The following is a 57,671-nucleotide window of genomic DNA, read 5'->3' as shown; positions in this document are numbered from 1 at the left end:
CGCCAGTTCTATTCGCAAGGGCAACATCATCGAGCAGGACGGCCGGCTTTACGTCGTCCTGACCGCCGAAAACATCCATCCCGGCAAGGGAACTCCGGTCAGCCAGATCGAAATGCGCCGGATTGGCGATGGCGTGAAGATTTCGGAACGCTACAAGACCACCGACCAGGTCGAGAAGGCGACCGTCGAGGATCACAATTACAATTACCTGTATGAAGATGCCGACGGCTTCCATTTCATGAATGCCGAGACCTACGACCAGGTCCAGGTCTCCAAGGAAATCGTCGGTTCGGCCGCGCCCTATCTGCAGGAGAACATGACGGTGAAGCTGTCGCTTCACGACATGAATCCGGTCGCGATCCAGCTGCCGCAGCGCGCGACCCTGGAAGTTGTGGAGACCGAGCCGGTCACCAAGGGTCAGACCGCGTCTTCCTCCTACAAGCCTGCTATCCTCTCCAATGGCGTGCGCACCGCAGTGCCGCCGCATATCGGAACGGGAACGCGGATCGTGGTCATGACCGAGGATGGCTCTTACGTCGAGCGCGCGAAGGATTAAGACCGCGCATTAGATTGCGGGGCACGCCGGGGGGCGATGCATTGAATACCAGGGCTGTCCGCTTGCTCATGCGTTGGCTGGCAGCCCTTTGTTTGCTCGCAGCCGGGCTCACTGCAGCCGCCGCCGAAGAGTTCAGGACGCCGTCGATCACGGCCGTCCGCGTCGAATGGCGGGCGGTTGTCGATCAGCTCCGCACCGAGATCGGCACCCGGCCCGCGATCGCTTCCCGATTTACATTTGCCGGCCAGCGGCGGGTGCCGGCATGGGATCCGCGCTCGACGCCCGCGCTGGTGCAACTGAACGCCATCAACGCAAGCACGTTCGCCGGGATCGGACGCAGCCCGGTGCCGGTGCTGTTGCCGTTCGATACGGCAGGCTACCTCGAAGACCAGGCCGACGGCACACCGCTTCCGCTGTCGCGCTACCAGGCCGATTTCCGCCCCGCAGACCTGTTTCACGCCGGTCCGGCCGGCTACGACGCGGTGTTTTCGCTGCACCCCGGCGCAGGCGGCTCGCGGACCTTCGCCAAGCCGGTCGAAGTGCAGATCACCGGCTCGATCCTCGTCTACGACCTCGCCGATCCGCTTGGCGGCAAGGGTGAGCCGGTCAAGGCGCTGGCGGCGCAATTCCCGGACATGCGCCGCTTCATCCGTGAAGGCTATGTGCGCTACGCCTTCACGCGCTTCGGCGTGCCCTATGTGGTGTCGATCCAGTGCCTCGACTCGACGCCGCGGCCTCGGCGGCTGGCCTGCCGCGAGGCCTATCCCATTGCCGAGCGCTTCCTGAAAGCCTTGCGCATCGCGGGCGGACAACCGTCGCAGCCGCGCCACGACATTCCGCCCGAGATCGCTGAACGTCCGACGGCGGTTTCGCCCGACTTCACCTATTACCCGGGCGGCGACATCATCGCCCGCAGCAGCGTGCGCCGGCGCGGCGGACGCGCCGATTTTGCCGCCTATTCGCAAATCCGTTTTCCGCTCGAGAAAGCCCCGGCCGCCATTCGCTCGCAATCCTTCGGCAGGAAAAATTCCGAGGCGGGCCGCAGCGTCTATCCGTGGCGGGACAATTTTTGCGAAGCGCGCAGCTTCCAGGTCGGGCAATGCGCCGCCGGCTTCGGGCATCAGGGCCAGGACATCCGCCCCGCCCCCTGCCCGCCGAACAGCAACAGCGAAAGCAGTTGCCATCCGAGGAAGCAGGCCGTCGTGGCCGTCCGCGACGGCATCCTGATCCGTGCACCAAAGCAGGAGGCGGCAACGCTGCAGATCAACACAAGCAACGAGCACATCCGCTTTCGCTACATGCACATGAACCCGTCAGCCATGGATGCGGACGGCATTCTCAACGGGCGCCGGGTCGCTGAGGGCGAAAAGATCGGCATGGTCTCCAACTATCTCGATTTCCCGAACGGCACCTCGTACCACCTTCACTTCGACGTGCAGGTGTTCACGCGCGACGGCTGGATCTGGGTCAACCCCTACACCACCCTGATCGCGTCCTATGAACGGCTGATCCGCGGCCGCGGCCGCGAGATCGGCACCGATCCTCCGGCTGTCGCCGCCGTGGTGCAAGCGTTGCCGGAGGATGTGCTTCGGCACAATGCCCGGGAAGGCCGCGAGAACTAATCGCTAGGAAGCCGCCGCCCCGACGGCCGTCTTCCGCGCCGGCGGCGTCCAGCGAAACGCCGCGCCGAACCGGTTCCAAACATTGATCGAGGCCACCGCCGACGTGAGATAGGCGAGCTCCTTCTCCGAAAACTCCGCACTCGCCTCTGCATAGACCTCGTCACTGACGCCCTCACTGAGCAAGGTCAGCGCTTCCGTCCAGGCCAGTGCCGCGCGCTCGCGCGGCGAGAACTGCGGCGCCTCGCGCCAGACCACCACCAGATTGAGTTTATCGGTGGGCACGCCGAGCTTCTCGCCCTCCAGGATGTGATACTGCACGCAGAAGGCGCAGCCATTGATCTGCGAGGCGCGCAGCTTGATCAGTTCGAGCAGTTGCTTGTCCATGCCCGCCTTGCCCGCGACCTGGCCGAGCGCCAGCACGGCCGCGTAGGCGTCAGGTGTCAGCGCCATGAAATCCCTGTATTCGCTGCGGGCGTGTGACATGCTTTCTACCTTCTGTTGTCGGTACTTTCTTGATTATAAGAGACACCCGCACCCCGTCCATGGCCAAGCGTTCCGGCAAAATTGCCACGCATTCTGCCGGAATCGCCGGTTCCCGCGGCGTCATGGCTTTTGGCGCGGGCCCGCCGCGCCGCTAGAATGCCGGCATGAAACAGCCTGATTCCCCTGTTGCTCCCACCCGCCGCGCCCTGCTGCGAGGCGGCCTCGGCGCCGGCGCCCTGCTCGCGACGGGGCTTCCCGCGTTCGCGGCAGCGCCACCCGGCTTCGACGCGTGGCGCGACAATTTTCGTTCGCGCGCACTTGCAAAAGGCATTTCGGACGCGACCTGGACGCGGGTGATGGGCCGCATCGAGCCCGACATGAGCGTGTTCCGGCAGATGCAGAAGCAGCCGGAATTCCACGAGCAGATCTGGCAATACATCAACCGCCGCGTCTCGGACTGGCGCATCATCAACGGCCGCGAAGCGTTGAAGAAGCACGAGGCGCTGTTCGCGCGGATCGAGCAGGATTTCGGCGTCGAGCGCGGCACGCTGCTGGCGCTGTGGGGCGTTGAATCAGCCTATGGCGATCCGCTGGTGCAGCAGAACCATATGCGGCCGATTTTCCCGGCGCTCGCCGCACTGGCCTGGAACGAGCCGCGCCGCCGCAGCTATTGGGAAACCGAGCTGATCAACGCGCTGAAAATCGTCGACCGCGGCTGGGGCACGCCGGAGGAAATGCGGGGATCCTGGGCCGGCGCGATGGGTCACACACAATGGATGCCGGAAGTCTGGCTCAATGTCGGCATGGACTACGACAAGGACGGCCGGGTCTCGCCGTTCGGCAAGCCCGACGATGCGCTCGGCTCCAGCGCGCGCTATCTGCTCAACCGCGGCAAGTATCACCGCGGCGAACACTGGGGCTATGAAGTGCGCGCGTCCGGCGGATCTTCGAGCGGCAGCCGGACCTACGCGGCATGGGCCAGCGCCGGCGTGACGCGCGCTGACGGAAAACCGTTCCCGCAGCCGAACGCCTCGGCGCAGATGTGGGTGCCGGTCTCGGGCGGCCCGGCGTTCCTGTTGGGCCCGAATTTCTATTCGGTGAAAAGCTACAACCCGTCAATGAACTACGCACTGGCGATCTGCCATCTCGGCGACCGCATTCTGGGCGCACCGCCCTTCATCCAGCCCTTCCCCGGCTCCGAACGCACGCTGACACTTGCGGAAGTGCAGGAGTTGCAGACGCGGCTGACAAAGGCGGGCTTCGACACCGGCGGCACCGACGGCCGTGTCGGCAACGACACCATGAAAGCGGTGAAGGACTATCAGGCCAAGATGGGACTCTTGCCGGCCGACGGCTACGGCGGGCTGAAGGTGCTGGCGCGGTTGAGGCAGGGAGGCTAACCCGCCGTCATAGCGGGCGTCAGCAATCGCAGAACAGAAATCATCGTTCAATTAGACCATACGCTCTCCGCATGCTCCAAAAGATATTGGTTAGCGGGACCGATCTCGTCCCAAGACATACGCCGGATATGTGAGAGAAACGCAGACAGTGCCGCCCGCTGATCCAGCGAAGCAATTCCAGAGAACTCGGACCACCATTGCCCACGCGGCACGTGATATTTATTGTCAGGAATTATCCCTTCGAGAGCAAGCTCGACAAATCCAATATCCTGAGACACACCCACAATGATTGAAGGGACGTAGTACATGAAGGTCCCGGGCTCCAAATAACGTCTGGCCAAAACGGGCGACGTTCCGGTCATCCTCCAATCCATGAGAGTAACTTCTGTCCACGGGCGCCCCAATAGTCTGCTTCTGAGTTCCTGGGGTATATCGAGATCAAGCGAGTCTTTCCCCTGCCTCCAAAAGAATTGAGCGGGCACCGGTTCTGCTGGAAAGGCGGTTCTGATGAGGTCCAAAAACTCCACGCTCTGCGTCATGGTGTGTCCTCCAATGAGATGGCTCACACCCTGCGTGCGACCCCACCCGCATTCATCCCGCCATCGATGACAAGCTCGGTCCCCGTCACGTAACGCGACGCATCCGACGCCAGATACAGCACACCCTGCGCGATCTCTTCAGCATGGCCGGCACGTCCCAACGGCGTTGCCATTTTCGCCCGCTCCTCCGGATCGATCGGTGCGTTCTGCCCGGCGCCTGCCGCCTCGGTCGGTATCTTGCCCCAGATCGGCGTGTCGATGATGCCAGGATGCACCGAGTTGACGCGGATGCCGTCGCCGAAGGTGGCGCATTCCATCGCGATCGCTTTCGCGAACAGCCGCACGCCGCCCTTGGTCGCGCAATAGCCGGAAAGACCGGCCGCGCCGCGCAGGCCCGCGAGCGACGACATCATGATGACGGAGCCGCCGCCGGTCTTGCGCATCGCCGGCAGGCAGTGCTTCACGGATAAAAACACGCCGTCGAGATTGATCGCGGTTTGCCGCCGCCAGTCTTCCAGCGACATTTCGGTAATCGACGGCACCGAGATGCCGATGCCGGCATTCGAGACCAGCACGTCCAGCCGCCCGTAGCGTTTCATGACCTCGGCCACGACCTCGATCCAGCGCTCTTCGCTGGTGACGTCGTGATGCCAAAAGCTCGCCTCCCCACCGGCCTTCTTGATCCGCGCGACGACTTCGGGGCCCTTCAAATCGTCGACATCGGTCACCGCAATTGAGGCGCCCTCGCGCGCCAGCAATTCGCAAACCGCTTCGCCAATGCCCGATGCGCCGCCCGTCACCAATGCGACCTTGCCCTGAACCTGTCCCGTCATTTCTTCTCCCATTGTTGTTCTTAATTGTTGAACTACCTGATCAGGGCTGGCCCCGGATCCGGCACCGCGACGTCGAGCACGCGCAACTGCACGCGTTCCGAACCCTGATAGCGATCGACCGCGAGCGAGCCCGCCACATGCAAAGGCTGGCCGCGGTTTTGCGTCAGCGCGTGACCGAGCTTCTGGCCGACCGAACGGAACGCGATGCCGTTGACGATGGCGCCGTCGCCGGACTTGAAACGCAGGCGCAGATGCGCTTGTCCCACTTCGTCGGCATAGACGAGCTGATGCGCCGGCAACGCGATCACCGGCTCCGGATTGGCAGCGCCAAACGGCCCGGCGCGGTTCAGCATGTTGGCGAATTCCACCGTCACGCTGCGCGCGCTCACCGCGCCGTCGATGAACAGCTCGTTCTCGTGACGGGAATTGGCGACGTCCTCGGCGAGTGCGCTTTCCATGAAGGCGCGAAATTCCGCGAGCTTCTCCTTGCGCAGCGTCACGCCCGCGGCCATGGCGTGGCCGCCGCCCTTCATCAGCAATTTCTCTTTCACCGCCTGCCGCACCGCCTTGCCGAGATCGACGCCCGATATCGAGCGGCCCGAGCCGGTGCCGATGCCGCCCGGCTCCAGCGCAATCGCAAAGGCGGGGCGCGCAAACTTCTCCTTCAGCCGCGAGGCGACCAGGCCGACGATGCCGGGGTGCCAGCCCTCGGCGGCGGTCACGATGACCGCGCCCTTGTCCTCGAGACCGAGCGACGCCAGCGCCTCGGCTTCGGCTTGCGCCTCCGCCGCCTGCTCGATGACGCGGCGCTCGCTGTTCAGTCGGTCGAGTTCGGCGGCGATCCGCGCGGCCTCCGAGACGTCGCCCTCCAGCAAAAGCCGCACCCCGAGATCGGCGCGCCCGATCCTTCCCCCCGCATTGATGCGCGGCCCCAGCATGAAGCCGAGATGCCAGGCTTCAGGCGGGCCGTTCAGCCGCGCCACATCCATCAGCGCGGTATGGCCGACATGGTCGCGGCGGCGCATCGCGATCAGGCCCTTGGCGACGAAGGCGCGATTGAGCCCGGTGAGCGGCGCGACGTCGGCGACGGTGCCCAGCGCCACATGGTGCAGCATGCCGAGCAGGTCCGGCTCAGGCCGTTCGGCATTCCAGAAGCCGCGGCCGCGCAATTCCCGGTTCACCGCGACCAGCGTGATCAGCACCAGGCCGACGGCGGCGAGATGGCCGAGGCCGGAGAGATCGTCCGGCCGGTTCGGGTTCACCAGCGCGTCGACCTCAGGCAATTCGTCGCCGGTCTGGTGATGGTCGATGACGACGACCGACATGCCGAGCTTCCGCGCTTCCGCCAGCGGCTCGAGGCTGGTGGTGCCGCAATCGACGGTGACGAGCAGCGTCGCGCCTTTGCCGGCGAGCGCCCGCACCGCCTCGACGTTGGGGCCATAGCCCTCGAAGATACGGTCGGGGATGTGGATCAAGGGATCGAGCCCGCAATGGCGCAAATGCCAGGCCAGCAGCGCGGCCGAGGTCGCGCCATCGACGTCGTAATCGCCGAAGATTGCGACCTTCTCGCCGCGCGCGGCAGCGTCGGCAATACGACTCGCCGCCGTCTCCATCTGCGTCACGGTGTGGGGATCGGGCATCAGTTTACGGATGGTCGGATCGAGAAAATCCTCGACCTCGTCGATCCCGACATCGCGGCCCGCCAGCACGCGCGCCAGCATCTCCGGCAATTGGTAGCGCTGCGTGATCGCCAGCGCCCGCGCCGCCCCCCTGGCATCGAGCCGGTCGCGCCACAATTTGCCGGTCGCCGAACGCGTCACGCCGAGAAACGCCGGCGGCAGTTCAACAGGAAGTGCGGATGCGGGAAGCGTCATGATGCCTTCGAGACATAGGGGCAATGCCGCCGCTGGGCAAACGCCAACCGGGGCGTTGGCGTCGTGCGGCGGCGCGCCGCGAATCGTTGTGGCCGGGCTGACACAACCTCGGCCACGTCGGCTTTGAGCCTATGCCGACAAAAACGACTTGCACAAAGAAGATGCAACTTGTCCCCGTAATACTACCCGCGGGACGCCAGAACATAAACCAATCGTTAGCCATGATCCCCGACAAAGGAGTCAAACGCGCTCCCGTCGAGTCCCGCCGATCCGCAGAAGATCGGCAAACGCACAAAGACTGAGGAATTCCCGCCAATGTCCGTCGCGCTTCGCTCCCAAACCGCAACGATCGCAAAGCAGCCAGCCAATGCAGCAGGCGCCGAGGATGAAGCCGACGTTTCCGCACTGATTGCCAGATTGACCGCCGAGGTCAACCAGGTCGCCTGCGAGAAGACCAAGTCGATCCAGAAGATCACCAACCAGATGAAGATGCTGGCGCTGAACGCGCTGATCGAGAGTTCGCGCGCCGGCGCCCAAGGCGCGGGCTTTGCCGTGGTGGCGCAGGAAGTCCGCAATGTCGGCCAGCAGGTCGAGACCATCGCCCGTGAGCTTGAAAGCCAGCTCACCAACCGGACCGGCAATCTGATGAACTCGATTGCGCAGATGGCTGACCGCTCGCGCGGCGAGCGCATGGTCGATCTGTCGCTGAACGCCATCGAGCTGATCGACCGCAACCTCTATGAGCGCACCTGCGACGTGCGCTGGTGGGCGACCGACTCCGCCGTCGTCGATTGCGCGGCGGCGCCGGAAGCGGCTGCTGTCGCGCATGCGTCGGAACGGATGGCCGTGATCCTTGGCGCCTATACCGTCTATCTCGATCTCTGGCTATGCGATCTCGACGGCCATGTGCGCGCCAATGGCCGCGCCGATCGCTTTGGCGTCGTGGGCCAGAACGTGGCGCACACAAAATGGTTTCGCGCGGCACGGGACCTGCGTTCCGGTGACGATTACGCCGTCGGCGACGTCGAATGCCAGCCGTTGCTCGGCAACGCCCAGGTCGTGACCTATTGCGCCAGCGTTCGCGCCGGCGGCAAGGCCAACGCCAAGCCGATCGGCGTGCTGGCGATCCATTTCGACTGGGAGCCGCAAGCCCGCGCCATCGTCCAGGGCGTCCGCGTCGGCGCCGCCGACAAGGCGCGCGTGCTGCTGGTCGATTCGAATTTCCGGGTGATCGCGGCGTCCGACGGCCAGGGCCTGCTCACCGAGCGCGTCTCGCTTCCACTGGAGGGGCGGCGCTCCGGCTTCCATCAGGACCGCTCCGGCGCGCTGGTCGCATTCCACGCCACGCCCGGCTACGAGACGTACAAGGGTCTCGGCTGGTTCGGCGTGATCCAGGGCGGGGCGGGATAGGCCCCTCGGGAGTTGTCAGCACCCCAGCCGATCGGCGATGCCGCCAAAATCCTTGGCGACGATGTCCCAGTCGCCCTTGGCCTCGAAATCATATTTCTGGTGCGGGCCGTATTCGGTGGGCCGCGCGACGAATGCGGTCTTCAGGCCGAGCTTCTGCGCCGCCTTCAGATCGTTGTTGTGGGCGGCGACCATCATTACCTGCTCCGGCGGCAGGCAAAGCAGTTTGGCGGCGCCGAGATAGGTTTCGGGATCGGGCTTGTAGTGTTCGAATAGTTCCGCCGACATGACGAGGTCCCACGGCAGGCCGGCGAACTTTGCCATGTTGGTCAACAGCGCGACGTTGCCGTTGGAGAGCGGCGAGATGATGTATTTCTTCTTCAGCCGCGTCAGCCCGGGCACGCTGTCGGGCCATGGATGCAGACGGTGCCAGCCCGTGGTGAGGTAATGCAGATCGGCGTCGCTCAGTCCCTCGATTGAGAACTCGGCGACCAGCTTTTCCAGCGACCGCCGGTGCAGCGTGTCCAGTATCTGATAGCCACGCTCGGGATGTTTTCGGACCTCGTCCATCGAGGCCATGTAGACGCCACGCCAGCCATCGACCAGAGCGGTCCAATCAGCCTTGATGCCTGATGTCTCCGACCATTTGGTGAAGTCGTTGATAAGGCTGGTGCGCCAGTCGACGACGGTGCCGAACACGTCAAACACCAGCGCCTTCACCGCGGACACGTCGGACATGCGAGCCCTCCCCGTTTCTTGTTTTCCGACACCGTCATTCCGGGGCGATGCGCAGCATCGAACCCGGAATCTCGAGATTCCGGGTTCGCACTTCGTGCGCCCCGGAATGACCGCCATCCTCAATCCAAATGGAACTTATCCAGTTGCCGGTGCTCGGCCTTGATGTAGCGCACCGTGCCGGTGACCGAGCGCATCACCACCGTTTCGGTCTCGATCACACTATCCTTGCGGAACTTGACGCCCGTGAGCAGCGAACCTGTCGTAACGCCGGTTGCCGCGAACAGGCAGTCGCCGCGCACCATGTCCTCGATGCCGTAGATCATCTTCGGATCGGTCACGCCCATCTTGTGCGCACGCTCCCGCTTCTCGTCGCTGTCGAGGATCAGCCGGCATTGCATCTGGCCGCCGATGCAGCGCAGCGCCGCCGCGGCCAGCACGCCCTCGGGCGCGCCGCCGGTGCCGATATACATGTCGACGCCGGTATTGTCAGGGTCGGCGCAATGGATCACGCCCGCCACGTCGCCGTCGGTGATCAGCCGCACCGCTGCACCCGTGCTGCGCACGCCGGCAATGATGTCGGCGTGGCGCGGGCGATCGAGCACCAGCACCGTGATTGCGGCGGCCTCGACGCCCTTGGCTTTGGCCAGGCGACGGACATTGTCGGCCGGCGACGCGTCGAGTTCGACCACGCCCTTGGCGTAGCCCGGACCGACCGCGAGCTTCTGCATGTAGACGTCGGGCGCATGCAGCAGCGTGCCGCCATCGGCCATCGCCATGGTGGCGATCGCGCCCGGCATGTTCTTGGCGCAGAGCGTGGTGCCTTCCAGCGGGTCGACGGCGATATCAACTTGCGGACCGGCGTTGAGCCCGACCTTCTCGCCGATGAACAGCATCGGCGCCTCGTCGCGCTCACCCTCGCCGATCACGACGGTGCCTTCGATCGGCAGCTTGTTGAGCTCGCGGCGCATCGCGTCGACCGCGGCCTGGTCCGCCGCCTTCTCCTGGCCGTGGCCGCGCAGCCGCGCGGCCGAAACCGCGGCACGTTCCGTCACCCGCACGATTTCAAGCGTCAGGATGCGCTCGAGCAGCAATTGCGGCGGGACGGAAATATGGGTCGACATCGGCTTACTCCTTTAAACCTGCACGGGCCTCTCGGACCGCAATCAATGCTTCGGCGCGCGATCCGTTCGGATCCCGCGTCAGTTCTTTTCAATCCGTATCACCTGCGGCCGGCCGCTGATCACCTTGTCGCGCTGAACGGCTTCGAGCGCGCGATAGACCGCGTCCTCGGAAGTGGCGTAGGTGATCAGGATGACCGGAACCGGTGACGTCTTTTTCGTGGCGCCGTTCGCGTCAACACCCTCGGGGTGGCGCTGCACGATCGATTCCAGCGAAATCTTCTGTTCGGCAAGACGGGTGGCGATGGTGGCGGCGGTGCCGGCGAGGTCACGCGCCATCAGGCGGATGTAGTAGCCGCCCTCGTGGCGCTCCATCGGCGCCTTGCTGGTTTCGCGCAGCCGCTCCACCGGGCGCCCGAACGGCTTGGCGCGAATACCGCGCGCCACGTCGGCGATATCGGCCACGACGGCGGACGCCGTCGCGGCACCGCCGGCGCCCGGTCCCACCAGCGTGATCGGCGGAATGCCTTCGCCGTCGATGGTGACGGCGTTGGTGACGCCCATCACCTGCGCGATCGAGGATGATTTCGGCACCATGGTCGGATGCACGCGCTGCTCGATGCCCTTGGCGGTCCGCACCGCCACGCCCAGCAGTTTGACGCGGTAGCCGAGTTCCTCGGCGGCACGCAGATCTTCCGGCGCGATCGAGGAGATGCCTTCCACATATACCGCGCTCTGCGCCACCTTGGTGCCGAAGGCCAGACTCGCCAGGATCGCAAGCTTTTGCGCGGTGTCGTGGCCATCGACGTCGAACGACGGATTGGCTTCGGCATAGCCGAGCCGCTGCGCATCCTTCAGGCATTCGGCAAACGACAGACCCTCCTGCTCCATCCGGGTCAGGATGTAATTGCAGGTGCCGTTGAGGATGCCGTAGACGCGATTGACGCTGGTGCCGGCCAGCCCTTCGCGCAGCGTCTTGATGACCGGAATGGCGGCGCCGACCGCCGCCTCGAAATTCAGGGCGCCGCCGTGCTTCTCGGCGGCCTTCGCCAGCCGAATGCCGTGCTTGGCGATCAGCGCCTTGTTGGCGGTGACCACCGACTTGCCGGACTTCAGCGCGGCCTCGATCGCCGACAGCGCCGGCTCACCGGAGCCGCCCATCAGTTCGACGAAGCAATCGATGTTGGGATCGGTGGCCAGCGCCAGCGGGCTTTTGGCCCAGTCGATGCCGCGCAGGTCCAGCGAGCGCTTTTTCGCTTTCGAGCGCGCGGTGACCGCAACGACGCGCACGCCGCGCCCGCTGCGCTCCGACAGCGTCCGCGACTGCGCTTCGATGAGGCGGACGACTTCGGCGCCAACGGTGCCGAGCCCCGCGATACCCACTCTCAGGGGTCCGACCATGAATGAGATAACCTGCAATAAAAGGAATTAGCGCCGGTTGGCGAGAGGAACCACGTTGTGCAACGTTTCAATGCCGCTTTCAAGGAAGCGGCGCACCCCGCGGGCGGCCTGGCGGATCCGCTGCTCGTTTTCCACCAGGGCGATGCGGACATAGCCCTCGCCATGCTCGCCGAAGGCGACGCCGGGCGAAACCACCACGCCTGACTTCTCCACCATCAGGGTCGCGAACTGCATGCTGCCGACGCCCTCGAAGGCCTTGGGCAGCGGCGCCCAGGCGAACATCGAGGCCTGCGGCGGCGGAATCTCCCAGCCCGCCCGGCCAAACGATTCGACCAGCGCGTCGCGGCGCTTGCGGTAGGTATCGCGCATTTCCCTGATGCAATCGTCCGGCCCGTTCAGCGCGGCGGTGGCAGCCACCTGAATCGGCGTGAACGCACCGTAGTCGAGGTAGGATTTCACCCGCGCCAGCGCGGCGATGATCCGCTCGTTGCCGACCGCAAAGCCCATGCGCCAGCCCGCCATCGAGAACGTCTTCGACATCGAGGTGAACTCGACGGTGACGTCCATCGCGCCGGGAACCTGCAGCACCGAGGGCGGCGGATTGTTGTCGTCGAAATAGACTTCGGCGTAGGCCAGATCCGACAGGATGAAGATCTCGTGCTTCTTCGCGAACGCCACCAGATCCTTGTAGAAATCAAGCTCGGCGACATAGGCGGTCGGATTCGAGGGATAGCAGACCACGAGCGCCAATGGCTTCGGGATCGAATGGATGATCGCGCGTTCCACCGCCTCGAAAAACTGCGGCGTCGGTTCCGAGGGCACCGAGCGGATCACGCCGCCCGCCATCAGGAAGCCGAAGGCATGAATCGGATAGCTTGGATTGGGGCACAGCACGACGTCGCCGGGCGCGGTGATCGCCTGCGCCACATTGGCAAAACCTTCCTTCGAGCCCAGCGTCGCCACGATCTGGGTGTCCGGATTGAGTTTTACGCCGAACCGCCGCCCATAATAGGCAGCTTGCGCCTTGCGCAGGCCGTTGATGCCGCGTGAGGCCGAGTAGCGATCGGTCCGCGGCTTGCCGAGTGTCTCCTTCAGCTTCTCCAGCACATGGGGCGGCGTCGACAGGTCCGGATTGCCCATGCCCATGTCGATGATGTCGGCCCCGGCATTGCGCGCGGCCGCCTTGGCCTGGTTGACCTTCTCGAACACGTAAGGCGGCAGACGGCGGATGCGATAAAAATCTTCCATGGGACCCTTGCTCCGACAACCGGCGGGACAGAATCGGGGGAACCTTCGCGGCTATCGAAACCGGATTGGGTTTCGGTCAGAAGTCGCGCTCAATCAAGGATTTAGAGCGAATTCAGGCGCGAGGTCCCTTGGGCTCTGGACCCGCAATGCGGTTGAATTGGGTTCTTTTACCACGGGAGCCCGGCGGCGCCACTTTTTATGGTGTTTTCAAGCACCCCAGCTCCGGACCCGATCCGGGGGCGGTTCGCGCCAGGACGGCGCGTCAAACCGGCGACCTTCTTACTTCTTGGCTGGTTTTGGCGGTGTAGCTGCCGTCGCCTGACGGTCGCGGGCGGCCGTCAATTCTGACTGGATTTTAGCCAGCTCGGCCGGCTTGATCGCCTCCTCGTTGCGGTCCGGCGGCAGGTCATGCACCGGTAGATAGCCACCGGCTTCCTTCGGACGCTCGGGCGCGTTAGCCGGCAGGCCAACGCCCGGCATATCCGCGATCTGGGTCGAGCAGCCGCCGAGCGCAAATGCCAACGCGCACAGCGCGGCAATCGACCACAGCCTTATCGTTCGATCTGCCGGCATCCGTCCGGAAATCCCCAACTACCTGCGCACCCGCTTCGCAATCGCATCTATGCGCTGGTACGAGCCTTGCAACGCAAAATCATCCCGCTGCGTTGAATTCGCTAAAACCGTTCAAACCATTGTCGCCCGAAACGATTAAAGCCCAAAGAGCAAATGTGATCGGTGCGGCTGCAATGTGTGCAACTTGTGTGAACACGCAAACTTTATCGCAGTGCAACAGGGTTAACCGCCACCCTCTTGCCATCAATCCACGCGGTGACGAACGCGAAATGAAGCTATAGTGTCCTTGATATGAGTGACGTCAACACCGAACCCCCGACTTCGAAGACCTTCAACGCCGAAGCCTTCGCCATGAACATCGCCAAGGCGGTGGAGACGAGCGGCCAGGCGCTCGCGGCCTATCTCAAGCCGCGCGAGGGCGGGGAACCGAAGGACAAGCCGCCCAGCGAAGTCGGTGAGGTCATCAAGACCTTCTCCAAGGTCGCCGAGTACTGGCTTTCGGACAACGAGCGCGCCGCGAACCTGCAGACGAAGCTCGGCAAGGCCTATCTCGATCTCTGGGGCCAGGCCGCGCGCCGCATGGCCGGCGAAGCGGCCAAGCCGGCGATCGAGCCGTCGCCGCGCGACAAGCGCTTCAAGGATCCGGAGTGGAAATCGAACCAGTTCTTCGATTTCGTGCTGCAGCTCTATCTGCTCACCACGCAGTGGGCGCAAGAACTGGTGAAGAACGCCGAAGGCGTCGATCCGCACACGCGCAAGAAGGCCGAGTTCTACGTTCAGCAGATCATCAACGCGATCGCGCCCTCGAATTTCGTTCTCACCAATCCGGAAGTGCTGCGCGAGACGCTGGCCTCGAACGGCGACAACCTCGTGCGCGGTATGAAGATGCTTACCGAAGACATCGAAGCCGGCCGCGGCACGCTGCGCATCCGTCAGTCCGACCCGTCGAATCTCGTCGTCGGCGTCAACATGGCGACGACGCCGGGCAAGGTAATCTTCCAGAACGAGCTGATGCAGCTCATCCAGTACACGCCGACCACGGAGACGGTGCTGCGCACGCCGCTGCTGATCGTGCCGCCCTGGATCAACAAGTTCTACATTCTCGATCTCAAGCCGGAAAAATCCTACATCAAATGGTGCGTCGACCAGGGCATCACCGTGTTCGTGATCTCCTGGGTCAATCCGGACAAGGAACTCGGCAGGAAGACCTTCGACGACTACATGAAGGAAGGCCCGCTCACCGCGATGGACGTCATCGAAAAGGTGACCGGCGAGATGAAGGTCCACACCGCCGGTTACTGCGTCGGCGGCACCCTGCTCGCCTCGACGCTGGCCTGGCTCGCCGAGAAGCGGCGCCAGCGCGTGACGTCTGCGACGTTCTTTGCGGCGCAGGTCGACTTCACCCATGCCGGCGATTTGCTGGTGTTCGTCGACGAAGACCAGATCTCGACGCTGGAGCGCGAGATGGAAGCAACCGGCGTTCTCGAAGGCAGCAAGATGGCGATGGCCTTCAACATGCTGCGCTCCAACGACCTGATCTGGTCGTATGTCGTCAGCAACTATCTGAAGGGACAGGCGCCCTCCTCGTTCGACCTGCTGCACTGGAATTCCGACGCCACGCGGATGCCGGCGGCCAACCATTCCTTTTACCTGCGCAACTGCTATCTGGAGAACCGCCTCTCCACCGGCAGCATGGTGCTCGACAACACGCTGCTCGACCTGTCGAAGGTCAAGGTGCCCGTCTACAATCTGGCGACGCGCGAGGACCACATCGCACCGGCGGATTCGGTGCTGTACGGTTCGCAGTTCTTCGGCGGCCCGGTCAAATTTGTGCTGTCCGGGTCGGGCCACATCGCAGGCGTGGTCAACCCGCCGGCGGCGGGCAAATATCAATATTGGACCAACGACAACATCAAGGACGTCACCCTCGCCGATTGGCTGAAGAACGCGACCGAGCACAAAGGCTCATGGTGGCCCGACTGGCGGCAATGGCTGGAGAGCCTGGACGCCGAGCAGGTGCCCGCGCGCGCCGTCGGCTCCGAGGAGATGCCGCCGATCGAGGACGCGCCCGGCAGCTACGTCAAGGTCCGCGCATAGCGCTGCCCGGCGCGGTTCGCTATAACCAGTCGTCCCGCGCCGGGACTTGAAATCGTTTGAGGGGGAACCAATGACGCGTGAATTGTTCTGGCTGACTCTGACCGTGATTTTGACCGGGCTGATGTGGGTACCCTACATCATCAATCGCTGTCAGGTGCGCGGCCTCTCCGGCGCCATGGCCAATCCCTCGCGCAACGACAAGCCGCACGCCGAATGGGCGACGCGGATGATGTTCGCGCACGACAACGCGGTCGAGAATCTGATCATCTTCGCGCCGCTGGTCTTGATCCTCAACGACCTCGACTATTCCACCAAATGGACCGTCTATGCCTGCGCCGTGTATTTCTGGGCCCGCGTCGCGCATCTGATCGTCTACACGCTGGGCCTGCCGGTATTCCGCACGCTGGCCTTCACCGTCGGCTTCCTCGCCCAGGCCGTGCTGGCGCTGGCGATCTTCAAGGTGGTGTGAAGTTTCCATCCGCCGACGAGCCCAAAAGCAAAAACCCCCGGAGCTCGGCCCCGGGGTTTTTCATTGGTGTCTCTGAAACGGCGGTCAGTACTTCGCGACGACCGGCGAATTGAAGTGATAGTTGATGCCGGTGCGGAAGACGTGCTCGGTCACGGACCGGGTCGTCGTTGCCGGAACCGCGCCGAAGACGAAGCTGTCCGACGTCGAGCCGAGATCGACATAGAGATACTCGGTCTTGGTGGTCCAGTTCGGGCCCAGCAATCCCAACAGCGTAAACGGCGTTTCGATGCCCGCACCTGCGGTCCAGCCGGTATTGGTGTGCGAGAACGATTGCGTCACCGGGCCGACGAAGGAATTGGTGTCGATCTTGGTCTTGATGCTGCCGTAAGCAAGACCGCCGGTGGCATAGAACAGGGTCGAGCCGACCGAATAGCCCAACCGCCCGCGCACCGTGCCGAACCACGGCAGCGTGGCGTCATAGGCCGCCGTCACCCCGCCGGGTATGCAGGAGAGGACGCACGTCTTGTTGTCTTGCTGGGTGCTGCCCTGAATATCGGCCTCCAGACCGAACACCCAGTTGGCCGCCTGCCAGTTGTAGCCCGCCTGGACGCCGCCGTTGATGCCGTCGGGCGCCAGGTTGAACGCCTGGAAAAACCCGACCGCGGGCAGATTCAAGGTGCTGCGGTCCCGTCCGGTGCCGGAACCGAAATTGCCACCGAGATAGAACCCGGCCCAGTTGGCGGCAGCGACCGGCGCATAGGCCCTGCCGCCGATCCGATAGTTCAGGCCGACGCGAAAAATGTTCTCGCGAAGTTCGGTGTTGATCGGGGTTGCGGCAGCCAGCGCGGCAATGTCGCTCTTGTTGCCGAGATTGAGATAGAGATACTCGATCTTTCCGGTCCAGTTGCCGCCCAGCGCGGCTTCGACGCCGCTGCCGACCACCCATCCGCCCTGCGTGCGCTCGTTCGAGAATGTGTTTGTGACGCCGCCGAACGTCGCGCTCGCGCTGGTCTTGACGTTTGCGTACGCAAAGCCCGCGGTGACATAGCTCAGCACCGGTCCATTGGCGATGCCGATACGCCCGCGCGCAGTCCCGAACCAATCGAGCTTCTGATTGTAGTTTCTTAAGACGACGGCTTCGTTGAAGGTGGTGCGATCATCGCTCAGGCCGGCACCCTGAATGTCCGCCTCGACACCGAAAACGATCGGTCCGAGCACCGAACCCGTCTGCCAATTGTAGCCGACCTGGCCGCCGGCAAAGCCGCCTTGCGGCGAGACGTAGAACGAATAGACCGATCCCACGCCAAGGAAGTCGTGCTGAAAGCGATCACGGCCGAGACCGACGCCGGCGTTGACGCCGATGTAAAAGCCGGTCCAGTCGTAGACGGCGGCGAGTGCTGGGGCTTTGGTGTAAGGCCGGGCGGCGAGGTCTGCGGCGATCGTCGGGGCGGATCCCAGGCCAACGAGAGCGGTGGCCAACAGGTACTTCTTCATTTTCATTTACGGCATTCCCAGTCCGGCATTCCCAGCACTTTCCAACAGACGCGCTGTTGGCACTCGGAATGTCCTTAACGGATTCGGATCTTAAAGCTGTAGCCCGCCAGCCACATCTTCCGGGGATTTCTTTCGCGCGACGAACTGCGGCAATATCCGGGCAATATCGCGGACCTGGAAGCCGTTCTTCAGTCGCCTTTTTGCGCCACGACAAACAACATCGACGCCATCTTGTCATCAAACCCTTTGACTTCGCCGCGCTCGATCGACAGCGAGTTCCAGTGGCCCGCGCTGGCGTAGGTCGCACGCAGCCAGTCCGGCGACGGATAATTGTAATAGCGATTGAGCGTGTCGCGGCCGTCGCCATCGCCTTCCTTGTAGCTGGCGAAGAAATGGCCCGCAGGCTTCAGCGCGCGCCAGATCCGAGCGAGAACATCCGCAAGCTCCGGCCTCGGTACGTGAAGCAGGCAGGCGTTGGCCCAGATGCCATCATAGGCCTCGACCTCATCGAGATCATGAAACAGCAGCGTCTCGACGGTGCGGCCGAGATGTTTTGAGGCGATCGCCGCCATTTCCGGCGACCCGTCGGTCGGGCGGACATCAAATCCCCGCGCCAGCATTTCCGCGGTGTCGCCGCCGGCGCCGCAGCCGAGTTCGAGTATGGACGCGCCCGGCGAAAGAAGCGCCAGAAACGCCATCAGCCGCGCCTGGCGCGAGGTGAAGGTGCGCCTGGCATAGGCCTCGGCATTGCCGCGGTAGAATTGCAGCGTCTTCTCGTCCACCCTGCACCTCCTGTCACGGAAACAGCGCGATCTGCTCCAGTCCTGCCGTTTCGGGCAAACCGAACATCAGGTTCATGTTCTGGATTGCCTGACCCGCAGAACCTTTAACAGATTGTCGAGCGTGGAAATCACGATCGCCCGGTTCTTGATGCGATCAGCGACAACGCCAATCTGAACATAGTTCGAGCCGCGCACATTCTGGGTCTGCGGCAGCACGCCCTTGTTCGCGACGTGCACGAAGGGTTCGTTGGCGTAGGCCTTCTGCAGCGCGGCCCGCAAATCGTCCGGCGTCGCGCCGTTGAGCTTGACGTAGGACGTGCAGAGTTCGCCGCGCGCCATCGGAATCAGATGCGGCGTGAAATTCACGGTCACCGCCCTGTCGGCGGCGACGCCAATCTCCTGCTCGATTTCAGGCGCGTGCCGGTGGGTGCCGACCGAATAGGGCGACAGGCCCTCGCCCGCCTCGCTGAACAGCGTGTTCTGCTTCAACCCTCGGCCGGCGCCGGTGACGCCCGACTTCGCGTCGATGATGATGTCGTCGACATCGATGAGCCTGGCCCTGGCAAGCGGCACGAGCGCGAGCAGCACCGCGGTCGGATAGCAGCCGGGACAGGCGACCAGCCGCGCGGCTGCGATCTTCTCGCGATAGAACTCGGTCAGGCCGTAGACCGCCTCGCCCTGCAATTCCAGCGCCCGGTGCTCATGGCCGTACCATTGCGCGTAAATATCCTTGTCGCGCAGCCGGAAATCGGCGGACATGTCGAGGATTTTGATCCTGGGGTTGGCTTTGAGAACCGCCGCGATGATCTCCTGCGTGGTGCCGTGCGGCAGCCCGCAGAACACCGCGTCGAGCTTGCTCCAGTCGACTTTTTCCCATTCGACGAGCTTCGGCAGGTCGAGCATGAAGAAATGCGGAAACACATCGCTCATGGCCTTGCCGGCATGGATGTTGGCGGTGAGCGCGGTGATCTCGGCATTCGGATGCCGCGCCAACAGGCGCACCGCGTCGGCTCCAGTGTAGCCGGACGCGCCGAGAATGCCGATCTTCTTCATGCCCATCGCACGCTCCTGTCAGGCGAAATGGTTTGCTGGTCTTGTACCGCAACGGCAGCGAAAAGCCGGCGGCCGTGCCGCGCGCATCACGTCTGCGCACGCGCGTCCTCGTTCACCCTGCTCTCTTCGAGAACGCTATATCTGCTACTTGTCGGCAAGCCCCAGCATCAGCCGCATGTTCTGCACGGCAGCACCCGAGGCACCCTTGCCCAGATTGTCGAGCCGCGCGACCAGCACCGCCTGACGATGTTTGTCGCTGGCAAAGACGTAGAGCTCGAGCTTGTTGGTCTCGTTGAGCGCCTCGGGCTCGATCCGCCCGCCTTTGGTCGCGGCGTTCTCCAACGGCATCACCGAGACGTAGGTGCTGCCGGCGTAGCGCTTTGCCAGCGCGGCGTGCAGGTCGGCGCCGCCAGGTTTGCCCGGCAGCGTGTCGAGATGCAGCGGCACCGAGACCAGCATGCCCTGCCGATAATTGCCGACCGACGGCACGAAGATCGGCCGCCGCGTCAGTTTTGAGTAAAGCTGCGTCTCGGGCAGATGCTTGTGCTCGAAGCCGAGGCCATACAATTCGAAGGACGGCGCGCTGCCATCCTCAAAACTCGCGATCATCGACTTGCCGCCGCCCGAATAGCCGCTCACCGCGTTGATGGTGACGGGATAGTCCGCCGGCAGCAGGCCGGCATCGACCAGCGGCCGCAGCAGCGCAATGCTGCCGGTCGGATAGCAGCCCGGATTGGAGACCTTCCGGGCGGTCCGGATCTTGTCGGCCTGGTCCGGCGTGAGTTCGGGAAAGCCGTACGTCCAGTCGCTGGCGACCCGAAACGCCGTCGAGGCGTCGAGCACCTTGGGAGCCGAAGCGCCCATGCTGTCGATCAGGGCCACCGTTTCCTTCGCGGCATCGTCAGGCAGGCAGAGGATGACGAGATCCACCTCCTCCATCAGCGCCCGCTTGGCGCCGGCATCCTTGCGCTTCTCCTCGGCGATGTTTTTCACCACGACGTCGTTCTGCAGCCGCAGCCGCTCCTGAATGCCGAGTCCCGTCGTTCCGGAGGCGCCGTCAACGAACACGGCGGGCCTGGTCGGGGCGCCGACGGTTTTCGACTGATGGCTGTCGGTGAGGGTCATGGCACGGTCCTTTCGAGCTGGTTCGTTTCGTTGGCAAAGGCCTCTTGGTTTGCAAACACGTTGGGCCGTGCCTCTTGCATCAAATGCGCGATCTGCTGTGCGCCGGTGTCGGCTTGCGAGGCCAGCGACCCCGCAACCGCCGCATAGTCGGTCTCGGACTTGTGCTGGTTCAGCTTGAAGCTGCCCTCAACTTCTTCAACCGTCATCTCAAGACCCACAATGGCTTTCTTCATCGCCTCCAGCCGCCCGGCCGTCATCTTCGACGACAGCCACGGCTTTTTCGGCGAGAGCCTGCCCTCGAACTTGGCGCTGAGCGCCTCGATCTGCGCTGCAAGTTCGCCGTCGGACATCGCCCGCACCGGGCCGGTCAGATGCACCGCCTGATAGAGCCAGGTCGGCACCTGGTCCGGCGAGACGTACCAGTCCGGCGACACATAGGCATCCGCGCCGTTCACGGCCAGCAGCCAGGACGTCGTCCCGTCCGCGAGCTTTGCCAGCGGATTGTGACGCGCGACGTGGAAGGCCGCGCGCGGCGTGCCGTCATTGGCCGAGGTCAGATAGAACGGCAGCGACGAGGCGACCGGCTTGTTGCCGTCCCACGCGCAAGCCAGCCCAAAGCCGCGCGCTTCCGCGAACGCGAGGCTCGCGGCGCGGTCGGACTTGAACGGTGGAGGCGTATACATCTCAAACTCCTGCTTGACGTAGGAGCCGCCAGTTCAGTCCGCGTTTTCTGGAAAAGGAAGAAGCCGCGGGACCGGATCCGGCGGCAGGGGCGATGATCTTAAACGCAGACAACCGCCCGAACCGCGATGATGCGGCGGCGGCGAGCGATGGTCATGGTCGCGGCAATAGTCATGGGCGCGGCTATAAGACCGCGCGGTTCCACGGTCAAGCCAAAAACACGGGTTGCGCTTTGAAGGTTCACCACCCCCACGCGGATATGATCCCTGCCCATTCAGGCCAGAAGCCCTGTTCGGTCTCGTTTTGGAGCGAACCGGAATTTTCAAGCAGACAGGGGGTTTCTAACTCAGGTGTGATCATCGGTCGGCTATCCTTTCGGTGCATGCCGTGAAATCTTCCGCCACCAATTCGAGGACAGCGCAATGACAGAATTTACCCGGCGCACGGCCTTGGCCGGCATCGCTGCATCTACCATCGTCCCGCTCGGCATCACGACACAGGCCCGCGCCAACGCGCCGTTAGCCGATAAGCAGGCTCCGGGCTTTTATCGTTACAACATCGGCACGCACCAGATTACGGTCGTTTCCGACGGTGTCACGGTTACCCCGCGCCCCGACAACTATGTCGCGAACGCGTCGAAGGACGACGTCAGCAAGGCTTTTGCCGAGAACTACATGCCGCCGGACAAGGCTACCCACAGCTACAGCCCGATCGTCATCAATACCGGGTCAAAGCTCGTGGTGGTGGACACCGGTCTCGGCCCCGCCACTTATGAGCAGAGCAAGGGCAAGGTCGGGCAGTTTCAGACGAATCTCGCAGCCGCCGGTATCGATCGCAACAGCGTCGATATGGTCATCATCTCACATTTTCACGGAGACCACATCAACGGGCTCCTGACTGCGGACAACAAGGCCGCTTATCCGAATGCCGAGATCATGGTGCCGTCGGCGGAGTGGAAATTCTGGATGGATGACGGCGAGATGAGCAAGGGGGCAGGAAATCCCATTCTCGAAAACAACTTCAAGAATTCACGGCGGGTGTTCGACGCTCTCGGCCGCAAGGTGACGCAGTATGACGCCGGCAAGGAAATCGCTCCTGGCATTACATCCGTTGCCAGCCCCGGTCATACCCCAGGCCATACTTCCTTTATCGTTGCCTCCGGCTCAGAAAAATTGTTGGTGCAGGTCGATATCACCGCGGGTGCCGCCTTTTTGTTCGTCAGGAATCCGGATTGGCAGTTGCTGTTCGACGTCGACAAGCCGCTCGCTGTCCAAACACGACGGAAGCTTTACGACATGGCGATTGCGGAAAAGATGCCGATCCAGGCGTTCCACGCCGGTTTCCCCGGGCTCGTGCGGGTGGAGAAGGACGGCAATGGCTACCGTTGGGTTCCAGCACTTTGGAATCCGTCGCTGTAGACCTATCGAACTTTGTCGGTCTCCCTCAAACGGGAAATAGCGACGGCGCTGGCCCTCTCCCTTGCCTGATGGAGAGGGTCAAACCTACGCCACCCGCCACAGCCATTCGGCGAGTTTCCCCATCACGTCGCCGACCAGCAGCAGGACGGCCGACCAGATCAGCGCCGAGACGAAATTGGCGATCTGGAACGGCCAGTAGGACATCTCGAAAATGCCGGCGGCGAGCGGCACCGAGGCGCGCAGCGGCCCGAAGAACCGGCCGATGAAGATCGAGGGCACGCCCCATTTTTTCACGAACGCCTCGCCGCGCAGCAGGATCTCGGGGTAGCGCGACAGCGGCCACATCTCGGCGACGTGCTCCTTGTAGCGGTAGCCGAACCAGTAGGAGACCCAGTCGCCGAGCGCAGCGCCTATGCCGCCGGCGAGCCAGACCGGCCAGAAGCTGACGCCGCTGACGCCGATCAGCGCGCCGATCGCGACCAGCGCGCCCCAGGCCGGCACCAGCAGCGACACGAACGCAAGCGATTCGCCGAATGCCAGCACCAGCACGATCGGGGCGGCCCAGGCCTGATTGTCGCGCACGAAATCAGCCAGAGCGCGCGCAAAATCTTGCATGTCTTGAGTGCCTTCCCCGCCCCGTTTTCGCCGATGAACCTTTTGGCAGGTTCAAAGCCCGGGCAACAGGTAAGCCAGCCCCTTGCGTGACTTCAAGTCACAAAGGCGGACACGGATTGTGATTACAGGCGGCCTGCCCGGACCCGGATGGCACGGCCCTGACTATCCCGCCAAGACCGCCGTCAAGACCTGCCGCCAAGACCTCAAGACCTGGAGCCTGAAACCCCGGTCAGCTCTGCGGCGGCGGCGCCCGCCTTGGCGGCCGCGGCCGGCGGGCCTGCGGCGCGACCGGCTGCAGGGTCACGATGACCGGATTCGGCTTGTGGTCCAGTGCGGCGCCGGTGGCGGCGTCGACGCCCATCCCGACCAGGCCGCCGATCAGAACATTGCCCGCGAAACCCGCCGCGCCGCTGCCGGGGATTTCCTTGGTCAACGGAATGATCTGGGGCTCATATCCCTCCTTGTTCACCGTGACGGTGATGTCGGCGTTGCGCTTCGCCTGAACCACGCACGGAGTGACGCAAGTCGTTGGAATATCTAGCCCGGCGATCTCGGCCGTCGCGCCCGCCGGTGTGCTCGAAATGGAAATATTCTCGGTCGTTCCCCGCGTCACGGACGCGCAACCAACCTCCCGGCCGCGAGGCTTTCCAGCCCGGCCGTCACTTTTTGAGCCCATCCATGGCATAGTCAGCGTAACCGATTCGGCACGCCGCGCCGCGTGCAACACACACGAAGAGCCATGTCCAAATCATTGAAATCAGCTGCAAAACCCAAATCTACCAACGACCTCTTCGGGGCGGAACCGAAAGGCCGCGCGACGCCAAAGGCCGGCTCGCGGGCGACCAGTGCCGAGGCCGGCTATACCGCGGCCGACATCGAAGTGCTGGAAGGATTGGAGCCGGTACGCCGGCGCCCCGGCATGTATATCGGCGGCACCGACGAAAAGGCGCTGCATCATCTGTTCGCCGAAGTCATCGACAATGCCATGGACGAAGCCTTGGCCGGGCATGCCTCGTTCATCGAGGTGGAATTGAGCGCCGACGGATTTCTGACCGTCACCGACAATGGCCGCGGCATCCCCGTCGATCCGCATCCGAAATTTCCGAAGAAATCCGCGCTCGAAGTCATCATGTGCACGCTGCATTCCGGCGGCAAGTTCGACTCCAAGGTCTATGAGACCTCGGGCGGCCTGCACGGCGTCGGCGTCTCCGTGGTCAACGCCCTCTCCTCACGTCTCGAAGTGGAAGTCGCGCGCAGCCAAAAGCTCTACCGGATGAGTTTCGAGCGCGGCCATCCCAAGGGCAAGCTCGAAGACCTCGGCAAGATCAACAACCGCCGCGGCACCCGCATCCGCTTCAAGCCCGACCCCGATATTTTCGGCGCCAAGGCCAGCTTCAAGCCGCAGCGCCTGTTCAAGATGACGCGCTCGAAAGCCTACCTGTTCGGCGGCGTCGAGATCCGCTGGCGCTGCGATCCCGCGCTGTTGAAGGGCATCGAGGATGTGCCGGCCGAGGATAGTTTCCATTTCCCGGGCGGCCTGAAGGATTATCTCGCCGCCGCCATTCACGCCGATACGCTGGTGCATCCGGATATCTTCTCCGGCAAGTCGGGCCGCAACGGCGCCCATGGCGCCTGCGAATGGGCGGTCGCCTGGACGGCGGACGCCGACGGCTTCCTCTCCTCCTATTGCAACACGGTGCCGACGCCCGACGGCGGCACCCATGAATCCGGCATGCGCAGCGCGATGCTGCGCGGCCTGAAGGACCACGCCGAGCGCATCGGCCAGGGCAAGCGCGCCGCCCCCATCACCTCGGAAGACGTCATGGTGGGAGCTGCCGTGATGCTCTCGGTGTTCGTGCGCGAGCCGGAATTCCAGGGCCAGACCAAGGACCGCCTGGCCACCGCGGAAGCGCAGAAGATCGTCGAGCAGGCGATCAAGGATCCGTTCGACCACTGGCTGTCGGGCAATCCGCTGCAGGCCAACAAGCTGCTGGATTTCGTCATCGAGCGCGCCGACGAGCGATTGCGCCGCCGCGCCGAGAAGGAGACTTCACGCAAGACCGCCGTGAAGAAGCTGCGGCTGCCCGGCAAGCTTGCCGACTGCACCAACACCGCGACCGAAGGCTCCGAACTGTTCATCGTCGAGGGCGACTCGGCCGGCGGCAGCGCCAAACAGGCGCGCGACCGCAAGACCCAGGCGGTGCTTCCCCTGCGCGGAAAAATCCTCAACGTCGCTTCCGCCGGCAAGGACAAGCTGACTGCCAACGCACAGCTCGCCGATCTGATGCAGGCGATCGGCTGCGGAACGCTGGCGCATTACCGCGAAGAAGATCTGCGCTATTCCCGCATCATCATCATGACCGACGCCGACGTCGACGGCGCGCATATCGCCTCGCTCCTGATCACGTTCTTCTACCGCCAGACGCGGCCACTGATCGACCAAGGCCATCTCTATCTCGCGGTGCCCCCGCTCTATCGCCTTACCCATGGCGCCAAGACGGTTTACGCCCGCGACGAAGCGCACAAGGAGGCGCTGCTGAAGAGCGAGTTCAACGCCAACGCCAAGGTCGATGTCGGCCGCTTCAAAGGCCTCGGCGAGATGATGCCGGCGCAGCTCAAGGAAACCACCATGGACCCGGCCAGGCGCACCCTGCTCCGCGTCGTGCTTTTGGCCGACGACCGCGAAGGCACCGCCGATTCGGTCGAGCGGCTGATGGGAACCAAGGCCGAGGCGCGGTTCGCCTTCATCTCCGACAAGGCCGAATTCGCCAGCGACGACCTGCTGGACGTCTGATTTTACTCATCCAGGCGGCTTTCGGACTATTTCCGGCATATTTGGTCGATTAGCGCCCGAATTTGCCCGTTTCCCGGGCATTTTCCGGTCATTCGTTTTCCGGAGGCTGTGTTCCTCCCGCAACAGCTTTTTGGGCGGAACTGCGTATAGTCACGATACTGGGTTTTGGGAATCGGGTGCTCGCGCATCATTAGAGCGATCAGATTTGACGCTTCTGGACTGAGGGATTGAAAATGAAAAAGGTACTGCTCGCTCTGACCGCGCTGGCGGCTTTCACCGGATCGGCCTCTGCGGCTGATCTCGCGGCTCGTCCGTACACCAAGGCGCCGGCCGCTCCCATTGCGTACGCTCCGTCCTGGACCGGCTGCTATCTCGGCGCTGGCGGCGGCGGTGCAATGACAAACAACGACAACAATCTGACCGACCCCCTGACTGGTCTTGCCGTTACCGGCAACGTCACCAACGGCGCGCGTGGCTGGTTCGGCACGGTTCAGGGTGGTTGCGACTACCAGTTCAACAACTGGGTCGTTGGCGCCTTCGCTGACTATGACTTCATGGATGTCCACGGCGACGTTTCCTTGTTCCCGGGCACTTCTGGCCAGCAGAAGCAGGATTGGCAGTGGTCTGTTGGTGGCCGCGTTGGCTATCTCATTCTGCCGCAGTTGTTGACCTACGTCTCGGGCGGCTTCACCCAGGGCCACTGGAAGTCGACGACGCTGAATGCCTTTGGCATCGGTCCAGTCCTCACCTCGCCGGGCTTTACCAGAAACGGTTGGTTTATCGGTACTGGCGACGAGTATGCCTTGAGCTTCCTGCCCGGCTTGTTCTGGAAGACGGAATATCGTTATTCGGAGTTCGACCGGGCCTCGGTTGGGATTAACGACTTTGCCACGGGCCTTCCGTTCGGCGTCAACTCGACCCAGAAGCTGCGCGAGCACAGCGTGCGCAGCGAGCTGGTCTACCGTTTCAACTGGGGTGGCCCGGTCGTCGCGAAGTATTGATCTCTGCTAAATCAGCAGTTCAAAAGCCCCGGCATCGTCCGGGGCTTTTTTGTGCCTGTAAGGAGCCGCACCAACTTATCGCGGGCGTGTGCCTTCACGGGCCGCCGGCCGCCACCGCCGCCTTCAGCGACCGGTAGGCGCGCCGCAACCGGCACTCGATCTCGGACCAGTCGGGATCCGTCATCGCTTGTCCGCGCTCATCGCGATAGGCCATCGCCTCGGCGCGGCCGATACCCGATATCAGCAGCGACGGGTCGTCCGGGTGCTTGCCATAGGTGATGGCGGCCACGCGGGCGACCGTCACGCCGTACTGCCCTGGGCCCACGGCTTCGCGCCTTGCCTGCCACCAGTCGAGCTCGAGCCGCGCCGCTTCCGCGACATCGAAGCCGCCGGGCGTGGCCGATGCGAGCAGGCGGTAGTAGGTCACGAGCGGCGGCAGCGCGGCGTCGGCCGCCTCGCGGGAGCGCGTCGGCTGGAACGCCTTGGCGGCCTGCGCCGCGGACAGCGCGATCCGAAAACTGTCCAGTGGCGAGAAGCCGAACTGCGTCCGCGACATCTCGTAGAGATGGCCAAACAGCGCGACATAGCGCTTCTCGTAATAATCGCGCCACATCGCCGTCTCCAGCCGTGCGATCTCCGCCGGCTCGAAGCCACGCAAATCCGCCTGCCGCGGCCATGACGCGTAGGCGCCCAGGACCAGCGCGAAGACAAGCGCGAGCGTGAGAATGACCGTCCGGCGGTTCATGATGGCCCCTGGGATTGCAGTGCAGCGACTTCCGGCCTTGCGCAGCCGGCCGGCTTTGTATTCGATCGGAAGCTACGGCCGCCGCAGGCAACGGTTTCCTTCGCGGCCGCACGACAAAGCCGCCGCCCTGTCCGGGGTCTGAGACGGCAACAGGGGAAATCCAATGGCCAGATCGCTTTCGATCATCGGCTTTCTGGCGCTTGCGATCGGTCTCTTGTGGATCGGTCAGGGCACCGGCGCCGTCCGCTGGCCGCCATCGAGCTTCATGATCAATCAACTGCAATGGGCCGGATATGGCGCGCTGCTCGGCGCCGTCGGCCTGATCCTGATCTGGCAGGGCAATCGCTAGATCCGTCGCAACTCGAACCCTCATGGTGAGGAGGCGCGTTAGCGCCGTCTCGAACCACGAGGCCCCACCGCTGCCACTCATCCTTCGAGACGCCGCTCCGCGGCTCCTCAGGATGAGGTCTGGCACTTCAAGGAGGCAGACTGAAATGAAGACACGACCCTTCGATCTCACCGGCAAGGTAGCCATCGTCACCGGCGGCAATGGCGGCATCGGGCTCGGCATGGCCGGAGGGCTTGCACAAGCCGGCGCGGCGATCGCGGTGGTGGGCCGCAACGAGGCCAAGTCGGCCGCCGCGGTCGCAGAGCTCAAGCAAGGCGGCGCCAAGGCGATTGCGGTCGCGGCCGACGTCACCGACAAGGAAGCGGTCGCCGCCATGGTCAGCCGCGTCGCCGGCGAGCTCGGCCGAATCGACATCCTCATCAACAATGCCGGCATCAATATCCGCAAGCCGCCGCATGCGCTCGATATCGCCGAGTGGAACAGCGTGATCCAGACCAACCTCACCAGCGCCTTCCTGTGCTCGCAGGCGGTCTATCCCGCCATGAAGGCGGCCGGCGGCGGCAAGATCATCAATATCGGCTCGATGATGTCGATCTTCGGCGCCAGCTTCACGCCGGCCTATGCCGCCAGCAAGGGCGGCATCGTGCAGTTCACCCGCTCCTGCGCCTGCGCCTGGGCCGCCGACAACATCCAGGCCAACGCCGTGCTGCCGGGCTGGATCGATACGGATCTGACCAAGCGCGCCCGCAAGGAGATCGACGGCCTGCATGACCGCGTGCTGGCGCGGACGCCTGCGGCGCGCTGGGGCGCCATCGATGATTTCGCCGGGATCGCGGTCTTCCTGGCCTCGCCCGCGTCCGACTTCGTCACCGGCACGGCGATTCCCGTCGACGGCGGCTACTCGATCATGGGCTAGGCGAAAACCGGGGACCAGGGCTTGCCTGATCTACCCAAATGAAAAAGCCCCGGCTTGCGCCGGGGCTTGCTCGCCTGAATATTTGCTGTTGATCAGTACTTCGCGACGACCGGGCCGCCGAACTTGTAGCTCAGACGAACCACGGCCGACTGGATATCCTTGGGCTTGGCATCGAAGGCGTAGGTTCCCAGAGCCGTGCCAGCGAGCTGGTAGCGCTTGGTCTCGAAGGCTGAATAGTCGTACTCGAGTCCGACGATCCAGTTCGCGGTGATGCCGTATTCCCAGCCGGCGCCGACGGTCCAGCCATTGTGCCACTGCGTCTGCGATCCCGAACCCACGTTCGCCGGTACCGTATCGGAGACCGCCAGGCGGTTGTTCACGCCGGCATAACCGCCCTTGACGTAGAACAGGTTGTTATTGACCGCGATACCGGCACGGCCGGTAACCGTGGCCATCCAGTCGGCACGCCAGCTGAACCGGTCATCAAGTCCGGCGCCGAAGACGGTGTTGAGCACGCTGCCGTGGTTGTCGAGGCCCGAAATGGTGCCCTCAAGACCGAACACGAAGTTGCTAGCTTGCCAGTTGTAACCCATATGGCCACCACCGAAGATGCCCGTTCCGCGCTGGCGGAAGCCCTCGCCGGGCCCGAGATCGCCGAACAGGGTGGTGTTGGCGGTATTGACCCACTCCTGGTTGGTCCAGGCGCCACCGACGTGGCCGCCGATATAGAAACCGCCCCAGTTGTAGACGGCGATCGGCGCCACGGGAGCCTTGGTATAAGGCCGCGCGGCCAGATCGGCGGCCGAAGCCGACATGGAACCCATCATGAGGGCGGCAGCTGCGATAGCGATCTTTTTCATAGTATTTCCCACAGTGATAAAACCAAAATTCTGCCGTGAATCTAGCCAGAACTACTCGGAAAAGCTGTAACTAGGCTGCAACAGCGACGGCCTCCGCACGTCCTGATTGCGGTTTTGCAGTGCCATTTTGGTTAATCATTCCCGGTTCCGCATTGTGGTTGCGCGGCCCCCGCCAGTAGCGTCACGCCCGAGTGAGCCTAATGGCCGCGAATCGGCGACTGCACATGCTCGGGCCGCACGCCGAGGCCGACAAACCGCGCCGTGATGCCCTGCAGCCAGGGCACGGCGGTGAGCAGCCGCAAAACCAGCGGAACCTTTAGCGGCGCGTTGCCGGGCTTCAGCGCTGCGTTGACGATATTGTTCTGCACGACGACCTGCATCCGCTGCGTCATCTTGATCGGAAACTCCCGGCGCCGGCGGACGGCATCGAGTTCGTCCTCGGACGGGCAGCCGTCCGCCAGCTTCGCCGCCAGCAAATTGGCGGTCGCCACCGCATCCTGCACCGCGAGGTTGACGCCGACGCCGCCGATCGGCGACATCGCATGCGCGGCGTCGCCGATGCACAACAGCCCCGGCCGGGTCCAGCGCTTGAGCCGGTTGACCGCAACCGTCAACAGCTTCACCTCATCCCAGCTCTTCACCTCGGCCAGCCCCGATTTCAGGATCGGCGCCATCCGCGCGATATCGTCGAGCAGATCAGGCAGTCCCCTCGCCTTCACGGCGTCATACTGCCCCTTCGGGATGACATAGGCGCATTGCCAGTAGTCGCCGCGGTCGAACGTCACCATCATCTTGCCGGGATCGACGCGGGCAAACAGGTTTTCGTTTTCGCCTTCCCGCTTGGCGGCGCGAAACCATAGCACGTCCATCGGCGCGCCGATTTCCTCGACTTCGAGCCCGGCGCGTTCGCGCACCAGCGAATGGCGGCCGTCGCAGGCAATGGTCAGGTCGGCCGCGATATCGATCACGCCATCCGGCGTATTCGCCTTCACGCCCGTGATGCGCTCGCCGTCACGAATGAGATCGACCGCTTCCGTCGACATCATCACCTTGAGCGAAGCAAACCGCCTGCCGCTCTCGCGCAGGAAATTGAGAAAATCCCACTGCGGCATGAAGGCGATGAATGGATATTTGACGTTGAGCCGGCTCAGATCGGCGATCCGCACCGTCTCGCCGCCGAACATTCCCTCCATCCTCTGCAGGCGCTGATGCGGCAGTTTCAGGAAGCCGTCGATCAGCCCAAGCTCGTCCATCACCTGCAGCGTAGATGGATGCACGGTGTCGCCGCGAAAATCGCGGAAGAAATCCGCGTGCTTTTCCAGCACCACGACATCGATGCCGGCGCGTCCGAGCAGGTAACCGAGCATCATGCCGGCGGGCCCACCGCCGACGATACAGCAGCGCACCTTCATCGTTCACCTCCTCGCATCGGTAGATGCCAAGCCTACTCATGCATATTGTGCTGCTGCCAGCGCAAGAAATGGGCCTGCAGCCGCCAGATCATGGCCGAAAGCGCCACCCCACCAGCATCAACACGATGACCGCGACCATCATCCCCGGGGGCTTCCGCCCGTGCCTCTGACCGATGATCAGCCGGCCGATACCGCGCTGCTGGCGTGGGACGCCGCCGGGATCGAAGCGGCACAGCCAAATCCATCACGCCCGCGGAATACGGTGCCGGCCTGGAGCTCGCCATCTCACGAGGCTGGCTGGAATTGCACGCGAGCGGCACGTTCGTGAAGCTCACGCAAAGCGGCGCGGACCTGTTCGCCTGATGCCATCCGAGTTCCAGATTTAACCTGCGCGACGAACATCAAGCTTAACATGCGAGTCTTGTTGCGGCTGATCCAAACAAGTCTAGCGTGGCTGCAGTCGCGCAGATTGGCCAGTCCCCAAGTTTAGCCTGCGTACTGCGCGATCAGGGGCCGCCTCGTGCCCTAGAGGCGGCCCCGCCCCCCAAGACAAAGGCCACGCGGGCGTTACGCCGCATGGCCTGATGCCGGGACTGTCCCGCTCCTCGCAAGATTCCGTCGCCGCTAAGACAACCGCCAACCAGCCAAGGCGTTCCTGTAACCAAAAGAAGCCCACCGGGTTGAGTCGGCGGGCTTCCTACGCAGTTACCAGATCCCGCGGGGCCTTGGGAGCGATCCGCGATTGCCACGAAGATAAGGAGCTGCGGTTAACAAAATGCCGAATGGCGGGCGCGCGTTCTACACAAAAGCCTGGGTAAGGCTTGCTCCCCCGAGGCCGGGGCGCCCTCTTCAATGAACCTTTGAGAGCTTTCGGCGACCTACTCACTGCTTGGGGTACTCATCTTGCAGTTTGTCTGCAGAGGAAGCTTTTTGGCGATGGTTCGGAAATCCTGGTCCTTCAAGGAAGATCGTCGCTTGCTGGAATTAGCCACATCTAAAAAGGCGCTTGAGCAGATAGCAAAGGCGATGGATCGATCACCGGAACGCATACGGAAAAGGGCCATGCGACTCGGCGTCTCGATCAAATCGCAAGCTGCCAGCAGGCGACACAGATCGCCTGGCGGCTGACAAGGGTTGGCAGCGCGAATTCGAGGATCCGATACGCTGTCCCGGTATCCCCGAAAATCAAGCATGACGGCTATCGGCTGATAGCGGGTGGAAAGCGGGTCCGGCAAGCGGCTCTAAAATCAGTAAGACGCCAACAACATGGCCACAACGCATACGGCGGCGATGACCCCTAATACCCCTTGGGCGCTAACCCGGCAGCCCCAAAAGTCGAACTCAGATTTCGGTAGTTCAGACATGACACAGCCATTGAAAAACTGAAGAGCGAATCGTTTTTGTCAGGGGGGTATTTTCCAAATCGTGTCAAAGCACTGACACAACCCGGACGGAATTCTTCAGCTAATCAATGGCTTAGAAATCGACTCTGACACAAGCATCGTGATTCCTGCTCGTTATGCAGGTAAAGCCTTCGAACTTATTGGTTTTTGGCGCTTGTTTTCGCCGCCATCTCCCCTGGCAAGGAACATCCCTACGCCGGATGATGACTGACGGACCTCGGCAAATTCAAAGGCGGCGCGCTCTCAGCCCGAGAATGCGCTCAGCAAAAAAAAATTTGGCGTCTTCATCTCATTCGCGGGAGTTCCGCGTTGACGAACTGCCCGGCCGGATCGGTTGATTTTGAGCGGCATTTCGCCAGCTTGTCGAGCTGGGGCTGAAGGCGAAGGGACATGACTGACAACGACGCGCCCAAGGCCGCTCCCAACCCGCACGTCAATTTCGATGCGCCGGCCACTCTCCGGAAATGGCCTTCGCGTAACAACGAACGCCTCCATGCAGCCCCCGGTCCCTACCTGATCGCCGAGCACGCGCTTGATGAATGCATACGGCAGTTCATGGCTAAGCCAGCTTCAGCCCGGCACCTGTATGAGATTCATACAACACCGCAGCCCCCGTTGGTGGGTGCCGTATTATCTCAAGAGATCGTCGCTGAACTCGCGCGACTTCGGGATTTTCTCTGAGCGGGAGCGGCCGGCATTCAACTTCCCCTGACGGTCGATCCGCTCGCTGGTCGCGCCAGAGCGGCCATCCCAGCGGCTCGCGCCGGACTCGCGCTTCTCAAAACGAAGGTTTGAATTCCGCTCACCTCCAGCTACCTTACTCACATGACTCTGACCCTGATATTGCTGGCGGCTATCGGTGTCATTGTGCTGGCAGAACGCAGCGCCAAGCACCTGCCATTCGCGATCGCGGCGCTCTCCCTTAGCGCGGCCGCAATCTCAATCATCGTGGGCGATTTCGACAGAGCGATACTGCTGGCCAGTGTGCTGGCCGCAGCGATCGCCGCCGCATCAACTGTCAAACATAATTACAGCGCGCTTAAGCTGATTGTAACCGACTTGCCACTGATGTTTGCAGGCACAGTTCCCTTTTTCATATCGCAGTACCCGCGCGCCGTATTGGCCGTTCTGACCGGGACTGCCGTACTCATCCTGGCTGTCATCGCGACTCTGATCCACGGAACCGGGCCTTCAGTTCCTTTGGATGTCAGAGTTTCTTTATTCAGCGTCACACTTGTTTGCGTTGTAACGGCCTTCAGGATAAGCGGCGGCGGCATTTCCTTCCGGCGGATCATGGCCCAGCGGCGGTGCTTTTACTCGACCTTCATGGCTTCGCTAATCGATCCACATTCCTGGCGGCAAGTCGGCGGATTGGCTCTGAGCGATATTGCAAATGACCCGTTGCCGCTCATGGCGGCCGTACCGGCGCGCACCATCGAATACCCCGACATTATCGTCATCCAGCATGAATCGATTTTCGATCCTCGCATTTTTGGACTTCCGATTGAGCCGACTGTCGAAGCGTTTCTGTCCCCAAGGAATGGCCTCTATGGAATCCTTAACGTCGACATTTTCGGCGGAGGCTCATGGCAATCTGAATTTAGCCTGCTGACCGGCCTTTCAAGTGCAAGCTTCGGTTCAAAGGCCTATTACCTTTTCAAGCAGGGCGCGGGCCGATTTCACAACAGTCTGCCCCATGCGTTGGCTGCGCTTGGGTACAGGACCATGCTCGCGTCGAGCTGTCGTCGCAATTTTCTCAACTACGATGAATTTTATCGTTCGATCGGCATTGGCGAACGCATCTTTGCGGACGATTTTCCTCCTCCGTTCGACGTCCGCCAGTTTGAGAGGACAAATTCCGATGCAATTTTTCTGGAAGCGGCGTTCGCGGCCCATACGAAGGGTATTGCCGATGACCCGGCGCCCCGTTTTCTATATGCACTGACCAACTTCAATCACGGCCCCCACGACCGAAGGCTGGCAGCACCCGGACAGTTTGAGAGGGAACGTGCCTTTGCCGCATCAAGCCTTCCCGATGCTCAATATGCCGAGTACTATGCAAGGCTTGCGGAGACAGCCTCAACCTGGAAAAGGCTCAAGTTTGAGCTGACAGCGAAGTTTCCCAAACGTCCTGTTCTCATCGTGCACTACGGGGATCATCAGCCCGTGGTGGCGAAGCGGATCGATCGGCAACTCAAACTCCCCAACGATGCGCGGCGCGCGTTCCGCACATTTTATGCGATGGAGGCGCTGAACATCTTTCCTGATCGCCTTGCTTCCGGACCGGGTGCGGACCTGGATATTGCTTTTCTTGGGACCATCGCCCTGCAGCAAGCAGGTCTGCCGCTTGATCCGATATTTGCCACCCGCGCCAGCTTGCTTGACCATTGCCGGGAAACCTACTTTGCGTCGCCTTCAGAACAGAAGCGCCGATTCCATCGCACGCTTGTGGATCTCGGCATGATAGACACGGGGCCGCGCGTTCCACACGGCCGCTACTCACCCACGCCGACGAAGTGATCGAATGAGCCAGCTATGTGCGCTGTTGGACCCCGTTGCGGACATCGACCTGCTCATAAGACAACATTGCTGTCACACCAAATCTCGTTTTCTGACTACCTTCCAGGAATGTTTGAACCAGGCCGGAGTTAACACCTTCGGCTGGATCGGGGGCTCGAAGGCGTAGCATGCAGGAGGTTCCTATGACCAACTTGATGATCAGGACTGTGACGCTGGCAACGTGTTCGATTACGCTGATCGCTGCGTTCTCGTTCACTCCGGTTGTTGCGGCCGGAGGCGGCGGTGGCGGCGGTGGCGGCGGTGGCGGTGGGGCAGACTATAACGTGATGGACCAACGCTCCGCTTATCCGCCTTCGTTTTACCCGAAGCGGTCGGGCACCAAGGCCACTCACGCCCCCAAGGCCAAGAAAGCCAAGCAGTCCCTTTTCGACGACCCCGCCTTCGCTCGTGGGTACCGCGCAGCTTATTCGACGGTCTACGACCGCACTGACTATGCCTCTGCGATCGAGCAGTTGAAGGCGCTCGGCCACGACGATCACCCGAATGTGGCCAATCTGATCGGCTATTCCTATCGCAAGCTCGGCGACTACAAGCTTTCGCAAGTCTGGTACGAGCGCGCCCTGAAAGCGGATCCGAACCATGTGCTGACCTGGCAATATTACGGTCTGTGGCAGATCGAGCAGGGCAACCGCGAGCAGGCAGAATATCATTTGAGCCGGATCGCCGCGATCTGCGGAACCGACTGCGCCGAATATCGGTCTTTGGCGGAGGCGCTGGAAAAACCGCCCGGCACAGGTCTCGTCTATTGAGTATAGCCACAACCCCATTCAGCGAGCGTGTCGGGCGCGCTAAGGGCCATGTCTGAGTTTTGGCACTTGCGGGATACTCAGACCGTTCTTGAGTATGTCCGTTATTGATAGCAAAGCCAAAGTGCAAAAGACTTCGGGTCGAAGCCTGTTGTTGATCCAGGTAGACACTGGCCAGCACCTTTACCCGGTGCTGGTTTGAGCCGATACGATGCCCGTTCCGGACGAGAAGTTGGGAGCGACGAGCCATGCACGCCATGAAAGCCTACTTGCCTCCGCTTGCGCGCTTGTTGATGTCTAGCCTATTCATCTGGGACGGCATCCTCCAGCTGCGCGATCCGAGCGGGACGGCAAAGTATTTTGCGAGCGTCCACGTACCAATTCCCGATGTGGCGGTTTGGATTTCTATCGTTATCCATCTTCTCGCTGGATTGGGCATCCTGGCAGGTTTCAAGATTCGGTGGGCGGCTGCAGCGCTCGTCGTTTTTTGCCTGGGCACCGGCTTTGGCGTCCATCTGGCGGCCGGGGACGTCAACAACATGATCCATTTCTATAAGAACCTAGTGATGGCAGGCGGCTTCCTTTACGTGATGACCTACGGCGCGGGTGCCATGAGCATCGACGGTGTGGACGAAGCGTAGTTGGCCTTCACTTCAAACCAGCATTCGATGTCGGCTGTTGGCACCTTTGAGACATGCCCGCCTATCCTGAGAATGTCCGTTCACCAGGGTAGACCGGAAGTCGCCGTGGTCCGGCCAAACCGACGCGATTGACCCGTTTCGGACATGAGCATAGCCAGACATCGGCCCGCAATTCTGCTATATAACCATTCCATTTCCCCGAGGCTCGGGGGTGCATCTTGAGCAGCGAGCACGTAGAGCGGCGGCTGGCAGCAATTCTGGCGGCGGATGTCGCGGGCTCTTGCCGCTTAATAGGGATAGACGAAGAAGGCACGCTGGCGCGACTGAAAGCGCTTAGAAGAACACTTTTCGATCCCAAAATCGCTGAGCATCACGGACGCGTCGTCAAGAATACCGGGGACGGCGCTATTGCCGAGTTCGCCAGCGTGGTCGACGCCGTGCGATGTGCCGACGAAATTCAGCGCGGCATGGCCGAACAAAATATCGACGTGCCGCAGGACAAGCGTATCGAACTCCGCATCGGCATTCACGTCGGTGATATCATTATCGAAGAGAACGATATCTTTGGTGACGGGGTCAATATTGCAGTGCGTCTCGAGGGGATTGCAGAGCCGGGCGGTATCAACATCTCGGATGACGCTCGTCGGCAAATTCGTGGCAAGGTGGATGTAACGTTTGAGGATTTGGGTTCGCAATCCTTGAAGAATATCGCCGAACCGATGCGGGTCTGGCGCGTCCCATACGGTCGCGCCGTGCCAGCTGTGCCGACCCGCCTGCGTGTTGATGACGCCCTTGCGCTGCCCGATAAACCTTCCATTGCTGTTCTGCCATTCACCAACCTGAGCTCCGATCCGGAGCAGGACTATTTTGCGGACGGAATGGTCGATGACATCATCACGGCGCTGTCTCATTTCAAGGCGCTGTTCGTCATCGCCCGCAACTCGAGCTTCACCTACAAGGGGCGCGCCGTCGACGTGAAGCAGGTCGGACGCGAGCTCGGGGTGCGCTACGTGTTGGAAGGTAGCGTTCGCAAAGCGGCAAATCGAGTCCGCATCACGGGACAGCTCGTCGACACCGCCACTGGGGCACATCTTTGGGCAGAACGGTTTGATGGTGGGCTCGGCGACGTCTTCGATCTGCAGGACCAGGTGACCGAGAGCGTTGTCGGGGCGATCGCGCCAGCGGTGGAAAAAGCCGAGATCGAGCGTGCCAAGCGCAAGCCGACCGACAGCCTCGACGCCTATGCCCTCTATTTACGCGGTTTGGCCAGGCTTTATCAGTTTGCTGGTCGGCAAGCGAACGATGAGGCATTGCGCCTGTTCAACAGCGCGATCGAGCTCGACCCGGATTTTGCCTCCGCCTACGGTCGTGCAGCCTTTTGCTATGTCGCTGCCCAGGGAAATAGCTGGATTTCAATCACAGCGAACGAGATTGCCGAAGTGCAGAGGCTCGCTCAGCGGGCGGTCGAGTTGGGCAACGATGACGCAATCGCGCTAGCCCACTCCGGGTATGCGCTAGCGTATGTCGTTCGCGATCTTGGGCTGGGTGCCGCCTTGATCGATCGCGCGCTTTTGCTCAATTCCAATTTGGCCGAGGCATGGTGTTTCGGCGGCTGGGTAAAAATCTTTCTCGGCGAGCCGGAAGCGGCGATCGAGCGTTTCTCGCGTGCCATGCGCCTGAGCCCACTTGATCCGTTTGTAACAGGAATGCGAAACGGAACCGCGTATGCAAACTTCCTCCTGGGTCGCTATGACGAAGCGGCATCATGGGCGGCAATGGCATTGCAGGACAAGCCGGACTTTCAACCGGGATTACGTACCGCCGCCGCAAGCAACGCAATGGCCGGACGGCCGGAGCAAGCACAGAAGGCAATGGCTCGGCTGCGTGAACTCAACCCCGCGCTACGTGTTTCCAATCTCAAAGACGTGCTGAGCCCTTACCTGTCGCGATACCAAGAAGGATTACGGCGAGCCGGGTTACCCGAATGACCAAAGCAGCCAGGTGATCGCCCGGTGGCGACGAGGTGATCGAAAGAGTGACTTCCGCTGGCACCTTTGAGAAATGCCCGCCTGTCCTGAGAATGTCCGTTCACGGGGGTAGACCGGAAGTCGCCGTGGTCCGGCCAAACCGACGCGATTGACCTCGGAGCGGACTATGACGAGCATGAGGGAGGCGGACTCGTCAGAGCCGGATGCCCCTTGCCCCAGTATCCCCGCAGAGCAAGCTATTTGGGTTCACATAAGATTTGACAGATTCCGGATTGTACTGAATTTGAGCCGCAAAGTTCAAAATTGATCCTGACAGTGCTGTTCCGCTCTAAGCATCCATGACCTATGAACTCGAACGGTTCCCGCCGGGGCCACCGTCTTCCGTGAACATGCCGATGCTTGTCCTGGCTCGGGCATGCACGACCGCGGTATTCATGACTTATCCCGCGTGTCTGGGTTGGCTCATGGACGCTTGGCAAATGACAGCAACCCGGGCCGGTTTGGTTCAGGGAGCATTCACAGCTTCGTTTGCCGCCTCCTTACTCGTCGTCTCCTTTCTGTGTGACAGGTTCGGCGCAAAAAGCGTGTTCGCCTGGGCAGCAATTTCGTGCGCTGCTTCAGCTCTCTTCTTTGCCGCGGTCGCACGATCTTTCGAGAGCGCACTTGTATGCATGGCACTTTTGGGGCTGGCCCAGGGTGCCACCTACACACCTGCCATCATGCTTGCTTCGACCAACGCACCGCCGAATCGGAGGGCTTCGGCTGTCGGATGGATCCTCGCCGGCATGTCAGCTGGCTACGTAATGTCCATTCTTATTGCAAACGCCATGCTCGCAGTCGCGGACTATCGACTGTCGTTCGCCGTCACAGCTGGCGTCGCGGTTGTCGGCTCGGCGCTCAGCATCGCCGCCACGCACAACGCCCGCGATCAGGTCGCGCAAATGGACCTGATCAAGACGTCGTACGATCGGCCTTGGAAGCGCCAGGCCCGTCTTCTCACTCTCGGATATATTGGCCATACGTGGGAACTGTTTGGAGCATGGGCATGGATCCCTGCTTTCCTGACAGCGTCGTTGCTATCACAAGGTCGAATGACCGGCATCGAGGTTGGCGTTTGGACAGCGGTCACGCTCCACGTCTCGGGCTTCTTCGGCTCCTTCCTGTCGGGGTACGCAGCCGATCACTTTGGCGCCAAGCCGGTTCTGGTGACGTTTTCACTGGTCGGCGCCGCCTGTTCCCTCGTCGTGGGCTGGCTGAGTGAGCTCAACGTTGCGCTACTGCTTGCTCTGGTCTGGATCTACGGCTTCGCGATCATTGGCGACTCGTCGGTGCTTTCTTCCGCCTTGACCGAAGCAGTGCCGGCATCGCAACTGGGCCGGGCACTTGGCTTGCGATCAATTTTGGGCGTTGGCGCGGGTTCCGTGTCGCCCATTGCGTTCGGCATGACACTCGACATGACACCCGCTTCTGTGTCGTGGGGTCTGGCCTTTTGCACTTTAGCCGTCGGCGGGGCGCTGGCGTTCACCTGCGCTATTGCATTGCGGAAATGACTTCTATTGGCCGCACAAAGCGGACACCGAAACAGCCAAAGCGGATGCCCGTTCTTGAGGGTAATGCAGACTTGATCCGGCGATCGACCGCCACAGCCGAGGCGCAGTTGTCCTGGGCGAGCCGCCTCGCCGAGATCACGCTTGCCAATTCAGAGCTTGGCAAAAGCGGAAGTCGGCTAAGGAGCAGATTGCCGCCGGTGTGCGGCTCGTGGCGAACTGCCTAAGTCTTACTCGGAGCGCAAAGGTTCATCTCTGGGCTAGAAAATTTTGCGCTTCCACTAACATAGCCACCGGCCGTAGAGTTTCTCGTTCGGGGTCAAGGCACATTTGAAATTGCATCAATTTGAACCCGGCTTGCCGCTCGCGAACCGCTTTTTGAATGCGATTTTGACGCCTTCCGCTCCGATGGATGAAGACTGTTCCGAAACCATCATTTCAGGAGGGACGAATGTCTGCAGTCGTTGTTCAATACGTTTCAAAGCCAAAGCCCGGCAGCAGCCTCGAGACTATCATGCAGTTATCAAAGGAAGCAGCGGCGCTTTGGAGAAAGCACGGAGGCGAAGTAAGCTACTGGTCCGTGGTAGGCGGTGAGATTGGAAATCTCGTTTTTGCGGTCCGGTTCGATAGCTTTGAGGCTTATGGGCGTACCATGGCTGCTATCGCAGCCGATCCCACCACCATGGAATGGCAAGCCAAGCGATTGAAGGCGGGACAGGCGGAATGGGTACGCGCCAATACCGCGTTTGAAATAGAGATCTGACCATCTGATCCAAGGCTGCCAGGCGGCTTCCGTCGTGTTCTCGCGCGGCAGCCGCCTCTCCGAGATCACGCTTGACTATTCCGAGCTTGCAGGGCCGGACAGGCGTTGCGCGCGAGCGGCCATGCCGCCCGCGACACCAACGCCCAGCACGTAGATCCACCCTTCGTGAAAATCGAACAGGTGCGAATTGAGCAGCGAACTGATGAAGTTCTGAACCACGATCACCAGGCCGATCCATGATGCAAAAAAGGATCCGCGAAACAGCTGCAGGTGAAAATACCACATCGCATAGAGGATGAGGCAACCGAGTGCGCCCCACTGGATGGCGACGTAAAGTGTCTGGTTATGAGGGTTGCGGATGACGTTGCCCCATTCGCCGCTCTTGCCTTCGGCTTCGCGGCTAAAGAGCTGCTGGGTCGATCCGGTGCCGTGGCCAAAAACCGGAGCCTCGGAAATCGACCGGATGGAAACGCGCCAATACGCCAGCCGCAGGCCATTCGAGGTTGCGGCAGCCGCATTGCTATCGCGATCCACCTTGGTGTCGCGATCCACCTTGTAGTCCTGCACCGTGCGCCCGACCCGGTCACGCAGATAGGGCGATGAGAGCAGAACCGCGAACTCGACAGCGGCCGCAAGCAGCAGAAAATAGATCGCACGTCGCCGGCTCAGATATTTGACGGCAAAAAGGATCAACAGAATCGGGAAGTAGGTGAATGCCGTGCGCGAGGTCGCGACGAACCGCATGTCGAAGTAGAAGCCCAACATGATGGCGGCGAAGGCGAAGGTCCACGCGCGATGACCGTTGGCTGCGAATGACAGGATCAGCGGCGCCATGACAAACAGGCACAACGCGAATTCGTGGCTTTGATCGATGTAGTTCCTGACCGGGACTCCGGCGATCCCACCCGGCGAGGATTTCCAGTCGGCGAAGTATGTCACCCATGACAATCCCATGAGAAGGACACAGGAAGCCACGAACGCGAACAACACCCAATGCCCGCGCTGGGAGCGTTCGTAGTGATAGAGGAGCAGCGGAACCGCCAGCAGCTTTGATACGGGCACGAGGCCTTGAATTGCAACGGGCCAGCTGTCCTCGGTCCAGAACAGGCCCGCAATCGCCAGTGCGAGGAAGGCCAGCGGCAGGTAGCCGGCTGGCGCGCGCAAGGACTCAAAAAACGCCTGCCAGCGGATCGTGGGAAGAACCACGAGCATCCACAGCACCATGAAAACGGAAACCGCCGTTGTGGACCATGGAAGCGAAGCGGCGGCCAGTGCCGGGTAGAGATCGACGCAAAGAATCCAGAACCGGGATTGCGGCCATGAGCCGATGAGTCCCGGAATTCCCGGCCGTACGATGGGAGCGGTCAGCTCTGACATCGCACGCCTGCAACGCGACAATGATCGGCAAGAAAGGACTGCCGCGATGCCGGCGAACGCGGGCCCGGAGCGATCGGCTCTGCTTTCGAAAGGTCATCCGAAATACGCACGTACATACACCTTGCTTGACAAACTACTACCTGGCCGTGCGCCTCGTCTCCCGGCACGCCCCGCCTTCCGAAAGGCTCCCAATATCGATGCGCGCAAACGGCAATTTGTTGAATAATTTCAGGCTGATTTGGGTCAACCAGTCCCCGGCGCAAAAATATTCCGCTTTCCCTGCCCCCCAAATCAGTGGCTCTTTCCGTGCTGTCCCGACCCGGCAAGAGGGGCGGATCGCGCGTCGTCACGAACGCGGGACGGGATGCGGTGGACGCAGGCAGCGTCAGGCGCGAAAGGTTGTTCGCAGGGCGGGTTTTCCCGTGAGCGAGCACGGCGCGCAGGATGACCGACGTTGCAGCGTACGGCAAAACCGTGTGGTCCCGACAACCGTGGCTGGTGCCAAGCTGCCGGTGGCGAATCTGATCCAACCGGATCGAAGAGCCATCAAGCCGGCAGCGACGGAGGCAAGACGAATTCGTCTCCGGGGAGAGCGCGGCATAAGCCGTCAAACCATTGCGCAGGGAATGCCGGAGTGCTCCGGCTGTACCTGTATGCTCGTGTGCGCATCTTAAGCGCTATTTGCACACGAGACCGCGGGTGCAGCAAGCACCCGGCATTCCCTGCTCCCTCTCGTTGGGGGGGGGAAGGAATTTCAGCAAAGCTCGGGCGCAGTGCGCCGCGAGAACGCAGACACACATTCAGTCGTCGTCACCCGCCTTGTGCGCAATTGCGCACCGGGGCGGGTGACCCAGTATTCCAGAGACAGCAGTGATTGAACCGATGGGCCGCAGCGTACTGGATACTCCGCCTGCGCGGGGTATGACGGTCGCCGTGATGCTTTGCCATTTCCTCGTCATTGCGAGCGAAGCGAAGCAATCCATCTCGCGGCATCAAGAAAGAATGGATTGCTTCGCTCCGCTCGCAATGACGTGGATAGGCCCGGGAGGCGAACTACAACAACTCCGGCTGCTCCGCCGCGATCGTATCGTCGGCGCTGATCGTGCCGCCCTCGATCACCTCGGCATAGATCCCGCAATCGGCGTGGCCGAGCCGGCGCTGCAGCGCTTGCGGGATGGCAAGGTCGCGCGCGGCCGTATCCGGATCGACATTGACGGCGGCGCAGCGGACGATGCGCTTCACCACCTTGAGTCTCACGTCGCCGATCGCCAGCGTGTGGTCGACGAGGTTGAATTCGTGCCAGGCCGGCCAGCCCTCGACATAGAGGTTGGCGCGGAAGCGAAGCGGATGGACCGGCGCGCCGACCAGGTTCTCGATGGCGCGGACGCTGGCGAGATTGATGATGGAGACGACTTTGCGGGCGACATCCGAAAAACTGTGGCCAGGACTTTCGAGCACCTTTGGCGGGCCCTTGATCTGGCTGGCAAAGGCGGTGGCGAAGAAATTTTCGATCGCCGTCCGGCCTTCGGGCATTGCGAGATTGCCCTGGGCCACGATCTGGCCGTTGTGGTTAATCGAGAGGACGTTGCTTGCATCGTCGAACTGGGTGCGCAGGCCGGCCAGCCATTCATCCCGCATCAGCATCAGGAAGTGTGGTTTCGGCAGCCATTTCGGCTCGGCCGGGTCAAAACCGGAGGGGCCGTTTTCGATGGCGTAGCGGCGGTCGGCCAGAAGCGTCTGACCGGGGCTAAGCTCGGCGCGGGCAAGCTGCTCGGGGGTCAGGCCCTTGACGGGGTAGCGATAGATTCCGGTAATCCGGGCAGGTGCGGCTGTGGCAGGCATGCGGCTTATTAAGGGATTCCCGCCGTCCACGCCACCGCTCCCGAATTTGTGACCGGGCCTCTTCCGTTTTGCGCCGCGATGCCCACATTTGCGTCAAGCCTGAAAAGAGGGCGACGACCCGCGGCCGATTGAGAAATGTCAATGCGGCCCGCGGATGCCCAATGAAGATGCCGTAATCATGCCTCAGGGGTGGGGACGGCAGGCCGAGGGAAGCAAACGATATGAATATTGAAAAATACACCGAGCGGGCGCGCGGCTTCATCCAGTCGGCGCAATCGCTGGCGGTACGCGACGGACACCAGCAGTTTTCGTCGCTGCATATGCTTAAAGTGCTGCTGGACGACAGCGAGGGGCTGGCCGGCGGTCTGATCGACCGCGCCGGCGGTAACTCCCGCGCCATCCTCAAGGCCACCGAGGACGCGCTGAAGAAGCTGCCGAAAGTCTCGGGAAGCGGCGCCGGGCAGATCTATCTTGCGCCCGACATGGCGCGCGCCTTCGATGCGGCGGAAAAGGCCGCCGAGAAGACCGGCGACAGCTTTGTCACGGTCGAGCGATTGCTGCTGGGTCTCACGCTCGAGAAGGGCGGCGAGGCCGGAAGCATCCTCAGCAAGGGCGGCGTCACGCCCCAAAACCTCAACTCGGCGATCGAAGCGCTGCGCAAGGGCCGGACCGCCGATAGCGCGACGGCTGAAAACGCCTACGACGCGCTGAAGAAATATGCCCGCGACCTCACGCAGGCCGCGCGCGACGGCAAGCTCGACCCGGTGATCGGCCGCGACGAGGAAATCCGCCGCACCATCCAGGTGCTCTCCCGGCGCACCAAGAACAATCCCGTGCTGATCGGCGAGCCTGGCGTCGGCAAGACCGCCATCGTCGAGGGCCTGGCGCTGCGCATCCTCAATGGCGATGTGCCGGAAAGCCTGAAGGACAAGAAGCTGCTCTCGCTCGACATGGGAGCGCTGATCGCGGGCGCCAAATACCGCGGCGAGTTCGAGGAGCGGCTGAAGGCCGTGCTGCAGGAAGTCACCGGGGCCGAGGGCAGCATCATCCTGTTCATCGACGAGATGCATACGCTGGTCGGCGCCGGCAAGGCGGACGGCGCGATGGATGCCTCCAACCTGCTGAAGCCCGCATTGGCGCGCGGCGAACTGCATTGCATCGGCGCCACCACGCTCGACGAGTATCGCAAGCATGTCGAAAAGGACGCGGCGCTGGCGCGCCGGTTCCAGCCGGTGTTCGTCTCCGAGCCGACGGTCGAGGATACCATCTCGATCCTGCGCGGGCTGAAGGACAAATACGAGCAGCACCACGGCGTTCGCATCACCGATTCCGCGCTGGTCGCCGCGACCACGCTGTCGAACCGCTACATCACCGACCGTTTCCTGCCCGACAAGGCCATCGACCTGATGGACGAGGCTTCGGCGCGGCTGAAGATGCAGGTCGATTCCAAGCCGGAAGAGCTCGATTTGATGGATCGGGAAATCATCCGGCTGAAGATCGAGCAGGAGGCGCTGAAGAAGGAGACCGACATCGGTTCCAAGAGCCGCCTGCAGGCCCTGGAAAAGGAACTGGCCGATCTCGAGGAAAAATCGGCGGCGCTGACGGCGCGCTGGAGCGCGGAGAAGAACAAGCTCTCCGACGCGCAGAAGCTGAAAAGCGAGCTCGATGCCTTGCGCATCGAACTGGCGAACGCGCAACGCCGCGGTGAATTCCAGCGCGCGGGCGAGCTCGCCTATGGCAAGATTCCGGAGCTGGAGAAGAAGCTCGAATCCATCGAGGCCAACGAAAGCCCCGGCGAGATGATGGAGGAGGCGGTGACCGCCAACCACATCGCCCAGGTCGTCTCGCGCTGGACCGGCGTTCCCGTCGACAAGATGCTGGAAGGCGAAAAAGACAAGCTCCTGAAGATGGAGGACTCACTCGGCAAGCGCGTGGTCGGCCAGGCCGAAGCCGTGCGTGCGGTGGCGACCGCGGTGCGCCGTTCGCGCGCCGGCCTGCAGGACCCGAACCGCCCGATGGGCTCGTTCATGTTCCTGGGGCCCACCGGCGTCGGCAAGACCGAGCTGACCAAGGCGCTGGCGGAATATCTGTTCAACGACGAGACCGCGATGGTCCGCCTCGACATGTCCGAATACATGGAGAAGCATTCGGTGTCGCGGCTGATCGGCGCGCCTCCCGGCTATGTCGGCTATGACGAGGGCGGGGCGCTCACCGAGGCGGTGCGGCGCAGGCCCTATCAGGTCGTGCTGTTCGACGAGATCGAAAAGGCGCATCCTGATGTCTTCAACGTGCTGCTGCAGGTGCTGGACGACGGCCGCCTGACCGACGGCCAGGGCCGCACCGTCGACTTCCGCAACACGCTGATCATCATGACCTCGAACCTCGGTTCGGAATTCCTGGTCAACCAGCCGGAAGGCGAGGATACGTCTGCGGTGCGCGATCAGGTGATGGGGATGGTGCGGGCGCATTTCCGGCCCGAATTCCTCAACCGCGTCGACGAGATCATCCTGTTCCACCGCCTGCAGAAGAGCGAGATGGGCCGGATCGTCGAGATCCAGTTCTTGCGGCTGCAGAAGCTGTTGGAGGATCGCAAGATCACGCTGACGCTCGATGCCGCGGCGCGCGACTGGCTGGCAGCCAAGGGCTGGGACCCCGCCTATGGCGCGAGGCCCTTGAAGCGGGTGATCCAGCGCAACCTGCAGGACCCGATGGCCGAGATGATCCTCGCCGGCGAGATCGCCGACGGCGACCGCGTCGTGATCTCGAGCGAAGGCAATGTGCTGACCTTCAACGGCAAGGCCCCGCAGACCGCCGAGATCGCGCAGTTCGAAACGCCGGTGCCGAAGCGTAAGTTGAACTGACCTAACTGGATGTGCTCCGGCGCGCGCGCCGGAGCATCTCATTCCTGACTGACGGAAGCGGGCGCTCCTCGGCCATCCTCGTCATCGTCAGGCTCGAGTTCGGCGAGAATATCGACGAGTTCGCGAACCCGCCCGGTCGCCAGCGGCCTGCCTGCGTTCATCATCGGCTCGTCATTGGCCATCCAGGCCAGCGCTTCAGCCAGTTCGTCGACGGTCGCACCGGTTCCGATGATTTGGGCGATGGTGGCGTCGTCAGCCCCGGTGATCGTCCTGGTGACGTCGTCTCGTGTGATACGTCTCATGGCCTGCTTCCTTCGAGACACCGTTCCGGCGCCAGCCGGATATCCAAGGTAAAAGAGCAAAACTACCCTGCGGGCGAGGTTGGCGACGTGGTCAACGTGCTTATCCGATCTCCTTGGCCTTCCATTGGAAGGGTTGCTCCTGCCCATAAACGGAATAGTCGTCGTCCCGGTTCCTTATGTTCGATGCTGTCAGGTGGCGCCGCACAGGTGGATGCTGCCCGCTGGAATGACCGGCTTCGACATACGAAACGCCGCCGATAAACGCAGCCTCATTGACGCGACCTGAGAGATGGTTAGGCGTACGCAATTCGGTATGGCGGTAGGCGCCAGTTTCATTCGCGAGGCATTCGATCCCCACCGCGGCGATCACATGTCATAAGGGTGTTGTTAAAAAGCGACACGCAGTTCGTTTATCTCGCAGGCTGTTGAATAAGTCTTGCACAACCGTTCGACCCGTTCGCAGAATGAATGATTAGGCGCGTGTGCGGGGCGTGCAATGCGTATTGTGATAATTGTTTTCGTAGTGTTTTCGCTGTTGCTCAACGGCGGATGCGCGATTTACGAGAAGGAAATCAGTAACCGCGGCGGCTATCTGGACGCTGTCTTCGACGATCATTGGATGAAGGCGGACTCCAAAGGCATGCGCGCCTTGCGCGCCTTCGCATCCAAGTTTCGTTGGCGCGCATCGCATCCGTTTCGGCAAAGAACGAGTCCGACCGTCAGTTACTGGCCATTCGCATTGGAGCCCTCACAAAGCGCTTCCAGCCAATCTATGCCTGCGCATTCGACACCAATCCGCTTGGGGTGCCGGGGGCAGAGAATGACCCTTGCTTCTACTACGATAGCGCGATGGTCGACTATTCCACGGGATTGTTCGACCTTGCGATGATTGCATTGCCGGTCGAGGATGCGAGAAGGCTCGTTACCACGGTGACGGGAAGTTTCGTCAATCCGATCAATATTGCCGACCTGCTGAGTACGTTGCTGCAGATCGGAAAGGACGCCCTGAGGTACGGTCGCGTCGTTGGAGCGCTTTACAGGGATACGGTTGAGCTGGAGGTCCAGTTGTGGCTTGCGACGCCAGCGATCGACAACCGGCCACCTCCATTCCAGGTCACGGAAGCGCATGTCGCGGCGTTGAGGGAAATCTATTCTCGCCGGAACGACGATATGGCGGCTTGGCTGGCCGCAATGGCTGCGCTCAGGGGCCAGGGTCTCGAGCCGATGCCCCAGCGACGATTCTTCGTCGAACTCGGCGGCTTGATGAACTATCTCTGCAACCTGATCACGAAAGATCCCGCTGCGTTGCCTCAGTGCAAAGCGGGCTTGCCCAAGACATTGCCTGCACCGGCAGCCGTGCTTGGCCCGTCGGTTTCTATCGGTCTCGGCAGCACAGGCAGGCCGGTCGGCGGAGGCCAGCTCGGTACAGGTGCCGACACCGCAAAATTCAATCGGCCAGGGCAACCCGCTGACAATGCTGCCGGACAGACGCCGATGACTAATCCGATGACGGCTGTCGAGAAGACCATTGCGGTCGCTGATGGGAAGAAGTTGCAAAGGATGCTCTGCGTCCCGCAATCCGGCGGGTTCGATGCGGCCACTCGCGAACAATTGAAGAATTTCAACAGAGCTGTCTTGTTTCCGGCCGACAGCAAGGCGGGCGATCTGATCGCCACAGATGCCAGCCTGCAGAAATTGCGTGACGCACAGCGGCTTTTCCCGGATTGCACGAAGGCGGGATTCCGCAATGGATTCGAGGTTGGCCTGGTTGCCCGTTTGGAATTTGCCGGCACCCCGATGCGGCCAATGCTTAATAAGGCACTAGCTGTCGCCGGCCTGGACGTTCCGTCGGCGCCAGCCGCCCCCGTCGTTATCGACAAGCAAACCCGGACTGCCATCGGCAGCCTCGCGGGTAAATTTGGGCTCGCGGGGACCGACATCACTCGGGAACTCTACGCGAAGATGAACCCTGAGAGATAATCCGGCGATCCCCTGGAGCGCAGAATGATCAAGTTCGTCGATCTTGCCGCGGAATATAAATCTCTCTGGGATACTGCTGCCATTCGACCGGAAAGGCTAAAAGAAGTGAAGGCGGTCGCGAAGACACTGCGCGGCCTTAAGCCGACCTATGATGAAGTGAGCGCCGCCACGACTGTTCCGTGGTTCATCGTTGGGCTGATCCATAGTCTCGAAGCCACCTTCGACATGGAGGCGCATCTTCACAATGGTGACCCCCTCACCGCCCGGACGGTACAAGTCCCAAGTGGCCGTCCTAAGAACGGCTCGCCAACGTTCTCCTGGGCTGCGAGTGCGATCGACGCCCTGACCATGCATGGCATGCAGAACATCGGGAAGGACGGTTGGTCGATCGAGCGGATTTCGTTTGAACTCGAGCGCTATAACGGATTCGGATATCGCCGAAACCACCCGACGGTGAAATCACCTTACCTGTGGTCGTGCACGAACCATTACACGTCGGGCAAATATGTCGGCGATCACAAATTCAGCATGACCGCGGTGAGCGCCCAGGTTGGCGCAATGGCGGTTCTCAAGCAGTTGGTTGCGGATGGTGTCGTCAAGCTCGGTGTGCAAGCCGACCTGCCGGCACCGAAACCGCCAGAACGGCCGCCCGCTGTTCCCGTCCCAACCGGACTCTTTCTCGCCGACAAGCAGCCGTTCGGGCTGCGCGCCGAACCAAAGGATGATGCTGAACGGCTGCTGCGTGTCGAGACCGACATGGCCGTGAGAAAATTGGAGCAACTCGACGCACCTTGGTGGAAAGTCGAAGTGATGGCTCCAGATACCTCAACGCATGTGGGATTCGCGCGGCAAGATTGGTTGACGCCGCAAACCGTCCTGTCCAGATTCGTGCCCGAAGAATTTGCGCAGGCCTGTCTTGATGTCGCAGCCCGGTACGGCACGAACGCGCATCTTCTGATCGCGCTTGCCGATGCCGAAACGGCGCTGACAAACAACGCAAGCCCGAATGGCCTCTATTTCGGTCCCTATGCCATTAGCGAGAGCGAATGGAAGGCCGTGAACGTGCCAGCCGAAACGGGATTTGGAGATGAAGGCCGCTTCGATCCGCTCGCGCGGGCGGCTATCGCGGCGCGCTTTATCGTCCAGCTCACTCAAGAGGCGCGAGAGAAGCTGCCGGACAGGAGGCTGCCCAGTGCGGAGGAGCTGTGTCTTGCCCGCATATTTGGCTCCGAGGTTCTCCCTGCCTTGTTGGCCGACGCCAACCAAACCAGAACCGTTCGCGAGGTATTGGCTCCAATGTCCGCCGCCGATATTGATGCCATCTTTGCGCGGCGACCGGGCCTGTTGACCACCGGTATCACGGTGAAAGATTTGCGCGCAGCAATCGATGCCAGGTTGTCGACCGGTTTCGAGGACGCTGCCGGGCTGATCGGGAAGGTTGATCCAGATCTTTCGTTCGGCCCCCCAGAAACGGCAGACGATGTCAGTGACGTGCCCTGGATGGTGAAAGCCAAAGAGGAACTGGCAAAAAAAATTCACGAATTTGAAAACGGCAGCAACCCGGAAATTGAAAAGTACTTCGTGGATACCACCCTGGGCCGACAGCCGGACGATGTGTCCTGGTGCGCCGCCTTTGTTTCCTGGTGCATCAAGGAATCAAACGGTGCCCGTTCGCCGGTGACCTTTTCAGCGCGGGCGGCCGACTGGCTGAAAAACGGAAAGGGCTTGGAGGGCCCTCAATATGGGGCGGTTGCTGTGACCAGACCGCTTGCCCGCGGCGCCAGCGGTCATGTTGGTTTCGTGATCGCTTGGGATGGAACTCATGTCACTCTTCTCGGCGGGAATCAGGGCAATGCGGTTTGCGCGCGGAATTTTCCGATCGATGTCGTGCGTGGCTGGCGCATGGTGTGAACCATTGTCGACATCGCCAGATCCAGGCGCCCGCAATGCGCTCGGCACCTCGTCCGAGATGACGGCTGCTACGCCGCCTCGTGGGATCATGCACTGACAAGGAATACAGGGGATTGCGATAGAGATCGTTCCGGGCGGGAGCCATCTCCACGAGACGTTCGCGATGGATCGGCGCCTGCCCTACTTCCTCACCACCCTGTAAATCGCGTTCTCGATATCCGACGAGAAGTAGATCACCCCCGTCGCGCCGACGCCGACGCCGGTCGGGATGTTGCTCGGCAGTCCGCCGGGTGCGGCCGGCAATCCGATCGGGAGGTTGCCGGCGATTTCGGTGACGGCTCCGTTGGCAGGATCGATCTGGATAATCCGCTTGGCGCCGACCTCGGCCACGATCAGCTTGCCGTCGGGCGCCAGCGCGATGCCTTCGGGGCCCTTCAGATCCTTCGCGATCACGGTCTTCTCGCCGTTGGCTTCCACCTTCGAGACCTGGCCGGCAAAGGCTTCGGTCAGATAGACCGTGCCGCCCGATCCGGCGGCGAGGCCGACCGGGCCTTCAAGGTCGCCGATCACGACGGTGCGGTCCTTGCCGTGCTCGCCGCTGGCGCGGACCAGCGATTTGCTGCCGAGTTCGTTGACGAGGATGCTGCCGTCGCCAAGCTTGACGGCGTCATGCGGCGCCTTGAAGTCGTGCAGCATCTCCTTGGTCTTGCCGGTTTTGCGGTCGATCAGTTGCACCGTGCCGGTGAACCAGCTCGACAGCAGCACATCGTCGCCCTTGGCGGTGGCGCTCATCGGATATTCCAGCGTCACGCCATCGGCATGCATGCGGGCGGGTTCGGAGACTTCGCCGGTCGCACCGTCCACGGTGCGGTAGGCGAAGACGTCGGCGATGTAGATGGTGTCCTTGCCGCCGTCGGAGACGACGCCGATGCCGCCGGGCAGCGCCAGCTTGCCGATAATGACCTGCTTGGCAGCGCCGGTTTCCGGGTCGACCTCCTGAATGCCGTTGTCGGCCATGTTGGAGACGAAGATGCGATCCTTGTCGTCGATCGCGAGGTTGTCGAGCGAGGGCTTGAGCTGGGCTACCATCTTCTTCGCCCCGGTCTTCGGATCGACCCGCACCAACTGGCCGAGCGCGGTATCGACCACCCAGAGATTGCCCTTGGAATCGAAATTGACCGCGGCCGGAACCTTGAAGCCGTCGGCGACCACGGAGAGTTCGGCCTTGTCGACGTCGACCCTGGCGACCTGGCCCTTGAACCACAGCGGGCCGTACAGCATGTCGTCCGGCCCGAATTCGAAGCCGTTGAGGCCGCCCATCTTCTCCATGATCTTGCGCGGCGGTTTGACACCCTCGACGTCGATCTCATAAAGCGCGTCGCCGAGGAACACCTGCGTCGCGTACAGCCGCCCGTCCTTGCGGAAGGCGAGCGAGTTGATGCCGGGCAGGCCGGAGGCGAGTTTCTTCACAGGACCGTCGCCCTTGCGCGAATAAAGATCGCCGGTCAGGAAGGCGGTCCACGCCATGGTGCCGTCGGGCGCAAACGCAATGTCGTCAGACATGCCTTCCGGGGAAGGGACGGCAATCTTCGCCGTGCCGTTGTTGCGATCGACCTCGTAGAGCGCGGCGCCCGCGACGCTGCCGGCGAACAGGCGGCCGGACTTGTCGATCCCGAGCCCGTGCACGCCATGAAACGCCGATCCCGGAACCAGCTTGGTGACCTCGTAGGTCTGCGCCGACGCGCCGGCCGTGCTTCCAAGGACGATCGCCGCAACGGCCGTTGCGAGTGCAAGCCTGCTCATCATGACGCTTCCTCCCACGGATTTTTATGGGGGGCAGTATTTGTCGCGGCGGGCGGTTTGGCAAACGAAACTGTCGGGCGCCCCGCGCGGCCGCGGCCATAAATCCGACACGCGGCGTGAGAAGCCGTGTCCGATCCCAAAAATCTTATCGAAGGTTCAGCTGCTGATTCAGCGGCTCACTTGGCGCGTCTGCGGCGTGGCGCCGGCGGCTTCGGAGACACGGGCCGCACTGCCGCGGTTGTTCATCTGGACATCGAGGCGGTCGCGCTCTTTTTCGAAGCTCGCCATCACCGCCCCCTCGAGCGAGCGGCCGCGCGGCAGCTTGACACGCATCGGATCGACGAACCGGCCGTTGACCAGGATTTCGTAGTGGACGTGGGCGCCGGTCGACATGCCCGTCGATCCGACGAAGCCGATCACCTGACCCTGGCGCACACGCTTGCCGGGCTCCATGCCCTTGGCAAAGGCGGACATATGGCCATAGGCGGTCTCGTAGCCGTTGTTGTGTTTCAGGCGAACGTACTTGCCGTAGCCGCCTTCCCAGCCGACCTTTTCGACCACGCCGTTGCCGGAAGCGAAAATCGGCGTGCCGTAGGGGGTCGCCCAGTCCACGCCGGTGTGCATCTTGGTATAGCCCAGGATCGGATGGCGGCGGCCGCCGAAGCCCGAACGCATGATGGCGTTGTTGACGGGCTTGCGCACCAGGAACTTCTTCGCGCTCTTGCCGGTCTCGTCATAATAGTCGACGACGGAATCGTCGGGGGTCACGAAGCGATAATATTTCTTGGTCTCGCCGCCGACCGTGAGCGAGGCGAACAGCACCTCGGTCTTTTCGGTGCTGGTGGTGCCTTCGTCCTCGCCGGCGAAGAACACGTCGAAGGAATCGCCGGGCTGCACCTTGCGCTGGAAATCGACGTCATAGGAATAGATCCGGACCATGTCCTCGATCACGGCGGCCGGCACCTTGTTGCGCAGGGCGGTCTCGTAGATGCTCTGGTAGAGCCGGACGCCGCTGCCGTCATCATCATCGTCATCCTCGTCATCCTTGCCGGTAGCGGCCTCGGCGATGGTATTCATGCTCTGCACGTCGACGGCGACGTATTTGCCGACGTCCGACAGTGCGGCCACGGCTTCGACGGTGGTGTCGTTGGCGACGATCACGCGATACGGCTGAAGACGGGCGGCAGGGCCGAGCCCCGAGGGCGCCATCAGGATGCGGACCTTCTGGCCTTCCTTCAGGCCGCCGTCGCGGCCGCGGGGGCCAAGGGTCAGCGCAACCGCCCTGGCTTCATCGGGCGTGGCGCCCTGGTCGCGCAGGATCGAGGCGATGCTGTCGCCCTTCTTCACGACGTGAACGCGTTCGCCGGACGGGTTGCCGCCGGTGATCTGGTCCTTGGTCTTCGGCAGCAAAGTGACGTTTTCCGGCACCACGCGGGTTTCAAAGCCGGCATAGGGATCGGAAACGTTGCCTTCCGTGGCATAGGCGAGCTTGAGATCGGACTGGGCGCCGCTGGCGTCGGCCGCGGCATTGGCAAGCGACGTGTAGCGTACGCCGCCCGAGCCGCGCCAGTTCGCGGCATCGCGCACCCGCATCAGCACTTCATCGAGCGCGACCACGGCGGCGAGTTTCGCCTTCGGCAGCACCGTTGCGAGATCCTTGGTAACGAAGGAAACCTCGGCGTCGGGCTCGACGGCTTCGGGATTGTTCGGATCCTCGGAAGCGGCCTGCGTCGTGGTGCCGACATCGGTCAGCATGCGCTGGGCGTTGAACGGCGGGATTTTTGAGCTGAGATCGCTCGTCGTCATCGACAGATTGCCGGAGATGCGGACGAACGGCCGTACCCGCATCACGTCGCGGTTGCCGACGCGGGTGACGGTCGATACCCGCACCACGTTGCGCGAGGCGGTGGATTCGCCGGGCGGCGGCAGGCGGTCGCTCTTGTGCAGGGTGGCGGTGCGGTCGTTGGCGCCGAACGCCCCGCGCAATGCACCTTCGACGCGCTCCGGCACCTTGGCAAAGGTCATCTCGCCGTCGAGCGACGCAAAAACGGCGCCGCCGATGAGGGCCGCACCGCACAGGCCGGTCAGGATAGTGCCGCTAAACCATTGTACGGAGACACGACGGCGATCGATCACCGCAGCCTCGGAGCCATCGACGGAAAGTGGCGGCTCGTGACCGAGATCGATGATCCCGGTCTCGCGTCCATAGCCGCTCCCGCGTGGCGCCTTCTGGCTCAACCCTGTGTCCCCCCAAATTCCATCGACATCCGACAAGACCTCGCCCGATCCAGACCCAAGTTTTCGCCCTTTTGAGGGAGCGATCCCGGAGCATGGCGTTGCCGCACGCAAGGAAATTCGGGAATCAGAGGCCAGAAGAAGACCGGCCACAGTCTCGAACGTCAATGGTGAGCAGATCTCTCGAAGTTTCCTGGCCGCGTGGGAAAGGCGACGGGTTCCTCGAGACCGCCTGTCCCGGGTAGCTGAACGCCGGCAGCCCCCACTGGCACCGACGATTCAATGCATACCTTATAGTCAGAACGTCGCAGGAATGTGGCTCAAGTGCGGCCAAAGGCCCGAAACATAGGGACTTCTTGGCGTCCCAAAAATCTTGCGGGCGATGCGACAATTTGTTGACGATGGGCGTTGACAACCCCGATCGGGCGGGCCTATAACCCGCCCACTGAGCGCGGCGATGCATTGGCCCCGAGGCCAAGGCATCTATTCGTGCCCCGTAAGCTCCTCATTACGATGAGTGACTCAACAGCCGATAACAGTCGGTTGTTATTTGTCGTCGGATGAGGTCTTCGGGAACCTTCCAGCAGTGGAGGGGTGGGGTCCCAGCGATCCCGGGCTGTTTGACAAGTGAAGATGAAGAAAGAGAAACGTGGACGGCGGAGTCCTTGCGTAGTCTCGAATACTTGAAAACTTCGGTTTTCAGCTTTCGAGGCTGGACGAAAGACTTCGGCGGTACACGTTTACATAGGTTACACCATCGTCGTCCGCGATGTGAATCGCAGGCGATAAATATGGTGGGACCTCGTCAAACGTTGTGATCAGCCGGTTTAAAGTTTCAAGTCCAACTTGAGAGTTTGATCCTGGCTCAGAGCGAACGCTGGCGGCAGGCTTAACACATGCAAGTCGAGCGGGCGTAGCAATACGTCAGCGGCAGACGGGTGAGTAACGCGTGGGAACGTACCTTTTGGTTCGGAACAACACAGGGAAACTTGTGCTAATACCGGATAAGCCCTTACGGGGAAAGATTTATCGCCGAAAGATCGGCCCGCGTCTGATTAGCTAGTTGGTGAGGTAACGGCTCACCAAGGCGACGATCAGTAGCTGGTCTGAGAGGATGATCAGCCACATTGGGACTGAGACACGGCCCAAACTCCTACGGGAGGCAGCAGTGGGGAATATTGGACAATGGGCGCAAGCCTGATCCAGCCATGCCGCGTGAGTGATGAAGGCCCTAGGGTTGTAAAGCTCTTTTGTGCGGGAAGATAATGACGGTACCGCAAGAATAAGCCCCGGCTAACTTCGTGCCAGCAGCCGCGGTAATACGAAGGGGGCTAGCGTTGCTCGGAATCACTGGGCGTAAAGGGTGCGTAGGCGGGTCTTTAAGTCAGGGGTGAAATCCTGGAGCTCAACTCCAGAACTGCCTTTGATACTGAAGATCTTGAGTTCGGGAGAGGTGAGTGGAACTGCGAGTGTAGAGGTGAAATTCGTAGATATTCGCAAGAACACCAGTGGCGAAGGCGGCTCACTGGCCCGATACTGACGCTGAGGCACGAAAGCGTGGGGAGCAAACAGGATTAGATACCCTGGTAGTCCACGCCGTAAACGATGAATGCCAGCCGTTAGTGGGTTTACTCACTAGTGGCGCAGCTAACGCTTTAAGCATTCCGCCTGGGGAGTACGGTCGCAAGATTAAAACTCAAAGGAATTGACGGGGGCCCGCACAAGCGGTGGAGCATGTGGTTTAATTCGACGCAACGCGCAGAACCTTACCAGCCCTTGACATCCCGGTCGCGGACTCCAGAGATGGAGTTCTTCAGTTCGGCTGGACCGGAGACAGGTGCTGCATGGCTGTCGTCAGCTCGTGTCGTGAGATGTTGGGTTAAGTCCCGCAACGAGCGCAACCCCCGTCCTTAGTTGCTACCATTTAGTTGAGCACTCTAAGGAGACTGCCGGTGATAAGCCGCGAGGAAGGTGGGGATGACGTCAAGTCCTCATGGCCCTTACGGGCTGGGCTACACACGTGCTACAATGGCGGTGACAATGGGATGCTAAGGGGCGACCCTTCGCAAATCTCAAAAAGCCGTCTCAG

Annotated in this window: 44 protein-coding genes, 1 rRNA gene and 1 pseudogene (2 of these 46 only partly in view); 22 read left to right on the top strand and 24 right to left on the bottom strand. The window is 62.1% G+C overall.

The features are described 5' to 3' along the window. A protein-coding gene (gene efp, locus JQ624_RS07170; protein WP_212418136.1) for an elongation factor P crosses the window boundary here: on the top strand, positions 1-556 show its 3' portion. It extends 11 nt beyond the left edge of the window; 556 of the gene's 567 nt are visible here — the last part of the coding sequence; its start codon lies beyond the left edge, outside the window; it ends in the stop codon at positions 554-556. Between the two features lie 68 nt (positions 557-624). Continuing rightward, the gene (locus tag JQ624_RS07165) at positions 625-2,178 is read left to right on the top strand and encodes a M23 family peptidase (protein WP_212418210.1); all 1,554 of its coding nucleotides are present in this window, start codon (positions 625-627) and stop codon (positions 2,176-2,178) included. Positions 2,179-2,181: 3 nt separating this feature from the next. Here JQ624_RS07165 and JQ624_RS07160 read toward each other — a convergent pair whose 3' ends face one another. After that, positions 2,182-2,661 (bottom strand): carboxymuconolactone decarboxylase family protein, encoded by a 480-nt coding sequence (locus JQ624_RS07160; protein WP_212418135.1) that lies wholly within the window; start codon positions 2,659-2,661, stop codon positions 2,182-2,184. 164 nt (positions 2,662-2,825) lie between these two features. Here JQ624_RS07160 and JQ624_RS07155 point away from each other — a divergent pair, with 164 nt between their 5' ends. Further along, complete coding sequence (locus JQ624_RS07155; RefSeq protein ID WP_212418134.1) at positions 2,826-4,061, top strand: lytic murein transglycosylase; 1,236 nt, start codon at positions 2,826-2,828, stop codon at positions 4,059-4,061. A 47-nt stretch (positions 4,062-4,108) separates the two neighbouring features. Here JQ624_RS07155 and JQ624_RS07150 read toward each other — a convergent pair whose 3' ends face one another. The 3 genes from JQ624_RS07150 to recJ are packed head-to-tail and all read right to left on the bottom strand — an operon-like array spanning position 4,109 to position 7,307. Then, a complete protein-coding gene (locus JQ624_RS07150) occupies positions 4,109-4,600 on the bottom strand; it encodes a hypothetical protein (protein ID WP_212418133.1) in 492 nt (163 codons plus the stop codon). A gap of 23 nt (positions 4,601-4,623) precedes the next feature. After that, positions 4,624-5,433, bottom strand: a complete 810-nt coding sequence (locus tag JQ624_RS07145; RefSeq protein ID WP_212418132.1) for an SDR family NAD(P)-dependent oxidoreductase — start codon at positions 5,431-5,433, stop codon at positions 4,624-4,626. A gap of 32 nt (positions 5,434-5,465) precedes the next feature. After that, positions 5,466-7,307, bottom strand: coding sequence for a single-stranded-DNA-specific exonuclease RecJ (gene recJ, locus JQ624_RS07140; RefSeq protein WP_212418131.1), 1,842 nt, complete (start codon positions 7,305-7,307; stop codon positions 5,466-5,468). A gap of 315 nt (positions 7,308-7,622) precedes the next feature. On the opposite strand from recJ, the gene JQ624_RS07135 reads away from it, so the two are divergent. Further along, complete coding sequence (locus JQ624_RS07135; protein WP_212418130.1) at positions 7,623-8,717, top strand: methyl-accepting chemotaxis protein; 1,095 nt, start codon at positions 7,623-7,625, stop codon at positions 8,715-8,717. Between the two features lie 15 nt (positions 8,718-8,732). On the opposite strand, the gene JQ624_RS07130 is transcribed toward JQ624_RS07135, so the two are convergent. The 5 genes from JQ624_RS07130 to JQ624_RS07110 form a co-directional block, all read right to left on the bottom strand. Beyond that, a complete protein-coding gene (locus tag JQ624_RS07130; RefSeq protein WP_212418129.1) occupies positions 8,733-9,452 on the bottom strand; it encodes a haloacid dehalogenase type II in 720 nt (239 codons plus the stop codon). A 119-nt stretch (positions 9,453-9,571) separates the two neighbouring features. Continuing rightward, positions 9,572-10,573, bottom strand: coding sequence for a class II fructose-bisphosphatase (gene glpX, locus JQ624_RS07125; protein WP_212418128.1), 1,002 nt, complete (start codon positions 10,571-10,573; stop codon positions 9,572-9,574). 78 nt (positions 10,574-10,651) lie between these two features. Next, positions 10,652-11,971, bottom strand: a complete 1,320-nt coding sequence (locus tag JQ624_RS07120; RefSeq protein ID WP_212418127.1) for a homoserine dehydrogenase — start codon at positions 11,969-11,971, stop codon at positions 10,652-10,654. Positions 11,972-11,998: 27 nt separating this feature from the next. Further along, a complete protein-coding gene (locus JQ624_RS07115) occupies positions 11,999-13,219 on the bottom strand; it encodes an LL-diaminopimelate aminotransferase (protein WP_212418126.1) in 1,221 nt (406 codons plus the stop codon). A gap of 279 nt (positions 13,220-13,498) precedes the next feature. Then, positions 13,499-13,792 (bottom strand): hypothetical protein, encoded by a 294-nt coding sequence (locus tag JQ624_RS07110; RefSeq protein ID WP_212418125.1) that lies wholly within the window; start codon positions 13,790-13,792, stop codon positions 13,499-13,501. Between the two features lie 291 nt (positions 13,793-14,083). On the opposite strand from JQ624_RS07110, the gene JQ624_RS07105 reads away from it, so the two are divergent. Beyond that, complete coding sequence (locus tag JQ624_RS07105) at positions 14,084-15,889, top strand: alpha/beta hydrolase (protein ID WP_212418124.1); 1,806 nt, start codon at positions 14,084-14,086, stop codon at positions 15,887-15,889. Between the two features lie 70 nt (positions 15,890-15,959). After that, the gene (locus JQ624_RS07100) at positions 15,960-16,358 is read left to right on the top strand and encodes an MAPEG family protein (protein WP_212418123.1); all 399 of its coding nucleotides are present in this window, start codon (positions 15,960-15,962) and stop codon (positions 16,356-16,358) included. A gap of 84 nt (positions 16,359-16,442) precedes the next feature. Here JQ624_RS07100 and JQ624_RS07095 read toward each other — a convergent pair whose 3' ends face one another. The 5 genes and pseudogenes from JQ624_RS07095 to JQ624_RS07075 all read right to left on the bottom strand — a co-directional run bounded on the left by JQ624_RS07095 (position 16,443) and on the right by JQ624_RS07075 (position 21,495). Beyond that, positions 16,443-17,852, bottom strand: a complete 1,410-nt coding sequence (locus JQ624_RS07095; protein ID WP_212418209.1) for an outer membrane protein — start codon at positions 17,850-17,852, stop codon at positions 16,443-16,445. A gap of 188 nt (positions 17,853-18,040) precedes the next feature. Continuing rightward, entirely contained in the window at positions 18,041-18,634 is a 594-nt protein-coding gene (locus JQ624_RS07090) for a bifunctional 2-polyprenyl-6-hydroxyphenol methylase/3-demethylubiquinol 3-O-methyltransferase UbiG (protein ID WP_212418122.1), read from the bottom strand. 13 nt (positions 18,635-18,647) lie between these two features. Further along, positions 18,648-19,693 (bottom strand): annotated as a pseudogene (gene argC / locus JQ624_RS07085) (N-acetyl-gamma-glutamyl-phosphate reductase). Positions 19,694-19,831: 138 nt separating this feature from the next. Then, positions 19,832-20,812 (bottom strand): N-acetyl-gamma-glutamyl-phosphate reductase, encoded by a 981-nt coding sequence (gene argC / locus JQ624_RS07080; RefSeq protein ID WP_212418121.1) that lies wholly within the window; start codon positions 20,810-20,812, stop codon positions 19,832-19,834. Then, positions 20,809-21,495 (bottom strand): FMN-binding negative transcriptional regulator, encoded by a 687-nt coding sequence (locus JQ624_RS07075; protein ID WP_212418120.1) that lies wholly within the window; start codon positions 21,493-21,495, stop codon positions 20,809-20,811. The genes argC (JQ624_RS07080) and JQ624_RS07075 overlap by 4 nt, the downstream gene beginning before the upstream one ends. A 447-nt stretch (positions 21,496-21,942) precedes the next feature. On the opposite strand from JQ624_RS07075, the gene JQ624_RS07070 reads away from it, so the two are divergent. After that, positions 21,943-22,911: an MBL fold metallo-hydrolase gene (locus tag JQ624_RS07070; RefSeq protein WP_249129478.1), complete on the top strand. Its 969-nt coding sequence runs from the start codon at positions 21,943-21,945 to the stop codon at positions 22,909-22,911. An 84-nt stretch (positions 22,912-22,995) separates the two neighbouring features. Here JQ624_RS07070 and JQ624_RS07065 read toward each other — a convergent pair whose 3' ends face one another. Both JQ624_RS07065 and JQ624_RS07060 read right to left on the bottom strand, forming a co-directional pair. Then, entirely contained in the window at positions 22,996-23,526 is a 531-nt protein-coding gene (locus JQ624_RS07065; protein WP_212418118.1) for a DedA family protein, read from the bottom strand. Between the two features lie 229 nt (positions 23,527-23,755). Then, positions 23,756-24,202 (bottom strand): PEGA domain-containing protein, encoded by a 447-nt coding sequence (locus tag JQ624_RS07060; RefSeq protein ID WP_212418208.1) that lies wholly within the window; start codon positions 24,200-24,202, stop codon positions 23,756-23,758. 63 nt (positions 24,203-24,265) lie between these two features. On the opposite strand from JQ624_RS07060, the gene parE reads away from it, so the two are divergent. Both parE and JQ624_RS07050 read left to right on the top strand, forming a co-directional pair. Then, the gene (gene parE / locus JQ624_RS07055; protein ID WP_212418117.1) at positions 24,266-26,320 is read left to right on the top strand and encodes a DNA topoisomerase IV subunit B; all 2,055 of its coding nucleotides are present in this window, start codon (positions 24,266-24,268) and stop codon (positions 26,318-26,320) included. Positions 26,321-26,553: 233 nt separating this feature from the next. Further along, complete coding sequence (locus JQ624_RS07050) at positions 26,554-27,321, top strand: outer membrane protein (RefSeq protein WP_212418116.1); 768 nt, start codon at positions 26,554-26,556, stop codon at positions 27,319-27,321. Between the two features lie 94 nt (positions 27,322-27,415). On the opposite strand, the gene JQ624_RS07045 is transcribed toward JQ624_RS07050, so the two are convergent. Beyond that, positions 27,416-28,066: a hypothetical protein gene (locus JQ624_RS07045; RefSeq protein WP_212418115.1), complete on the bottom strand. Its 651-nt coding sequence runs from the start codon at positions 28,064-28,066 to the stop codon at positions 27,416-27,418. Positions 28,067-28,229: 163 nt separating this feature from the next. Between JQ624_RS07045 and JQ624_RS07040 the strand changes: the two genes are divergently transcribed. Both JQ624_RS07040 and JQ624_RS07035 read left to right on the top strand, forming a co-directional pair. Then, a complete protein-coding gene (locus JQ624_RS07040) occupies positions 28,230-28,415 on the top strand; it encodes a hypothetical protein (RefSeq protein WP_212418114.1) in 186 nt (61 codons plus the stop codon). Between the two features lie 145 nt (positions 28,416-28,560). Further along, positions 28,561-29,331 (top strand): SDR family NAD(P)-dependent oxidoreductase, encoded by a 771-nt coding sequence (locus JQ624_RS07035; protein ID WP_212418113.1) that lies wholly within the window; start codon positions 28,561-28,563, stop codon positions 29,329-29,331. A gap of 92 nt (positions 29,332-29,423) precedes the next feature. On the opposite strand, the gene JQ624_RS07030 is transcribed toward JQ624_RS07035, so the two are convergent. Continuing rightward, on the bottom strand, positions 29,424-30,191 hold the full coding sequence (locus tag JQ624_RS07030; RefSeq protein WP_212418112.1) for an outer membrane protein: 768 nt from the start codon (positions 30,189-30,191) through the stop codon (positions 29,424-29,426). A 197-nt stretch (positions 30,192-30,388) separates the two neighbouring features. Continuing rightward, positions 30,389-31,603, bottom strand: coding sequence for an FAD-dependent oxidoreductase (locus JQ624_RS07025; RefSeq protein ID WP_212418111.1), 1,215 nt, complete (start codon positions 31,601-31,603; stop codon positions 30,389-30,391). Positions 31,604-33,396: 1,793 nt separating this feature from the next. On the opposite strand from JQ624_RS07025, the gene JQ624_RS07020 reads away from it, so the two are divergent. The 7 genes from JQ624_RS07020 to JQ624_RS06990 all read left to right on the top strand — a co-directional run bounded on the left by JQ624_RS07020 (position 33,397) and on the right by JQ624_RS06990 (position 41,271). Next, complete coding sequence (locus JQ624_RS07020; RefSeq protein ID WP_212418110.1) at positions 33,397-33,687, top strand: hypothetical protein; 291 nt, start codon at positions 33,397-33,399, stop codon at positions 33,685-33,687. Between the two features lie 144 nt (positions 33,688-33,831). Beyond that, positions 33,832-35,526, top strand: a complete 1,695-nt coding sequence (locus JQ624_RS07015; protein ID WP_212418109.1) for a sulfatase-like hydrolase/transferase — start codon at positions 33,832-33,834, stop codon at positions 35,524-35,526. A 182-nt stretch (positions 35,527-35,708) separates the two neighbouring features. After that, entirely contained in the window at positions 35,709-36,335 is a 627-nt protein-coding gene (locus JQ624_RS07010; protein WP_212418108.1) for a lipopolysaccharide assembly protein LapB, read from the top strand. A gap of 245 nt (positions 36,336-36,580) precedes the next feature. After that, complete coding sequence (locus tag JQ624_RS07005; RefSeq protein WP_212418107.1) at positions 36,581-36,973, top strand: DoxX family protein; 393 nt, start codon at positions 36,581-36,583, stop codon at positions 36,971-36,973. Between the two features lie 218 nt (positions 36,974-37,191). After that, positions 37,192-38,961: an adenylate/guanylate cyclase domain-containing protein gene (locus JQ624_RS07000; protein ID WP_249129474.1), complete on the top strand. Its 1,770-nt coding sequence runs from the start codon at positions 37,192-37,194 to the stop codon at positions 38,959-38,961. A gap of 338 nt (positions 38,962-39,299) precedes the next feature. Next, positions 39,300-40,511 (top strand): MFS transporter, encoded by a 1,212-nt coding sequence (locus tag JQ624_RS06995; protein WP_212418106.1) that lies wholly within the window; start codon positions 39,300-39,302, stop codon positions 40,509-40,511. Positions 40,512-40,959: 448 nt separating this feature from the next. Further along, on the top strand, positions 40,960-41,271 hold the full coding sequence (locus JQ624_RS06990) for an NIPSNAP family protein (protein ID WP_249129472.1): 312 nt from the start codon (positions 40,960-40,962) through the stop codon (positions 41,269-41,271). Positions 41,272-41,346: 75 nt separating this feature from the next. On the opposite strand, the gene JQ624_RS06985 is transcribed toward JQ624_RS06990, so the two are convergent. Continuing rightward, positions 41,347-42,648 (bottom strand): O-antigen ligase, encoded by a 1,302-nt coding sequence (locus JQ624_RS06985; protein ID WP_212418104.1) that lies wholly within the window; start codon positions 42,646-42,648, stop codon positions 41,347-41,349. 1,053 nt (positions 42,649-43,701) lie between these two features. Then, the gene (locus tag JQ624_RS06980; protein ID WP_212418103.1) at positions 43,702-44,490 is read right to left on the bottom strand and encodes an MOSC domain-containing protein; all 789 of its coding nucleotides are present in this window, start codon (positions 44,488-44,490) and stop codon (positions 43,702-43,704) included. Between the two features lie 221 nt (positions 44,491-44,711). Here JQ624_RS06980 and clpB point away from each other — a divergent pair, with 221 nt between their 5' ends. Further along, a complete protein-coding gene (clpB, locus tag JQ624_RS06975; protein WP_212418102.1) occupies positions 44,712-47,351 on the top strand; it encodes an ATP-dependent chaperone ClpB in 2,640 nt (879 codons plus the stop codon). Between the two features lie 38 nt (positions 47,352-47,389). Here clpB and JQ624_RS06970 read toward each other — a convergent pair whose 3' ends face one another. Further along, a complete protein-coding gene (locus JQ624_RS06970) occupies positions 47,390-47,653 on the bottom strand; it encodes a hypothetical protein (protein WP_212418101.1) in 264 nt (87 codons plus the stop codon). A gap of 675 nt (positions 47,654-48,328) precedes the next feature. On the opposite strand from JQ624_RS06970, the gene JQ624_RS06965 reads away from it, so the two are divergent. Next, positions 48,329-49,633 (top strand): hypothetical protein, encoded by a 1,305-nt coding sequence (locus tag JQ624_RS06965; protein ID WP_212418100.1) that lies wholly within the window; start codon positions 48,329-48,331, stop codon positions 49,631-49,633. Between the two features lie 24 nt (positions 49,634-49,657). Continuing rightward, positions 49,658-51,544: a TIGR02594 family protein gene (locus JQ624_RS06960; RefSeq protein WP_212418099.1), complete on the top strand. Its 1,887-nt coding sequence runs from the start codon at positions 49,658-49,660 to the stop codon at positions 51,542-51,544. 180 nt (positions 51,545-51,724) lie between these two features. On the opposite strand, the gene JQ624_RS06955 is transcribed toward JQ624_RS06960, so the two are convergent. Beyond that, complete coding sequence (locus tag JQ624_RS06955) at positions 51,725-53,350, bottom strand: SMP-30/gluconolactonase/LRE family protein (protein WP_212418098.1); 1,626 nt, start codon at positions 53,348-53,350, stop codon at positions 51,725-51,727. A 165-nt stretch (positions 53,351-53,515) separates the two neighbouring features. Beyond that, positions 53,516-55,585 (bottom strand): M23 family metallopeptidase, encoded by a 2,070-nt coding sequence (locus JQ624_RS06950; protein ID WP_212418097.1) that lies wholly within the window; start codon positions 55,583-55,585, stop codon positions 53,516-53,518. Positions 55,586-56,424: 839 nt separating this feature from the next. Between JQ624_RS06950 and JQ624_RS06945 the strand changes: the two genes are divergently transcribed. Then, positions 56,425-57,671, top strand: a 16S ribosomal RNA gene (locus JQ624_RS06945) (it continues 244 nt past the right edge of the window).

Source organism: Bradyrhizobium sp. AUGA SZCCT0283 (assembly GCF_018130385.1).
Taxonomy (GTDB): Bacteria; Pseudomonadota; Alphaproteobacteria; order Rhizobiales; family Xanthobacteraceae; genus Bradyrhizobium.
Note: the sequence above shows the minus strand (reverse complement) of the source record. Positions and strands in the feature narration are given on the sequence as shown.

Coding starts and splice junctions, on each gene's coding strand:
- JQ624_RS07050 (WP_212418116.1), top strand. CDS start 26,554: ATGAAAAAGGTACTGCTCGCTCTGACCGCGCTGGCGGCTTTCACCGGA.
- JQ624_RS06970 (WP_212418101.1), bottom strand. CDS start 47,653: ATGAGACGTATCACACGAGACGACGTCACCAGGACGATCACCGGGGCT.
- JQ624_RS07075 (WP_212418120.1), bottom strand. CDS start 21,495: ATGTATACGCCTCCACCGTTCAAGTCCGACCGCGCCGCGAGCCTCGCG.
- JQ624_RS07025 (WP_212418111.1), bottom strand. CDS start 31,603: ATGAAGGTGCGCTGCTGTATCGTCGGCGGTGGGCCCGCCGGCATGATG.
- glpX (WP_212418128.1), bottom strand. CDS start 10,573: ATGTCGACCCATATTTCCGTCCCGCCGCAATTGCTGCTCGAGCGCATC.
- JQ624_RS07110 (WP_212418125.1), bottom strand. CDS start 13,792: ATGCCGGCAGATCGAACGATAAGGCTGTGGTCGATTGCCGCGCTGTGC.
- JQ624_RS07150 (WP_212418133.1), bottom strand. CDS start 4,600: ATGACGCAGAGCGTGGAGTTTTTGGACCTCATCAGAACCGCCTTTCCA.
- JQ624_RS06980 (WP_212418103.1), bottom strand. CDS start 44,490: ATGCCTGCCACAGCCGCACCTGCCCGGATTACCGGAATCTATCGCTAC.
- JQ624_RS07060 (WP_212418208.1), bottom strand. CDS start 24,202: ATGGGCTCAAAAAGTGACGGCCGGGCTGGAAAGCCTCGCGGCCGGGAG.
- JQ624_RS07015 (WP_212418109.1), top strand. CDS start 33,832: ATGACTCTGACCCTGATATTGCTGGCGGCTATCGGTGTCATTGTGCTG.
- JQ624_RS06955 (WP_212418098.1), bottom strand. CDS start 53,350: ATGATGAGCAGGCTTGCACTCGCAACGGCCGTTGCGGCGATCGTCCTT.
- JQ624_RS06995 (WP_212418106.1), top strand. CDS start 39,300: ATGACCTATGAACTCGAACGGTTCCCGCCGGGGCCACCGTCTTCCGTG.
- JQ624_RS07010 (WP_212418108.1), top strand. CDS start 35,709: ATGACCAACTTGATGATCAGGACTGTGACGCTGGCAACGTGTTCGATT.
- JQ624_RS07100 (WP_212418123.1), top strand. CDS start 15,960: ATGACGCGTGAATTGTTCTGGCTGACTCTGACCGTGATTTTGACCGGG.
- JQ624_RS07155 (WP_212418134.1), top strand. CDS start 2,826: ATGAAACAGCCTGATTCCCCTGTTGCTCCCACCCGCCGCGCCCTGCTG.
- JQ624_RS07005 (WP_212418107.1), top strand. CDS start 36,581: ATGCACGCCATGAAAGCCTACTTGCCTCCGCTTGCGCGCTTGTTGATG.
- JQ624_RS07045 (WP_212418115.1), bottom strand. CDS start 28,066: ATGAACCGCCGGACGGTCATTCTCACGCTCGCGCTTGTCTTCGCGCTG.
- JQ624_RS06990 (WP_249129472.1), top strand. CDS start 40,960: ATGTCTGCAGTCGTTGTTCAATACGTTTCAAAGCCAAAGCCCGGCAGC.
- JQ624_RS07135 (WP_212418130.1), top strand. CDS start 7,623: ATGTCCGTCGCGCTTCGCTCCCAAACCGCAACGATCGCAAAGCAGCCA.
- JQ624_RS07105 (WP_212418124.1), top strand. CDS start 14,084: ATGAGTGACGTCAACACCGAACCCCCGACTTCGAAGACCTTCAACGCC.
- JQ624_RS06985 (WP_212418104.1), bottom strand. CDS start 42,648: ATGTCAGAGCTGACCGCTCCCATCGTACGGCCGGGAATTCCGGGACTC.
- JQ624_RS07165 (WP_212418210.1), top strand. CDS start 625: ATGCGTTGGCTGGCAGCCCTTTGTTTGCTCGCAGCCGGGCTCACTGCA.
- argC (WP_212418121.1), bottom strand. CDS start 20,812: ATGACCCTCACCGACAGCCATCAGTCGAAAACCGTCGGCGCCCCGACC.
- JQ624_RS07160 (WP_212418135.1), bottom strand. CDS start 2,661: ATGTCACACGCCCGCAGCGAATACAGGGATTTCATGGCGCTGACACCT.
- JQ624_RS07040 (WP_212418114.1), top strand. CDS start 28,230: ATGGCCAGATCGCTTTCGATCATCGGCTTTCTGGCGCTTGCGATCGGT.
- JQ624_RS07065 (WP_212418118.1), bottom strand. CDS start 23,526: ATGCAAGATTTTGCGCGCGCTCTGGCTGATTTCGTGCGCGACAATCAG.
- JQ624_RS07035 (WP_212418113.1), top strand. CDS start 28,561: ATGAAGACACGACCCTTCGATCTCACCGGCAAGGTAGCCATCGTCACC.
- JQ624_RS07115 (WP_212418126.1), bottom strand. CDS start 13,219: ATGGAAGATTTTTATCGCATCCGCCGTCTGCCGCCTTACGTGTTCGAG.
- parE (WP_212418117.1), top strand. CDS start 24,266: ATGTCCAAATCATTGAAATCAGCTGCAAAACCCAAATCTACCAACGAC.
- recJ (WP_212418131.1), bottom strand. CDS start 7,307: ATGACGCTTCCCGCATCCGCACTTCCTGTTGAACTGCCGCCGGCGTTT.
- JQ624_RS07130 (WP_212418129.1), bottom strand. CDS start 9,452: ATGTCCGACGTGTCCGCGGTGAAGGCGCTGGTGTTTGACGTGTTCGGC.
- JQ624_RS07030 (WP_212418112.1), bottom strand. CDS start 30,191: ATGAAAAAGATCGCTATCGCAGCTGCCGCCCTCATGATGGGTTCCATG.
- clpB (WP_212418102.1), top strand. CDS start 44,712: ATGAATATTGAAAAATACACCGAGCGGGCGCGCGGCTTCATCCAGTCG.
- JQ624_RS06960 (WP_212418099.1), top strand. CDS start 49,658: ATGATCAAGTTCGTCGATCTTGCCGCGGAATATAAATCTCTCTGGGAT.
- JQ624_RS07095 (WP_212418209.1), bottom strand. CDS start 17,852: ATGAAGAAGTACCTGTTGGCCACCGCTCTCGTTGGCCTGGGATCCGCC.
- JQ624_RS07020 (WP_212418110.1), top strand. CDS start 33,397: ATGACTGACAACGACGCGCCCAAGGCCGCTCCCAACCCGCACGTCAAT.
- JQ624_RS07120 (WP_212418127.1), bottom strand. CDS start 11,971: ATGGTCGGACCCCTGAGAGTGGGTATCGCGGGGCTCGGCACCGTTGGC.
- JQ624_RS07145 (WP_212418132.1), bottom strand. CDS start 5,433: ATGACGGGACAGGTTCAGGGCAAGGTCGCATTGGTGACGGGCGGCGCA.